Source organism: Embleya sp. NPDC050493 (genome assembly GCF_044458105.1).
In the GTDB taxonomy this organism is placed as follows: Bacteria; Actinomycetota; Actinomycetes; order Streptomycetales; family Streptomycetaceae; genus Embleya.
On the sequence record NZ_JBITHP010000047.1, the window covers coordinates 1 to 56,997 of the forward strand.

50 protein-coding genes and 2 pseudogenes (1 of these 52 only partly in view) are annotated in these 56,997 nt (G+C 71.2%); 25 read left to right on the forward strand and 27 right to left on the reverse strand.

Translation table 11 applies throughout. The annotated features are described in order from the left end of the window. Both ACIBM5_RS44690 and ACIBM5_RS44695 read right to left on the reverse strand, forming a co-directional pair. Positions 1-662, reverse strand: a pseudogene (locus ACIBM5_RS44690) (peptidase M28); the annotation flags it as partial. 251 nt (positions 663-913) lie between these two features. Further along, on the reverse strand, positions 914-1,714 hold the full coding sequence (locus ACIBM5_RS44695; RefSeq protein ID WP_396012437.1) for a restriction endonuclease: 801 nt from the start codon (positions 1,712-1,714) through the stop codon (positions 914-916). 415 nt (positions 1,715-2,129) lie between these two features. Between ACIBM5_RS44695 and ACIBM5_RS44700 the strand changes: the two genes are divergently transcribed. Beyond that, positions 2,130-2,300, forward strand: coding sequence for a DUF5670 family protein (locus ACIBM5_RS44700; RefSeq protein WP_380002274.1), 171 nt, complete (start codon positions 2,130-2,132; stop codon positions 2,298-2,300). Positions 2,301-2,660: 360 nt separating this feature from the next. Here ACIBM5_RS44700 and ACIBM5_RS44705 read toward each other — a convergent pair whose 3' ends face one another. Further along, positions 2,661-3,713 carry a YihY/virulence factor BrkB family protein gene (locus ACIBM5_RS44705; RefSeq protein ID WP_396012438.1) on the reverse strand — a complete coding sequence of 351 codons (1,053 nt, stop codon included), beginning with the start codon at positions 3,711-3,713 and terminating at the stop codon, positions 2,661-2,663. Positions 3,714-3,922: 209 nt separating this feature from the next. After that, positions 3,923-4,654 (reverse strand): SDR family NAD(P)-dependent oxidoreductase, encoded by a 732-nt coding sequence (locus ACIBM5_RS44710; RefSeq protein ID WP_396012439.1) that lies wholly within the window; start codon positions 4,652-4,654, stop codon positions 3,923-3,925. Positions 4,655-4,756: 102 nt separating this feature from the next. On the opposite strand from ACIBM5_RS44710, the gene ACIBM5_RS44715 reads away from it, so the two are divergent. Next, on the forward strand, positions 4,757-5,605 hold the full coding sequence (locus ACIBM5_RS44715) for a LysR family transcriptional regulator (RefSeq protein ID WP_396012440.1): 849 nt from the start codon (positions 4,757-4,759) through the stop codon (positions 5,603-5,605). 463 nt (positions 5,606-6,068) lie between these two features. Next, entirely contained in the window at positions 6,069-6,299 is a 231-nt protein-coding gene (locus ACIBM5_RS44720; protein ID WP_391589744.1) for a hypothetical protein, read from the forward strand. Positions 6,300-6,588: 289 nt separating this feature from the next. On the opposite strand, the gene ACIBM5_RS44725 is transcribed toward ACIBM5_RS44720, so the two are convergent. Then, positions 6,589-8,154, reverse strand: a complete 1,566-nt coding sequence (locus tag ACIBM5_RS44725) for a DEAD/DEAH box helicase (protein WP_396012442.1) — start codon at positions 8,152-8,154, stop codon at positions 6,589-6,591. 369 nt (positions 8,155-8,523) lie between these two features. After that, positions 8,524-8,730 carry a cold-shock protein gene (locus ACIBM5_RS44730; RefSeq protein WP_355548848.1) on the reverse strand — a complete coding sequence of 69 codons (207 nt, stop codon included), beginning with the start codon at positions 8,728-8,730 and terminating at the stop codon, positions 8,524-8,526. Between the two features lie 352 nt (positions 8,731-9,082). Between ACIBM5_RS44730 and ACIBM5_RS44735 the strand changes: the two are divergent. The 3 genes and pseudogenes from ACIBM5_RS44735 to ACIBM5_RS44745 all read left to right on the forward strand — a co-directional run. Then, positions 9,083-9,193, forward strand: a pseudogene (locus tag ACIBM5_RS44735) ((2Fe-2S)-binding protein); the annotation flags it as partial. Positions 9,194-9,227: 34 nt separating this feature from the next. Next, positions 9,228-10,139, forward strand: coding sequence for an RNA polymerase sigma-70 factor (locus tag ACIBM5_RS44740; protein ID WP_396012443.1), 912 nt, complete (start codon positions 9,228-9,230; stop codon positions 10,137-10,139). 67 nt (positions 10,140-10,206) lie between these two features. Then, positions 10,207-10,983, forward strand: a complete 777-nt coding sequence (locus ACIBM5_RS44745; RefSeq protein ID WP_396012444.1) for an SDR family oxidoreductase — start codon at positions 10,207-10,209, stop codon at positions 10,981-10,983. Positions 10,984-11,039: 56 nt separating this feature from the next. On the opposite strand, the gene ACIBM5_RS44750 is transcribed toward ACIBM5_RS44745, so the two are convergent. After that, positions 11,040-11,969, reverse strand: coding sequence for a hypothetical protein (locus ACIBM5_RS44750; RefSeq protein ID WP_396012445.1), 930 nt, complete (start codon positions 11,967-11,969; stop codon positions 11,040-11,042). A gap of 267 nt (positions 11,970-12,236) precedes the next feature. Here ACIBM5_RS44750 and ACIBM5_RS44755 point away from each other — a divergent pair, with 267 nt between their 5' ends. The 3 genes from ACIBM5_RS44755 to ACIBM5_RS44765 all read left to right on the forward strand — a co-directional run bounded on the left by ACIBM5_RS44755 (position 12,237) and on the right by ACIBM5_RS44765 (position 14,947). Next, on the forward strand, positions 12,237-12,953 hold the full coding sequence (locus tag ACIBM5_RS44755; protein ID WP_396012446.1) for an alpha/beta fold hydrolase: 717 nt from the start codon (positions 12,237-12,239) through the stop codon (positions 12,951-12,953). A 65-nt stretch (positions 12,954-13,018) separates the two neighbouring features. Continuing rightward, entirely contained in the window at positions 13,019-13,864 is an 846-nt protein-coding gene (locus tag ACIBM5_RS44760) for an alpha/beta fold hydrolase (protein ID WP_396012447.1), read from the forward strand. Positions 13,865-13,972: 108 nt separating this feature from the next. After that, the gene (locus ACIBM5_RS44765) at positions 13,973-14,947 is read left to right on the forward strand and encodes an alpha/beta hydrolase (protein WP_396012448.1); all 975 of its coding nucleotides are present in this window, start codon (positions 13,973-13,975) and stop codon (positions 14,945-14,947) included. A gap of 391 nt (positions 14,948-15,338) precedes the next feature. On the opposite strand, the gene ACIBM5_RS44770 is transcribed toward ACIBM5_RS44765, so the two are convergent. The 7 genes from ACIBM5_RS44770 to ACIBM5_RS44800 form a co-directional block, all read right to left on the reverse strand. Further along, on the reverse strand, positions 15,339-16,208 hold the full coding sequence (locus ACIBM5_RS44770) for a helix-turn-helix domain-containing protein (RefSeq protein ID WP_396012449.1): 870 nt from the start codon (positions 16,206-16,208) through the stop codon (positions 15,339-15,341). 148 nt (positions 16,209-16,356) lie between these two features. Beyond that, a complete protein-coding gene (locus ACIBM5_RS44775) occupies positions 16,357-17,247 on the reverse strand; it encodes an AraC family transcriptional regulator (protein ID WP_396012450.1) in 891 nt (296 codons plus the stop codon). 83 nt (positions 17,248-17,330) lie between these two features. Beyond that, positions 17,331-18,044, reverse strand: coding sequence for a hypothetical protein (locus ACIBM5_RS44780; protein ID WP_396012451.1), 714 nt, complete (start codon positions 18,042-18,044; stop codon positions 17,331-17,333). A 158-nt stretch (positions 18,045-18,202) separates the two neighbouring features. Further along, positions 18,203-19,216, reverse strand: coding sequence for an alpha/beta hydrolase (locus ACIBM5_RS44785; protein ID WP_396012452.1), 1,014 nt, complete (start codon positions 19,214-19,216; stop codon positions 18,203-18,205). Positions 19,217-19,433: 217 nt separating this feature from the next. Further along, entirely contained in the window at positions 19,434-22,199 is a 2,766-nt protein-coding gene (locus tag ACIBM5_RS44790; protein ID WP_396012453.1) for an AAA family ATPase, read from the reverse strand. A 330-nt stretch (positions 22,200-22,529) separates the two neighbouring features. Then, on the reverse strand, positions 22,530-23,876 hold the full coding sequence (locus tag ACIBM5_RS44795; RefSeq protein WP_396012454.1) for a protein kinase: 1,347 nt from the start codon (positions 23,874-23,876) through the stop codon (positions 22,530-22,532). 353 nt (positions 23,877-24,229) lie between these two features. Continuing rightward, positions 24,230-24,919 carry a TetR/AcrR family transcriptional regulator gene (locus tag ACIBM5_RS44800; RefSeq protein WP_396012455.1) on the reverse strand — a complete coding sequence of 230 codons (690 nt, stop codon included), beginning with the start codon at positions 24,917-24,919 and terminating at the stop codon, positions 24,230-24,232. A 70-nt stretch (positions 24,920-24,989) separates the two neighbouring features. Between ACIBM5_RS44800 and ACIBM5_RS44805 the strand changes: the two genes are divergently transcribed. Both ACIBM5_RS44805 and ACIBM5_RS44810 read left to right on the forward strand, forming a co-directional pair. Then, on the forward strand, positions 24,990-25,802 hold the full coding sequence (locus tag ACIBM5_RS44805; protein ID WP_396012456.1) for a TauD/TfdA dioxygenase family protein: 813 nt from the start codon (positions 24,990-24,992) through the stop codon (positions 25,800-25,802). Positions 25,803-26,021: 219 nt separating this feature from the next. Beyond that, the gene (locus ACIBM5_RS44810) at positions 26,022-26,693 is read left to right on the forward strand and encodes a TetR/AcrR family transcriptional regulator (RefSeq protein WP_396012457.1); all 672 of its coding nucleotides are present in this window, start codon (positions 26,022-26,024) and stop codon (positions 26,691-26,693) included. 98 nt (positions 26,694-26,791) lie between these two features. Here ACIBM5_RS44810 and ACIBM5_RS44815 read toward each other — a convergent pair whose 3' ends face one another. Further along, a complete protein-coding gene (locus tag ACIBM5_RS44815) occupies positions 26,792-28,318 on the reverse strand; it encodes a GMC family oxidoreductase (RefSeq protein WP_396012458.1) in 1,527 nt (508 codons plus the stop codon). 141 nt (positions 28,319-28,459) lie between these two features. Then, positions 28,460-28,972: a sugar phosphate isomerase/epimerase family protein gene (locus tag ACIBM5_RS44820; RefSeq protein ID WP_396012459.1), complete on the reverse strand. Its 513-nt coding sequence runs from the start codon at positions 28,970-28,972 to the stop codon at positions 28,460-28,462. A 367-nt stretch (positions 28,973-29,339) separates the two neighbouring features. On the opposite strand from ACIBM5_RS44820, the gene ACIBM5_RS44825 reads away from it, so the two are divergent. The 4 genes from ACIBM5_RS44825 (at position 29,340) to ACIBM5_RS44840 (ending at position 33,191) form a co-directional block, all read left to right on the forward strand. Then, a complete protein-coding gene (locus tag ACIBM5_RS44825) occupies positions 29,340-30,146 on the forward strand; it encodes a FadR/GntR family transcriptional regulator (protein ID WP_396012460.1) in 807 nt (268 codons plus the stop codon). 397 nt (positions 30,147-30,543) lie between these two features. Beyond that, positions 30,544-31,113: a hypothetical protein gene (locus ACIBM5_RS44830; RefSeq protein ID WP_396012462.1), complete on the forward strand. Its 570-nt coding sequence runs from the start codon at positions 30,544-30,546 to the stop codon at positions 31,111-31,113. A 40-nt stretch (positions 31,114-31,153) separates the two neighbouring features. Continuing rightward, on the forward strand, positions 31,154-31,936 hold the full coding sequence (locus ACIBM5_RS44835; RefSeq protein WP_396012463.1) for an SDR family NAD(P)-dependent oxidoreductase: 783 nt from the start codon (positions 31,154-31,156) through the stop codon (positions 31,934-31,936). A 31-nt stretch (positions 31,937-31,967) separates the two neighbouring features. Next, a complete protein-coding gene (locus ACIBM5_RS44840; protein ID WP_396012464.1) occupies positions 31,968-33,191 on the forward strand; it encodes a DegT/DnrJ/EryC1/StrS family aminotransferase in 1,224 nt (407 codons plus the stop codon). A 40-nt stretch (positions 33,192-33,231) separates the two neighbouring features. On the opposite strand, the gene ACIBM5_RS44845 is transcribed toward ACIBM5_RS44840, so the two are convergent. Continuing rightward, the gene (locus ACIBM5_RS44845; protein WP_396012465.1) at positions 33,232-34,266 is read right to left on the reverse strand and encodes a LacI family DNA-binding transcriptional regulator; all 1,035 of its coding nucleotides are present in this window, start codon (positions 34,264-34,266) and stop codon (positions 33,232-33,234) included. Positions 34,267-34,485: 219 nt separating this feature from the next. On the opposite strand from ACIBM5_RS44845, the gene rhaI reads away from it, so the two are divergent. From rhaI to ACIBM5_RS44870, 5 genes are all read left to right on the forward strand, one after another. Continuing rightward, positions 34,486-35,652 (forward strand): L-rhamnose isomerase, encoded by a 1,167-nt coding sequence (gene rhaI / locus ACIBM5_RS44850; protein WP_396012466.1) that lies wholly within the window; start codon positions 34,486-34,488, stop codon positions 35,650-35,652. A 49-nt stretch (positions 35,653-35,701) separates the two neighbouring features. Further along, a complete protein-coding gene (locus ACIBM5_RS44855) occupies positions 35,702-37,753 on the forward strand; it encodes a bifunctional aldolase/short-chain dehydrogenase (RefSeq protein WP_396012467.1) in 2,052 nt (683 codons plus the stop codon). A gap of 492 nt (positions 37,754-38,245) precedes the next feature. After that, entirely contained in the window at positions 38,246-38,692 is a 447-nt protein-coding gene (locus tag ACIBM5_RS44860) for a nuclear transport factor 2 family protein (protein ID WP_396012468.1), read from the forward strand. Between the two features lie 251 nt (positions 38,693-38,943). Further along, positions 38,944-40,194, forward strand: coding sequence for an NAD(P)/FAD-dependent oxidoreductase (locus ACIBM5_RS44865; protein ID WP_396012469.1), 1,251 nt, complete (start codon positions 38,944-38,946; stop codon positions 40,192-40,194). Positions 40,195-40,347: 153 nt separating this feature from the next. Next, positions 40,348-41,523 carry a PP2C family protein-serine/threonine phosphatase gene (locus ACIBM5_RS44870; protein ID WP_396012470.1) on the forward strand — a complete coding sequence of 392 codons (1,176 nt, stop codon included), beginning with the start codon at positions 40,348-40,350 and terminating at the stop codon, positions 41,521-41,523. Positions 41,524-41,542: 19 nt separating this feature from the next. Here the strand turns inward: ACIBM5_RS44870 and ACIBM5_RS44875 are convergent, their stop codons facing one another. Next, positions 41,543-42,415, reverse strand: a complete 873-nt coding sequence (locus ACIBM5_RS44875) for a helix-turn-helix transcriptional regulator (RefSeq protein WP_396012471.1) — start codon at positions 42,413-42,415, stop codon at positions 41,543-41,545. Positions 42,416-42,559: 144 nt separating this feature from the next. Between ACIBM5_RS44875 and ACIBM5_RS44880 the strand changes: the two genes are divergently transcribed. Further along, the gene (locus ACIBM5_RS44880; protein ID WP_396012472.1) at positions 42,560-43,339 is read left to right on the forward strand and encodes an NAD(P)H-dependent oxidoreductase; all 780 of its coding nucleotides are present in this window, start codon (positions 42,560-42,562) and stop codon (positions 43,337-43,339) included. Between the two features lie 177 nt (positions 43,340-43,516). Here ACIBM5_RS44880 and ACIBM5_RS44885 read toward each other — a convergent pair whose 3' ends face one another. The 3 genes from ACIBM5_RS44885 to ACIBM5_RS44895 form a co-directional block, all read right to left on the reverse strand. After that, positions 43,517-44,392 carry a hypothetical protein gene (locus tag ACIBM5_RS44885; protein ID WP_396012473.1) on the reverse strand — a complete coding sequence of 292 codons (876 nt, stop codon included), beginning with the start codon at positions 44,390-44,392 and terminating at the stop codon, positions 43,517-43,519. A gap of 10 nt (positions 44,393-44,402) precedes the next feature. Further along, a complete protein-coding gene (locus ACIBM5_RS44890) occupies positions 44,403-44,966 on the reverse strand; it encodes a papain-like cysteine protease family protein (RefSeq protein ID WP_396012474.1) in 564 nt (187 codons plus the stop codon). 359 nt (positions 44,967-45,325) lie between these two features. Beyond that, positions 45,326-45,787 carry a cupin domain-containing protein gene (locus tag ACIBM5_RS44895; protein WP_396012475.1) on the reverse strand — a complete coding sequence of 154 codons (462 nt, stop codon included), beginning with the start codon at positions 45,785-45,787 and terminating at the stop codon, positions 45,326-45,328. Between the two features lie 298 nt (positions 45,788-46,085). Between ACIBM5_RS44895 and ACIBM5_RS44900 the strand changes: the two genes are divergently transcribed. Then, positions 46,086-46,610: an AAA family ATPase gene (locus ACIBM5_RS44900; protein WP_396012476.1), complete on the forward strand. Its 525-nt coding sequence runs from the start codon at positions 46,086-46,088 to the stop codon at positions 46,608-46,610. A gap of 123 nt (positions 46,611-46,733) precedes the next feature. Here ACIBM5_RS44900 and ACIBM5_RS44905 read toward each other — a convergent pair whose 3' ends face one another. The 5 genes from ACIBM5_RS44905 to ACIBM5_RS44925 form a co-directional block, all read right to left on the reverse strand. Continuing rightward, complete coding sequence (locus tag ACIBM5_RS44905; protein WP_396012477.1) at positions 46,734-48,188, reverse strand: alkaline phosphatase PhoX; 1,455 nt, start codon at positions 48,186-48,188, stop codon at positions 46,734-46,736. Between the two features lie 345 nt (positions 48,189-48,533). Beyond that, complete coding sequence (locus ACIBM5_RS44910) at positions 48,534-50,222, reverse strand: NPCBM/NEW2 domain-containing protein (RefSeq protein ID WP_396012478.1); 1,689 nt, start codon at positions 50,220-50,222, stop codon at positions 48,534-48,536. A 66-nt stretch (positions 50,223-50,288) separates the two neighbouring features. Beyond that, on the reverse strand, positions 50,289-51,329 hold the full coding sequence (locus ACIBM5_RS44915; protein ID WP_391589700.1) for an ABC transporter permease: 1,041 nt from the start codon (positions 51,327-51,329) through the stop codon (positions 50,289-50,291). Beyond that, positions 51,326-52,873 (reverse strand): sugar ABC transporter ATP-binding protein, encoded by a 1,548-nt coding sequence (locus ACIBM5_RS44920; RefSeq protein WP_396012480.1) that lies wholly within the window; start codon positions 52,871-52,873, stop codon positions 51,326-51,328. The genes ACIBM5_RS44915 and ACIBM5_RS44920 overlap by 4 nt, the downstream gene beginning before the upstream one ends. A 129-nt stretch (positions 52,874-53,002) precedes the next feature. Next, positions 53,003-54,061, reverse strand: coding sequence for a substrate-binding domain-containing protein (locus tag ACIBM5_RS44925; RefSeq protein ID WP_396012481.1), 1,059 nt, complete (start codon positions 54,059-54,061; stop codon positions 53,003-53,005). A 525-nt stretch (positions 54,062-54,586) separates the two neighbouring features. Between ACIBM5_RS44925 and ACIBM5_RS44930 the strand changes: the two genes are divergently transcribed. Both ACIBM5_RS44930 and ACIBM5_RS44935 read left to right on the forward strand, forming a co-directional pair. After that, entirely contained in the window at positions 54,587-55,342 is a 756-nt protein-coding gene (locus tag ACIBM5_RS44930; protein ID WP_396012482.1) for a DeoR/GlpR family DNA-binding transcription regulator, read from the forward strand. 170 nt (positions 55,343-55,512) lie between these two features. Then, entirely contained in the window at positions 55,513-56,031 is a 519-nt protein-coding gene (locus ACIBM5_RS44935; RefSeq protein WP_396012483.1) for a pyridoxamine 5'-phosphate oxidase family protein, read from the forward strand. A 35-nt stretch (positions 56,032-56,066) separates the two neighbouring features. Here ACIBM5_RS44935 and ACIBM5_RS44940 read toward each other — a convergent pair whose 3' ends face one another. Then, entirely contained in the window at positions 56,067-56,429 is a 363-nt protein-coding gene (locus tag ACIBM5_RS44940; RefSeq protein ID WP_396012484.1) for a hypothetical protein, read from the reverse strand. Positions 56,430-56,720: 291 nt separating this feature from the next. Between ACIBM5_RS44940 and ACIBM5_RS44945 the strand changes: the two genes are divergently transcribed. Beyond that, on the forward strand, positions 56,721-56,997 hold the 5' end (the start) of the coding sequence (locus ACIBM5_RS44945) for a hypothetical protein (RefSeq protein ID WP_396012485.1). The gene runs 1,400 nt beyond the window's last position; only the first 277 of its 1,677 coding nucleotides appear in the window; its start codon is at positions 56,721-56,723; the stop codon falls past the right edge of the window.

The following is a 56,997-nucleotide window of genomic DNA, read 5'->3' on the forward strand; positions in this document are numbered from 1 at the left end:
GAGCTGCCCGAGCCGGTGGTGTCGATGGTGAGCGGGTTGGGGCCGTTCCACTGGCTGTTGCCGCTGCCGGCCCGGACGTCGTCGTAGCTGTCGAGTACCGCTCCGGTGCTCGCGTCGACGAACACGTGCAACCGGCTGGGCGCGGTGTCGGTACGACCCGCCAGTACGGTTTCCCACGCCAGTGCACTGTTGCCGTCCTTGACTCGGACGACCAGGCGATGTGATTCGACCTTGTCCACGATGGGGAGTCGGGCCTTGGACGTGGCCTCGGCGGCGCCGGCCGCCACGGTCGGCTGGGTGGTGACGGCTATCTGTGCGCCGGTGGCGGCCTGGGTCGCGCGGACCCGGCCCTGACCGTCGGCCAGCACGACCGCGTCCCCACCGACGACCGGGAGGCCGCGGTAGGTGCGCTGGTACGCGACCGAGAACAGGTCGTTGACCCACGGGGTGACGAGTTGGCGTTCGTACTGCTCGTCGGGCCCCTTGGCGAGACTGTCCAGGCCACTGGCGGCCGCCCGGTCGGCGGCGGATACCGCGAGTGCCTGGGGGTTGGCGGGGGGAGGGGACGGGTCGGCACCGGCCGAGGAAGAGCCGGCCGCGCCGATCGCGAGTCCGGCGAGCATGGCCAGGACGGTCCCGGCCGTGGTCGTTCTGCGGTTCATCGAGGCTCCTTGGGTGGGGGCATGCCTCGACCACGTCGCCGGCTTGCGCCGCGACGCCTTGTGAGCGACGCGGGTGACCGTGCAGGCCGGGTTCGTGCCCGAGCGAGCGAAACACTCACACGGGGAAGGGGAGGTGGTGAAGCGATCGACGGGGATCGGCTAGTTCTGGCAAATGCCCACGGTGCGATGCCGACGGCAGGAACGGGAGTTCGGCGCGGGGGCGTCGCGCGAGGCGGGGTGCGGGCGACATGTCAGTCGCAATGCGCCGCCGTAGTCGACTCGGGCCACACCTCGGCGCTCGGGACGGTCGCTGCGGCAGCGTCTGTCGGAACGCCCGCTCCACCGAGCAGCATCGTCGAAAGATCGGTACCCGACATCCATCGGCCCAGGGCCCGCCGGTCGATGGTCACGATGTCCTGGGCTCGGGCAAGCCGGCGAGCGGGCGCGGTGAACCGGGAGTTGGTGACGAGCACCGCGACGTCGGCATCGTGTACGGGTCGCGCCGTCCCGACGAAGCGTTGCATGTCGGGGCTGCCCACGGCGCGGGTCCTGCCCAGCCGCTTGCATTGGATGACGAGGCTGCGTCCGTCGGGAAGCCGGGCCACGACGTCCGCCCCCAGGTCGCCCGCGCCACCGCTGACCACCACGTCGAGGCACGCGTCACGACGGCACAACTCCGCGACGTGTTCCTCGAATCGGGCTCCGGTCATGGCATCGACGGCGGCGAACGAGACCGCACGCGCTCGCGAACCGGCCCGCGTACGCGGCGCCCATCGCCGCCGCTCGGATCGCACCACCGGGCGAAGCCCGCCGCATGCGTACAACGCGCCTATCACCAACACCGCGACGACCACGATCGCCGCCAGCAGGTCCCACGCCTGCTGCACACCGCAATACGCCGCGACGAGACACACGGTCGGCGCCGCCCACCAGAACACCCGGTCGTATCGGACCAGTCCACCGGGTCGTGCCGCCCGACCGAGGCCGCGCCCGAGCGGTCCTCGACCGGGCGCGGCTCCCGAGTCGTCGATCGTGGGACGTATCGTGCTCACAGTCCGCTCCCTGTTCCGTACCCGAGCCGCGGGTTCGCCACGGCGGACCATCCGGCGTCCCGTGTTCCCACCCGGCGCCGTGCCCGGCCGACTCGTGCCCGCGGCGCAACTCGCCGATGTGCCAACGACGTTCAAGCCTTCTTGTCGCTGCCCTCGATCGCCGATTCCAACCGGGGGTTCGAGCATGTTCGCAGAAGTGCGGGCGGGCGGATCGCCCGTCCAGACCGGGAGGCCGCGACCGCGACCCCCGATCTCGTCGGTGCCCGGTCCGGTGCCCGGGCACGGCGTCCGGCGTCCGGCGTCCGGCGGGGCGAAGGTGAAGATCCCTTCTTTCCCGGAAAGCCTTCCAGAAACTCGTGATTTACCTGGAATGCGTGTGGAGGGGTGGGGCACACGTTGGGGCGGAGGTAAACAAATGATTCCCCTTCTGGTGGTCCTGCTTCTCGCCCTGATCCTCTTCGGTGCCGGCTTCGCGCTCAAGGCCCTGTGGTGGATCGCCGTGATCGTTCTGGTCGTGTGGGCTTTGGGCTTCGTCTTCCGCTCTGCGGGTGCGGGTGGCCGTCGCGGCCGCTGGTACCGCTGGTAGGGAGATCCGCCCCTCGCACTGCATCGAAAGGCGGGGGGGGGGGGGGGGGGGGGGGGGGGGGGGGCGCCCCCCCCCCCCCCCCCCCCCGGGCCCCGCGGCGGGGGGGGGGGGGGCGGGGCGGCGGCGGTTGCTCCGGTGTGTGGGTCTCCCCCCCCCCCCCCCGTCTCCACGGGGGGGGGGGGGGGGGGGCCCCCCCCCCCCCCCCCCCCCCCACCCCGCCTTTTCCGCTCTGCCGGTGCCTCCTTTTTATTCTGTTGTGAAGGTTTCCCGATTTACGATTTCCGATTTACCGCGGAACTCCGACTCGGCCGGGAGGCGGGCGGGAAGAGTGGGCGGTCGGGACTCGCCGGGCGGGCGTGGTCAGGGCTTGTCTTGCATGCGGCGGCGCTCGTCGGCGCTCCACGCGCGGGTGTCCCTCGGTCGCACGTACGGCTCCTCGTCCTCGGGCAGGCCGCCGGCGATCGCGCGCCGGCGGGCCAGTTCGGCGTCGAATTCGAGTCCGAGCAGAACGGCGAGGTTGGTGATCCACAACCAGACCAGGAAGATGATCACTCCCGCGAGCGTCCCGTACGTCTTGTTGTACGAGGCGAAGTTCGCGACGTAGACGGCGAAGCCGGCCGAGGCGACCATCCAGATCGCCAGGGCGAGGAAGCTGCCGGGGGTCACCCACGTGAAGCCGCGACCCTCGGCGTTGGGCGCGGCCCAGTACAGGATCGCGATCATGATCGTCACGAGCAGGACCAGGACCGGCCACTTCGCGATCGACCACACCGTCAGCGCGCTGTCGCCGATCCCCAGGGCCGTGCCCACCTGTCGGGCCAGACCACCGGTGAAGACCACGATCAGCGCACTGGCACAGGCCAGAATCATCAGCGCGACGGTCAGACCGAGGCGCAGCGGGAGAACCTTCCACACCGGCCGACCCTCGGGCATGTCGTAGACGGCGTTGGCGGCCCGGATGAACGCGGCGACATAGCCGGAGGCGGACCACACGGCGACCACCAGGCCCACGACCGCCAGGAGCGACCCCAGACCGCTGTTGTCCTGCAACTGGCGTACCGCGTCGCTGATCACGTCGCGTGCCGAGCCCGGAGCCAACTTTTGCAGGTTGTCCAGTACCCGATCGGTGGTCGACTCGCCGGCGATTCCCAGCAGGGACACCAACACCAGCAGGGCGGGGAACAGTGCCAGGACACCGTAGTAGGTCAGCGCCGCGGCGCGATCGGCGAGTTCGTCGTCCTTGAACTCCTTCACCGTGCCACGCAGCACGGCCGACCAGGCCCGTTTGGGCAGCTCGGTGGGATGGTCGGGCTCCCGCTCCTCGACCTGCTCGGGGGGACCGACGTCGAGGTCACGATCGGCGTCGTCACGGTTGTCGGCATCCTCGTTTTCCGGCCGCGGTTCGCGTGTCATGTGCGACGGGTTTCCGGCACGGCCCCACTCATGCCGAGTTCGGGACAATTCGGTCCGGCGCGGGTGGTGGGTGTGGCCGCTTTGCCGTCCTGGCCGTTCGGTTCCAATGCGCACAGGGGCACTGGATGTCTTGATCGGATGCGGAACCACCGGCCGCCCCCGACGCGAAGGCGAACCGCCTCACGCGGGGGACGGCAACCGCGCGCACATCACCAGGGCACTGCGCCGGCGTCATCGAAGAACCCGCCGGTCGGACCGTCGTCGGGCAGGGTCGCGAGCTTGATGGCGATCGCCGCGCCCTGTTCGGGGGTGCGCACGCCGCGGAAGCCGTTGAGGTCGGTCGCGACGAAGCCGGGACAGCCGGCATTGATCAGCACGTTGGTACCGCTCAACTCCCGGGCGTACTGAAGGGTGACGGCGTTCAGGAACGTCTTCGACGGCGCGTAGGCCACGGCGACCGGGCCCGTCGTCTGCTCGCCGGTGGACCCCGACTGCCGGGTGAGGGAACCGACGCTGCTGGACATGTTCACGATGCGCGGCGCGGAAGAGCGGCGCAGCAGCGGCATCATCGCGTTGGTGACGCGGATGACGCCGATCACGTTGGTCTCCACGACCGTCCGGATGACGGCGGGATCGACCCGCGTGGGTTCCTGCGGCATGCCACCGGTGATGGCGGCGTTGTTGACGAGCACGTCGAGGCGCCCGGCCCGCTGCTCGATCAGCCGGGCGGCGGCGGTCGCGCTCGCATCGTCGGTCACGTCCAGCGGTACGCCGAACGCGTCGATGCCGGCCGCGCGAAGTTTCTCCACCGCGGTCTCCCGGCGCCGATCGTCGCGGGCGCCGACGCCGACGCTCCAGCCGAGCGCACCCAGCCCGACCGCGATCTCGTACCCGATTCCCTTGTTCGCGCCGGTGACCAGCGCAATCGTTTGTTCACTCATGGGAACGATGCTGTCCCGGACCCGGCCGAGGGGTCCAACACCGATTGGGTGGGCGACGATACCGCTCGGGTATCGATCCGGGCGCGGCACTAGCATGGCCGCGTGGAGACCCGAGAACTGCGTTACTTCGTCGCCGTCGCCGAAGAGCTGCACTTCGGGCGCGCCGCGCAGCGGCTCGGGATCGCGCAACCGCCACTGTCGCGGGCGATCCGGCAACTGGAACGGCGGCTCGGGGGAGCGCTGCTGAACCGTACGAGCCGCACCGTCACGCTGACCGAGGCCGGCTCGGTGCTGCTGGCCGAGGGCCGGGAGGCCCTGGAGGCGGTCGATGCCGCCGAACGTCGGACCCGCCGCGCGGCCCTGGCCGCGACCGGCCGTCCGGGTCTGGTCCTGGCCGCGAAAGCCGGCGCCTCCAGCGAACTGCTGGCGAAACTGCTGGACGCCTACGCCGCGGAACCGGATGCGGTCGCGGTCGACGTCGTGCTGTGCGGCCCGGCCGAGCAGGAACGCCTGCTGCGCGAGGGGCGGGCCGACGTGGCCCTGCTGCACCGGCCGTTCGACTCGACGGTCGGGTTCGACACCGAAGAGCTCGGTACGGAGGGCCAGGTCGTGGTCCTGCCGGCCGGGCATCCGCTCACCGTCCGGCCCCACGTGCACATGGCCGACGTCACCGCGCTGCCGGACCTGCCCCTGCCCCGCTGGCCCGGCGTCGACGGCACCTACCCTCCCGGCCCGGGACCGCAGGTCCGAGACCATGCCCAGTTGTTGCAGCTGGTCGCGCTCGGCCGCGCCTGCATGGTCTCACCGCAGTCCTGCCGAGCCCAACTGCACGGGGACGTCGTCGCCGTACCCGTGCTGGACGCGCCGCCGGTCACGACCGTGATCGCCTGGCCGCCGCACAGCCGGTCCAGAGCCGTCGCCGACCTGATCCGGACCGCGACCCGCCTGTAGTAGCGCGGCGCCGACCCTATGCACCCGTGAGCGCGCCGGCGGGGCCGAAAATCTATCCCGGCGGAATCAGACATCGGGGAGTCGGTGAACATGTTTTCTGTCGTGGCCAAGCGTGTCTCGGTTCGGAGGGGTGCCGGAGAGGCAGCGGCGAGGCGCGCGGTGGCGCCGATATCGACGGGCGTCGCCCTCGTGAAATCTGTCATGCCGGAGATAGACATTCGCGCCCGGCGTGGCTAATCTTCCCGATGTCGAAACCGAAGGAAACGTCGAACAGACGTGGGCAGATGACGAACTGCCAACCGGGCTTCGCAGCCGGTGGATGGTGAGACGACCCCGACCCGGACCCCGGTGCCACGGCATCGGGGCCCTCGTCATGAGCGGGAGCCCCTACCCGCAACGCCGCGGAGCCCGCGACGAGGAAACCGCTCGGGCCGTGGGCCCACTCGACGATCGGAGGCAGGCGATGGAGCGAGACCCGGGGGACATGGCCGCCCTGGCACGGCGGTTGGCCGCTGCGGCGGAGCAGTTGCTCCTGGCCGTCAAGGGCATGGACGACCTCGGTTGGTCGACCGACTCGTACAGCAGGTCCCACCTGCGCGACGTCGCGAACTGTCTCACGAGCAGCGCCACCCGGATCGCCGCTCTGCATCACGGGCGCGACCCCGCGAACGACGCGGCCGGGCAGGCGCCTTGACGGAGGCGACACGTCCCGTACGGCAGGATTCGGCGGCGGGTCGAACCGGTCGACCTCGACCCGTAGGGAACTCCGCGAGCAAGTGCCGGCCGCGGCCCGGCCGATGAGGGCCCGGACGCGAGCCCTGTGCCGGCCACGGTTGGTCGCCGCTGTTCCGTCGAGGCGGCGAAAGGTCGTGAAGGCGGCGAAGCATCCCGAAGAGCACGAAAGACCCTGAAGTTTCCGGCCAAGCCCGCCCGAGGGGCGGGTGTGGCCGGAAACTTCAGGGCCGGATGTCGCGGTGCGCGGGTCAGGCGGCGGTGGCCGCGCGGGGCGCGGGGCGGCCGGCCGGGCCGGAGCGGCGGGCCTGGGCGGGGCCGCTGCGGCGTCCGCGTGAAGAGGAACCGCTGCCGGTACGGCGGGGGCGGTCCACCACCGGCGCGGTGATGACGACCGGGATTCCGGAGGGCGCCTGGGCGCCGGTGATCCGGGTCAGTTCGGCCTCGCCGGAGCGGACCTGGGTGGTCTGCGGCGTGATCCCGGCGTCGGACATCAGGCGGACCATCTGGCGGCGCTCGCCGGGCAGGACCAGGGTGACCACACTGCCGGACTCGCCGGCGCGGGCGGTACGACCGCCGCGGTGCAGGTAGTCCTTGTGGTCGCTGGGCGGGTCGACGTTGACGACCAGGTCGAGATTGTCCACGTGGATGCCGCGCGCGGCGACGTTGGTGGCGACCAGGACGGTGACGTGGCCGGACTTGAACTGGGTCAGGGTGCGGGTGCGCTCGGGCTGGGACTTGCCGCCGTGCAGCGCGGCGGCGCGGACGCCGCTGTTGAGCAGGTGCGCGGTGAGCCGGTCGACCGCGTGCTTGGTGTCGAGGAACATGATCACCCGGCCCTCGCGGGCGGCGATGTGCGTGGTGGCGGCGTTCTTGTCCGATCCCTGCACGTGCAGCACGTGGTGCTCCATCGTGGTGACCGCACCGGCCGACGGGTCGACCGAGTGCACGACCGGGTCGTGCAGGTACTTGCGCACCAGCAGGTCGACGTTGCGGTCCAGGGTGGCGGAGAACAACATCCGCTGGCCGTCGGGGCGTACCTGGTCCAGGAGTTCGGTGACCTGGGGCATGAAGCCCATGTCGGCCATCTGGTCGGCCTCGTCCAGGACGGTGACACCGACGTCGGCCAGCACGCAGGCGCCGCGGTCGAGGAGGTCCTTGAGCCGGCCGGGCGTGGCCACGACCACCTCGGCGCCGGCCCGCAGCGCGGTGATCTGGCGGCCGATCGGCATGCCGCCGGTCACCGTGGCCATCCGCAGTCGCAGCGAACGGGCGTACGGGGTAAGGGCGTCGGTGACCTGCTGGGCCAGCTCACGGGTGGGCACCAGGACCAGCGCGAGCGGGTGCTTGGGCTCGGCGCGCCGGCCGGCGGTGCGGGCGAGCAACGCCAGGCCGAAGGCCAACGTCTTGCCCGACCCGGTCCGACCCCGGCCCAGCACGTTGCGGCCGACCAGCGAGTTCGGCAGCGTCGCCGCCTGGATCGGGAACGGCTCGGTCATGCCCAGGCCGGTCAGCGTCGCCAGCAACTCGGACGGCATGTCCAACTCGGCGAAGGAGGCCACGGCGGGCAGCGCCGGGGTGATGGTCACCGGAAGCGCGAACTCCCCCCGGGCGCCGGAGGAGCGACGGCCGTAGCCGCCGGAACCGCCGGAACCGCCCGAACGGCCGTAGCCGCCGGAGCGGCCCGAGGCGCCGGAACGGCCGTAGCCGCTGCCGCTGCCACCGGCGGCCGAACGGGTGTAGCCGCCGGTGCCGCCGCTACGGCCGCGGGAGGAGGAACTGTACGAAGAATTGGTGGAGCGGGCGTTCGGGTTCACGGGGAACCTTCCTCGACACGGCACGTACCGCGGAGACCCGGCAGCCGAAAGCCGCGCAAGGTATCACGAGAACGAGCCGAAATGAAAAGCAGAAACGAAGTGGGGCGAAGGAATTCGCGCGCACACACTTCGAAAGGCGCGGCGCCGTGGAAAAAAGCGGCCGGCTGGAGCGGACTGCAAAGTCCGGGGGCGGTGGGCGGTGCGCGGTCGTAAGCCGTCGGCTGCCGCCTGCCGGGCGGGGTGCTGCGTTGCCTGCCGTCGCCACGACCTCGGAAAGAGGGACGAGCAGCCTGCGGGAAAAATACGAACGCCGTATCGGGGCCCGCGACCTCACGGTGCGGCGGGCCCCGATACGGACGCCGAAAAGCGTCAGGCGGGAACGATGTTCTCCGCCTGCGGGCCCTTCTGGCCCTGGGTGACGTCGAAGGAGACCTTCTGGCCCTCCTGAAGCTCACGGAAGCCCTGGGCGGCGATGTTCGAGTAGTGGGCGAAGACGTCGGGGCCGCCGCCGTCCTGCTCGATGAAGCCGAAGCCCTTTTCCGCGTTGAACCACTTCACGGTGCCTGTGGTCGACATGTCGTTCTCCTTAGTCTGGGAAGCAGTACCGGAATCCACACAGTGCGATTCCGCGTCGCCGCAAGGAGCCCACCCGGAGATGACCGGCCAAACAAAAAATGCACCCGCGGATCACGCCCGTCAGGTGCACACAAAGTTCATGGGTACCACAACTGCAACTGAGATCAACATAGCACGGATACCGCCGGCTTCGTGGACGTCGCGGATCAACCGGTCCCGATGATCGGCGATTTCGGGGGACGGCGAACGCGGCCCCGCCATCCCCGCGGCCCACCGAGGGGAACGGTGCCGTCTTCGTGCGGCGGCATCACGACGGCCGGGAGCCGGACCGGGAGATCCCCGAGTGGCGGGCGATCGTCCGCTGTTCCGATCGAGCTGCGCCTTCACGGCTGCCGACTTTCCGATCTGGGATCACAAGCGATACCAGCCGCCCCCGCGGCTCGGCCCCGGTGACGGGCAGGTCCACGCGGCCGTGCGGGGCTTGTACGGTGGGTTTCGTGACGGCTGACGCGTATCCCGACCCCACCGCGGAGTTCGAGGCGGAACGGGGGCGGCTGTTCGGGATCGCCTACCGGATGCTGGGGTCGGCGGCGGAGGCCGAGGACGCGGTCCAGGACGCATACCTGCGCTGGCATGCGACCGATCGCGGGCACATCGACGCGCCGGGGGCCTGGTTGGCCAAGGTGCTGACGAACCTGTGCCTCAACCGGCTGACGTCGGCGCGGGCGCGACGCGAGGAGTACGTCGGACCGTGGTTGCCCGAGCCGGTGCGGACCGACGCGGGGGCGCTCGGGCCGTTGGAGACCGCCGAGCAGCGGGACGCGGTGTCGATGGCGATGCTCGTGATGCTGGAGCGGCTGTCGCCGCCGGAGCGGGCGGTCGTGGTGTTGCGCGACGCGTTCGAGTACAGCCATCGGGAGATCGCCGAGGTGCTGGACTGGCCGGAGGCCAATTCCCGGCAGACGTACCGGCGGGCCAGGCAACACCTGGCGTCCGGGCGCCCGCGTTTCGAGGCTCCCGCGGCGCTGCGGTCCGACCTGCTGGCGCGCTTCCTCACCGCGGCGGCCGAGGGAGCGCTCGAACAACTGGAGTCGCTCCTCGCGGACGACGTCGTGGCGTGGTCCGACGGCGGCGGCAAGGTCTCCGCGGCGACGCGCCCGGTCTCCGGCCGCGCCAAGGTGGCCCGGTTCCTCATGGGTCTGCTGGAGCGCTTCTCGTCCGGGACGGAGTTCGGCTTCGCCGAGGTCAACGGCGACGCGGCGCTGTTGGGCTGGGAGAGCGGGGTGCTCACCACGGCAGCCGTGGTGGAAGTCGGCGCGGAGGGCATCGCAGGCGTGCGGATCATCCGGAATCCGGAGAAGCTGAAATTCCTCGGAGAACAATGCCGGGAGTTGTCACATAACGCGTAGCCGTCCGGTTCCTTGCTGACGAGGGCGGCGTCGCGGTGGCGCGGCGTCCCCGTAGCGAGGAGGAGCGATGGGCGAGAACGTGATCCTGGTGACGGGTGCGACCGGTGTACTCGGGCGCGAGGTGCTGGACCGGGCGCGGCGGACCGGCCTGCCCGTGCGTGCGATGACCCGCAGGACGACGCTCCCGGACGACCCGGGGGTGACCTGGGTGACCGCCGACCTGGAGAGCGGCGAGGGACTGGACGCCGCGTTCGACGGTGTCGCGACGATCATCCACTGCGCGTCGGACACCCGGAAGCCGAAGCACGACATCCCGGGCTGGCGGTTCCTGCTGGACGCCGCGAAGCGGGCCGGGGTCGGGCACATCGTGAACATCTCGATCGTCGGTGTCGACCGCATCCCGTACTCCTACTACAAGATCAAGGTCGAGGGTGAGCGGCTGCTCGCGGAGTCCGGCATCCCGTGGAGCAATCTGCGCGCGACGCAGTTCCCCGCGTTGCTCGACACGGCGTTCGGCGTGTTGTCGAAGGGGCCCGTCGTCCCGGTGCCGTCCAAGACCGTGTGCCAGCCCGTCGACCCGGGCGAAGTGGCGGACCGACTGGTCGAGTTGGCCCAGGGCGCGCCCGCCGGGCGGGTCGCGGACATGGGCGGACCGCGGGTCTACGGGGCGACGGACCTGGCACGCTCCTGGCTGAAGGCGGTCGGCAGGCGGCGCTGGATCCTGCCCGTTCGTGTTCCGGGCAAGGCGGGCGCCGGGTTCCGCGCCGGGGGACTGGTCACGCCGGAGAACGCGGTGGGCGTCCGGACCTGGGAGGACTACCTCGCCGCGAAGCCGTCCCGCTGAGGGCGGCGCGGTTCGCGCACGTTCGCGGAACTCCCGTGCTCGGGCGGCGTCGCGGCTCAGGCATCGAAGCGGGCGGGCGTGAATACCGTGTCCGCGCCGCGGAGTCGCACGAGTTTCACGATCACCCACGCCGCGGCGGCCCAGGGCGCCGCGGCGGCCGGGATGGCGAGGAGGATGTCCGTCCAGCCGTCCGGGTAGCCGAGTACGAGAGGCAGTAGCAACGCGCCGCCTGCGCCGAGGATCAGCATGGCCGGCAGATGCACACGCGGATGGAAGACCCGCAGGCGGCCGGTTTTCGCGGTGGTGAGGCCGGCGGCGAGGACGAGCGTGAGGATGCCGGTGAACGCCCATATGAAGATCATCGGGAAGGTGGTGTCGAAGAACCCGAACGGGTCGTCGTGGACGCCGAGTTCCGGGTGGTCGGCGGCGTAGACCAGATGTGCGGCGCGGCCCCGGGCGGGTGGGTCGAGCGTGCGCACGCCCCGCACGGTGACGCTGCGCGGGCCATCGGTGAACGGGACGGTGACGGTGACCGTGGCGGCGTACTGGTCCTGCTCGTTGATGCTCGTGCCGGTTCGGCGCGCCGTGCCGACGACGCTGTCGATGGGCAGGGTGTGGCGCCCGCCGCCGGCCTCGCGGACCTCGGCCACGCGGCGCCCGTACTCGCCGTCGGGTCCGATCACCTGGATCAGCGCGGCACCGCTGCCGAGGCCGACGACGATCGCGAGGCCGATGCGTACCGGCCAGGCGGAATTGCGAAGCGCCGCGCGGGGAGTGTCCGGCTTGTCGAGGTCCACCCGCGCGATGCCGCGCTGGTCGGCCGCGGACAACGCGGCCCAGGCGACGGCGAACAGCTGCGCCGCGACGGCCGGATACAACATCGCGCCCTTGGGCGGGAGGAGGAAGAGCGGCAGATTGCCGACGACCACGGCCACCACTGCGCACAAGAGCGCCAGGCGCCCACATATTTGCTTCATGAGCGTCACGCGCAGAGGGTACGGGCAATGGGCCCGAGCATGTGCGTTTTCCCGGGGCGCCCGAGTCGAGCCCCGTGCCCTACGTGGGCACGGACAGACCAAGGTCGGGGCACGGACGGATAAACCGCCCCCGCTCGTGGTTCCTAGAGTTCCCCATGTGCCGGCGGTACCCGTTCGACGCGATGCGCGTTCGGCGACGGAATCGCCCCCCGGGACGAGCACCGTCGCCCACGGCCGGCCGCGCATACCCCCATGACGCCAATGAGGAGCATTCCCATGTCTTCCGACAAGCCGACCGTCGTCCTCGTACACGGTGCCTTCGCCGACGCATCCAGCTACGCCGAGGTCATTCCCCGGCTGATCGCCCGGGGGCTGGACGTGGTCGCCCCCGCCGTCCCCAACCGCAGCCTGATCGGTGACGCCGCCTATGTCGCCTCGGTCGTGCGGCAGATACCCGGCCCGGTCGTCCTGGTGGGCCACTCGTACGGTGGTGCCGTCATCACGGTCGCCGGCACCGAGGACAACGTCAAGGCACTGGTCTACCTGGCCGGTTACGCCTTGGAGGCGGGCGAGAGCCTCGGCGAACTGCAGGGCCGCTTCCCGGACTCCGACCTGGCCGAGGCCCTGGTCTACACACCCTTCCCGGTCGAGGGCTCGACCGGCACCGACGTGTCGGTTCGGCCGGATCGGTTCCCGGCCATCTTCGCCGCCGACGTCGACTCCGGGCTTGCCGCCGTCCTCGCGGTCTCCCAGCGTCCGCTCGCCGCGCAGGCCTTCGCCGAAGCGGCCCCGGCCGCCGCCTGGAAGACCAAGCCCTCGTGGGGCCTGGTCGCCTCCTCCGACCACACCATCAACCCCGACGTGGAACGCTACGGCTACGAGCGGGCCGGCATGACCACCGTCGAGGTCGACTCGTCCCACCTGGTGATGCTCTCCCACCCCGGCCGGGTCGTCGATCTGATCGAGGAAGCCGTCCGCGCCACCTCCGACTGACCGGCAACCGCCCGCTCGTCCGGGCCGGCGCACACACTCCCCACCCCTTTGTGAAGAAGCGAACGATGAACTCACCGATTTCTCGTCGTACCCCGACGGCGTCCCTCGTGGCCGGCGCCGCGGCCCCGGGCGCCGCGTCCTCGACGCCGGCAGCGGCTGCCGACCGTTCGGGCAAGCCGCACGGGCGCCCGGGCACACCCACCGTCGTCCTGATCCACGGCGCGTTCGCCGACGCCTCCAGTTGGAGCACGGTGATCGAGCGCCTGCAGCGGCACGGCCACCGCGTGCTCGCGCCGGCCCTGCCGCTGCGCGGACTGGCGAGCGACGCCGCCTACATCCGCAGCGTTCTGGACAGCGTCACCGGACCGATCGTGCTGGTGGGGCACTCCTACGGCGGAGCGGTCATCAGCCAGGCCGCCGCCGACGCCCCGCAGGTCGAGGCCCTGGTCTACATCGCCGCGTTCGTCCCCGAGGTCGGGGAGAGCGCACTGCACCTCAGCGACAAGTTCCCCGGCGGCACCCTGGGACAGGCGACCGTCACCCGGCAGTACCCCCTGCCCGGTGGTGGGCAGGGGGAGGAACTGGTGATCAGGCAGGAGCTGTTCCACGAGCAGTTCGCGGCCGGTGTTCCGCTGCGGACCGCCCGGGTCATGGCGGCGGGACAGCGACCGATCACCCTGGCCGCACTCCAGGAGCCGGCCACCGCCGCCGCGTGGAAGAAGATCCCCAGCTGGTACCTCGTGGCCACCGAGGACCGCAACATCCCACCGGCCGCCGAGCGCTGGATGGCCGAGCGTGCCAACGCGCACACCGTTACCGTACGCGCACCGCACGCCGTGTCCGTGAGCGATCCCGAGCCCGTCACCGATCTGATCCTGCGCGCCGCGCGCTCGCTCGGCCCCGGCCACTGACCGTGCACGGACCGTCCGATGCGGTGCGTCGACGAGCATGCCGAAAGGCCTTCACTGCCTAAGGTGAAGGCGGCATCCGAAATTTCCGAAATGCGAAGGAGAATCCTCATGAACGACGACAGCGCGACCGGCACCAAGCCGGTCCTGGAGCCCGCGGCCCAGGCATTCGTCGAGGCCACCGCCAACCCGCCGTACCTGTTCGACCTGGGACCCGAGGCCGGGCGCAAGGCGGTGGACGAGGTCCAGTCGGGTGACACCCCGAAGCTCGCGATCGACGAGGAGTGGGTGGAGGTTCCGGGCGGCCCGACCGGCAGCGTCGACGTGCGCATCGTCCGTCCGGCCGGGGCCGTCGGCCCGCTTCCGGTGATCCTGTACATCCACGGCGCCGGGTGGGTGTTCGGCAACGCGCACACGCACGACCGTCTGGTCCGCGAACTCGCGGTCGGCACCGGGGCCGCCGTCGTCTTCCCCGACTACAGCCTCTCGCCGGAAGCGCGCTACCCGGTCGCCATCGAGCAGAACTTCGCGGTCGCACGGTGGGTCGTCACCGAGGGGGCGGCCAAGAACCTGGACGCCGCACGCATGGCCGTGGCCGGCGACAGCGTCGGCGGCAACATGACCGCGGCGCTGACCCTGATGGCCAAGGAGCGCGGCGGCGTCCCGCTGCTCGCCCAGGTGCTGTTCTACCCGGTCACCGACGCGAACTTCGACACCCCGTCCTACCACCGGTTCGCCGAGGGCTACTTCCTGCGCCGCGACGGCATGCAGTGGTTCTGGGACCAGTACACCACCGACCCGGCGCAGCGCGCCGAGATCACCGCGAGCCCGCTGCGGGCCACCGAGGAGCAGTTGGCCGATCTTCCCCAGGCCCTGGTCGTCACCGGCGAAGCCGACGTGCTGCGCGACGAGGGGGAGGCCTACGCCAACAAGCTGCGCGCGGCCGGCGTCGAGGTCACCGCGGTCCGCTACCACGGCATCATCCACGACTTCGTGATGCTCGACGCGCTGCGCGGCACCCACGCCGCCGAGGCCGCGATCACCCAGGCGACCGGCTTCCTGCGCTGCGCGTTCGAGTCGGCCTGACACCCGCCGTCGTGCTCGTGCACGGCGTTTGTCGCCGAGGCGAGACCTCGCGCGTCGCCCGGGTGATCCCCGGACGCGAGCGGGCCGCCGACCCCGTCGGCGAGACCGTCCGGTCGATCACCGGCTGACCCGCCGGCCACGCCGGGATCGCCGCCCGATGGCAAGCCGCCTCGGGCGGCGATCGCGGGACCTCCGGCCGGACCCGCGCACCACGAACCGCCTTCCGAAGCTTGGTGCCACGCCGACCCGTCTCCTGTGAAAGCAGGAAACGGGTCGGTCATATGTTCTACGTCCACGGCGGTCGGTGGACGCCGGCCGATGCGTACACCCACGCCCGGCTCGACCGGCCTGAGCCCGCGAACCCGGCGGCACCGGGAAGCGCCCGGAGCCGTCACCGGTCCGCGGTGTCGCCGAGGCCCCGCCAGTCGCGCGGGGAAACCCCGTAGGTCGCCCGGAAGGCCCTGCTGAAGTGCGCGGGGCTCACGAAACCCCATCGCTGCGCGACCGCCGACACGGTGGGGCTGACTCGTCCGCGCCTGGCCAGTTCCGCTGCGCAACGTTCCAGACGACGCCGCTGGATGAGCCGACCGACCGAGATCCCCTCGGATTCGAACATCCGGTGCAGGTACCGCACCGAGATCCGCTGGGCCTGCGCGATCCGCTCCGGGGACAGCTCCGGATCGCCCAGGTTCCGATCGATGTACTCGCGTACGCGGCGCGGAAGTTCGCCGAACGCCGAGTCGAGGTCCGGGCTCGCCGCGGGGGCGTGTTCGGCGATCAGGGTCGCCAGCAGGTCGGCGACGTTGCCGGCCAGCCGCTCGCCGACCGCGGGCGCGATGTCCGGCGCGGATCGGGCGAGCGAGGTCAGCACCGGCGCGAACATCGCCGCCACGCCGCGGTCCGGCGGGAAGGCGATGGCGGTGACGGCGGGCACGTTTCGCTCGGCGCCCCCCAGGCTTCGGCGCGGAACGTGGAACGCGTGCAGGCGCACGTGCCCTCCGTGCTCCACGCGGAACGGCCGATGGGTTTCCACCAGGAACATCTCGCCCGGTCGTACCGGCGTTTCGCGCCCGTCCTGCGACACGTGTGCCGTGCCGTCGATCTGGATCGTGATCGTCACGTGCGCGCCGGCGTCGTCGGCCGGCCGCATCGGTGTGCAGCCCGGCAGCCCGGTGTCCGCTTCCAGCGTGGCCACCTGCAGGAAGCCGAGGCGGCTCGTGCGGACCGGACGCGGGCACGGGATGATGTCTGCGATGGTCACGAGTTCTCCCGACGGCGTGCTGCGAACGGGACGACCGCTGGGCCGCCCTCGTCCATGATGGCGGCCCAGCGCACGTACCCGCATCAGTCACGTGACTGCCCGGTATTCGTCCCGGCCGTGCCGAAGCGCGGTGGGGACTTCCAAGACGTTACGGACGATGGCTCCGGGACGCGGCGGTGCGTGCTTCCCGCCAGTCCCGGGGCGACATCCCGAACGCCGCGCGGAACGTGCGGCTGAAGTGCCCCGAATTCACGAACCCCCAGCGCTGGGCCACGGCCCCCACCTTCGGGGGAGGCGACCCCGGGCGCCCGAGTTCGCGTCGGCACTCCTGGAGGCGGCGCAGCTGGATCCAGCGTCCGAGCGTCATGCCCCGGCCTTCGAACAGCTTGTGCAGATACCGGACGGACACGTAGTGCGCGGCGGCGATGGTCTCGGGGCTGAGCCCGGGGTCGCCGAGCCGGCAGTTCACGTACCACCGGATGTCGCTCATGAGCGCGGTCTCCGGGCCGGCCTGCGGCGGTTCGTCGAGTTCGGCGAGAAGCGTCGAGACCAGGTCCGCAAGGTGGTGTGTCATCCGGTCGAGCAGCGGGGGAGCGGGGGCCGGAGTCCGGCAGAGGGATACCGCGGCGGGTACCACCAACGCCGCGGTGCCGCGGTCCGCCGGAAGGACCCGCCCCACGGCGCGCCGCAGCACCTCGTCGGGCTCGGTCAGCAGGGTCCGCGGCAGACGCAGGACGGCCGGGTCGCATCCGTACGGCGATGTGATGGTGCAGGGGCACCGCCCGTCGAGGATGGCGAACGCCCCCTCGGGAAGCATCCGCTCGACACCGTCCACGGCGAGCACGACCGCGCCGTCCAGCGGCACCACTACGGCGATCTCGCTCTCGTCCGGCCCGGGGGCGGTGGTGTCGAGGGGGCCCTGTGGTCCCGCCGGGATCCGGATGACGGTGTTGTCGTGCGTGCCGAGGTGGCCGGGGGCGGGCGGCGGTCGGTCCGAGATGTCCGGTCTCTGGGGCACCGCGTTCGTCAGGGGCCGCATCACCGCTCCGCAATCGTCCGGATCGGGCGGCGTCGATCCACCGCCCCGAAGATCGTCCTGCGCAGCGTCGCGGCGGTGTTAGGTCAATTGACTGCCCTTCCTGCCCGGCCGGGACTGCCCGACCGACCCTCGGGTACCGCGGGCGGCATCGAGGCCCCGATCGGGGCGATCGCGCGGCGACCCGTCCGGGGGACGCGGTCGGCGCCCGCGGCCGCCTCGGTCAGCACGGCGGCGAGAATCTCCGCCGTGTGCCCGGCGAGCCGGTCGGCCACGGCGGGGGCGAGCGGCGCCAGGACGTCGGCAGGCCGCTCCAGGAGAGGCAGCAGGATTCCGGCCCGGCCGTCGGATGCCGAGATCGCCCGGCCGGTGCCGGCCGCGAGCACCGCCTCCGGCACCGCGAGTGCCCGATCCGGCAGCCGTACGAGGCGCAACGTGAAACGCCCGTGCCAGCGCAGTGCGAAGGGCCGGCGGAGGTCGAGCAGGCAGAGCTCGCCGTCGCGCAGGAAGGTTCCGCGTCCGTCCTGGGTCAACTCCCCCGTGCCGTGCCGCTGGAAGGCCACGGCGACGCCGGTGCCGGGGTTTTCGGCGACGAGCCGGGACGTCCGGGCCAGGCGCAGCGCGTCGGCTTGCACCTCGAGAAGGCGGACGTAGCCGAATCGGGCCTCGCTCAGCACGGCGCTGAACGGCCCGGGGCGGACCGTGACCCGGACCCGGCCCAGCCGGCGGGCGAAGGCGTCCTGGACGGTCGCCGCCGGATCGGCCACGGGCGGCGACGCGGTGTCCAGTACGACGTCCACATGGCCTCCCTCGGCCCGTCGGGCGGCCCACGCCCACGGACCGCGATGCCCGGGTCGTCGGCGTGCCGGGCGCGTCCGCAGCATCTCACGCGCCGGCGACCGCGCCCGCGCAGGCCCGACCGCCCGCGCGAGGGCGCGGCGATCCGGCGGCGCGAGGCTCAGCCGCGCCGGGCGTGCAGCGCGACGTGGAGCGTGTCGACGACCTGAATGCGAGCCGCCGTGGACGCGTGACTGGCCCGCAGCGCGTCGAAGGCGACGAAGCCGTGGACGGTGCCGTGGTAGCACAGCGAGACCACGGCGACCCCGGCGGCCCGCAACCGGGCGGCATACGCTTCCCCCTCGTCGCGCAGGACGTCGGCCTCGGCGGTGACGATCAGCGTCGGCGGCAGGCCCGCCAACTCGGCGCCGGCGGCGCGCGACGGGGAGGCGGTGCTCTGCGTGCGCAGCGCGGCGTCGGGCACGTACCGGTCCCAGAACGCCGTCATCGCCGAGGCGTCGAGAAAGTAGCCTTCCGCGAATTCGCGGTACGACGGGGTGTCGGCGGCGGCGTCGGTGGCCGGGCAGATCAAGACCTGCTGCACCATCTCGGGGCCGCCGCGTCGCTTGGCCAGCAGGGTGAGGCCGGCTGCGAGGTTGGCCCCCGTCGACACCCCCACCACCGCGATGCGCCGCGGATCGAGACCGTCCTCGGCGCCCTGTGCGGCGATCCAGTCGAGCACGGCGTGCAGGCGTTCGATCGTCTCCGGATAACACTCGTCCCGCTGCTGGGGCGTGTCGAGCACGACGACGGCCGCGTCGGTGCCCAGGACCAGGTCGCGTTCGAAGTCGCGCTGCGGCGGCACCGCTCCGGGCGTCCAGATCGGGCCCGGGATGTACAGGATCACCGGAAGCGGCTCGTCCGCGTCGGTCGGGCGGACGATGCGCACGAGGTTGCGCTCGCCCCGGGCGCCGGGAAGCGCGAGGCGGTCCTCGGCGACGTCGGGATGCGACCCGAACCCGTCGTCCCCGGGCACCGGCGGGAGGAGCCGATCGCGTTGCGTCGACGCGGAGCCGCCCGCCGTTCGTCCGGGAGCGGGAGTGCCCACCGCCTGTTGCCGATACGCGTCCACGAACACGCGGGCCAAGGGTTCGAGCACGACCGGTTGCCGTACGGGCCGGGGTTCGGGTTCCACAGAAACTCCTGCACTGGCATGACCGCGGCCGTCGGGAGGCCGCGGTCCATGGGCTCCGTTCCCAGCCTAGGGACCCGACGCGCGGCGGGAGTCCTCGGCTTGCCCGAGTGTGTGCCCCTGGCTGCACAGTTTTTCGGGTATCCCGTTTTCCGCTCTCCCCGCATCCCGTTCTTCCGCACCCCGCGCGGCGGCGTGGTGACACCGTGGTGCGACGGCTTCAGGAGTCGCCGCCGAGCGCCCGGCCGATGGCCGCTCGGGAGGTGATCCCCAGCTTGGGGAAGATCCGGTACAGGTGTGCGGAGACCGTACGGGGCGACAGCTGCAACCGGGCTCCGATGTCCTTGTTGGACAGTCCCCGGGCGGCGAGCCGCGCGATGCGCAGTTCCTGCGCGGTCAGCAGCGTGTTCGTGCTCCCGAGTGCGCCGGCGGCACCGACCGCGCCCACCGGGTCGCCGGCGGCCCGCAGTTCCTGTTCGGCCAGCTCCCGCCACGGGCCGGCGTCGAGTCGGCGGAACGTGTGGTGGGCCTCGCGCAGCGCGGCGCGCGCCTCGGCCCGGTGCCTGCGGCGCAGCCACGAGCCGTGCGCGAGGCGCAAACGCGCCATCTCGAACGCCCACTGCGCGGCGCCGGGCACCGCGTACGCGTCCCGAAAGCGCGCATCGGCGGTGTCGTCCGGCGCGGTCAGCGCGGTGGCCGCGGCGAGCAGGAAGGCGTGGTGGTCGGAGATCTCTTCCATCCGGGCGGCTTCGCCGGCTGCCACGTGTGCGCGCGCCTCCGCGAGTCGGCCGGTGTGTACCGCGGCCGCGACGAAGTCGAAGAACACGAGATGGAACCAGGGCAGGCCGCGCGGCAGCACGCCGGGCTCGGTGAGTTCGGCCAGGTGCGCGTACGCCTCCTCGTACCGGCCGTGACCCAACGCGGCCAGGCCGCGCAGACGCGTGAGGTTGTCCGGCACGAGGCGCATCCGCGCGGCCACCGCGACGGGCCGGATCGACCGGTCGACCGCGCGCAGTTCCTCCTCGGCGCCGCGGCCGGCGAGGAAGTGCGCGTAGTAGAAACGGAACAGCAGCGCATTGCTGCGATAGCCGAGGTCGGCCGCGGCCTCCGCCTCCCGCAGGCAGATCTCGGCCGTGTCCCAGTTCCCGCGCAGGAAATCCTGGTAGCGCTCGGCCTTGGCCAGCGAGCCCTGGGTGGCGTAGCCGTCCCGGCCGGTGAATCGCCGCCGCAGTTCCGCGTCGGCGGCGTCGACCGCCGACGCCGTCCACAGGGCGAGCCAGCCACTGCCCGCTTCCTGCTCGTCGCTCATGTCCGCGAGCAGCGCCCGCAGCTCGTCGGCCACTCCGTGCGCGGTCCGGGCCGGGTCCGCCCACGCGCGGTAGGAAAGTCTGCCGAGGGGTGATGCCGTGGCGAGATGGCGTTCCAGCGCGTCCCAGCCACGCGGGTCGTCCGTGAGGGAAGTGGCCAGGAGCAGCTTGAAATATGCCTGCTCGGCCAAGCCCCCGAACGAGTCCGCGCCCGGTTGGGCCAGCGCCTGCAAGACCTCGGGCAGCAGCGTGAACGACGACTCGAAGTCGATGTGGTGGCTCTGGTCGAGGTACACCACGGCGTAGCCGAACAACGGGGCGACGTCGGGGGGCACCGGTCCCCGTTTCAGCTCGTCGACGAGCTGCGCGGTGTAACTCAGCCGGCCTCCCCGGGCGGCCATGACGGCGGCCCAGGTCAGCCGCCGGGCGCGCGGCTCGGGCGCCGGGCTCAGCGCGGCGGCGCGGTCCAGCAGCAGCGCGCCTTCGGCATCGCCGCCCCGGCCCGCGACCCGGCGACCCGCGTGTTCGAGGCGCGCGGCCAGGTCCTCGTCGGGCACGAGTGCCGCGGCGGCCTCGTGCACGAGTCGCCGCGGATCGTCGGGCAGCAGCGTTTCGGCGAGTGTCCGGTGCGCCGCGCGCCGGGCGTGGCCGGGGGCCGCGGCGATCACCGCGCTGCGCACCAGGGGATGGCGGAAGACCAGGGCCTTCGACTCGTCGAGTCGGGCCAGGCCGCTCGCCTCGATGTGCGCAAGCGTCCGTTCCGCGGCGTCGCCCGAGACGGCGCGCAGCCAGGCGCCGACGTTGCCCGCCGCGGTGTTGCCGCTGAGCGCGCTGAGCAGCAGGACACGGAGGGAATCCGGCGGCAGCGAGTTGATTCGACCGGCGAACAGGCGTTCCAGACGTCGGCCCAGTGGCAACATCTCGGGCATCGGCAGGTGGCCGTTGACATGCCCTTCCTCGAGTTGCACGGGCAGTTCCACCACGGCCAGCGGATTTCCGTCGGCCGCTTCCAGCACCCGGTTCGCCGCCGTCGCGACCATGGCCGGATACCGTTGCCGCAGCAGTGCTCCGGCGTCCGCGGGGGTCAACGCGCCGACCTCGACGGGAACGGTGGGCCAGCCGTCGTGCGCGTTCGCGTCCGCTCCGTCGTCGGGACGGGTGGTGCCCACGATGAGCACCGGCAGTTCGGCGATCCGCCGATTCAGGAACGCGAACACCGTCGCACTGGACGCGTCCATACAGTGCAGATCGTCGAGCAGGAGGGCGAGCGGCGCGGTACGGGCGGCGTCGGCGAGCAGCCGCAGAGCCGCCGCGCCGACCGCGAAGCCGCCGGGTGGCATGCCTTCCTGGAGTCCCAGCGCGCGATGCAGGGCGTCCCTGTGCGCCGGCGACAGTGTGTCGTCGGCCTCCAGGAGCGGCCACAGGACCTGGTGCAGTGCGCCGAAGGCCAGCCCCTGTTCGGCCTCGGAACCGACGGCGCGCAGCACGGTGAAGCCGCTCTCCCGGGCCTGGGTCTCGGTCCAGTCGAGCAGTGCGGTCTTGCCGATGCCGGCCTCCCCGCGCAGCAGCACCGCGGTACCTCGCCGGTCGACCCGGACATCGTGCAGGCCCTGTGCGAGCAGCGACTTCTCGCGCTCCCGACCCATCAGATCGTGAGCGCTTCGCTTCCCGCCGTCCACTGCCGTCCTGCCCTCACGCTTGCCTCGTGCTCTCGAACGGCGCCGACATTCGGCACGTGCTCGGGATGGAACCCGCATCGCTTCGACGCGAGGCCCGCGCGCCTACGTGCGTGCGGCGCGCGTCCAGGATAGTGGCCCCCGCGGGCGTCCCGGTCGGGCCGGGGGCGCGTCGCCGGGATCGTCAGCCGTGGTCGGGTCCCGGCCACGGTGGAGGCGGGTCGGCGCGAAGCCGGGGCCGATGCCACCGGCGTGGACATCGTGCTCGGCACCGGCGCAGCGATCGGCGCCCACGAGTAGGCGCCCACCCGGGCCGTGTGTGGCGGGCCCGGGCTATTTCTCCGGCTTGCCGCGAGGTGCGCTTGATTTGCTCTTTTTCTCCTTTTCCTTCGGGTCCTTTCGCGGCTCCTTGTTCGAATCGAGGGTCGGGGACTCGTCGTCGGCGGCGGGTGCGGAGACCCGGTTGTCGGCCGCGGGGGTTGTTTCCCGGGGTGCGACGGGAGCGGTCGTGTCCGGGGGCGGCGCCGCGGACGTCGGGGTCGTGGTGGGCAGGGCCGTGGTGGGCGGGCCCGTGGGCGGACCGGAAGGCGGGAGCGGGTCGGCGGTTCGGACGGGACGGCTGTTGTCCGCGTCCGGGGCGGCGTGGTCGTCGAGAACCGCCATGGTGGCCCCGGTCGCGCCCAGGATGATGCTCGCGACCACGCCCGTGGCCAACAACAGGCGATGTCGTTTCCGCCGCACCACCCTCGTACCGGATGCGGCCGGGGCCGAGGTCGACGGAGGGGCCCCGTCGTGGGCGGAGCGCAGGGTCGCGGCTTCCGGTTCGCGCGGCGCGCCGGACGTCGGTGTGGGCGATGACGCGGCGGCTTCGAGCAGGCGGACGCACTCGGCGGCGTCGGGCCTGGCAGCGGGATCGGTTCGGGTCATCGCCTCGATCACGGAGGCGAGTTCGCCGGGTACGTGGGAGGGGATGTGCGGTGCGCGCAGCGAGCGGGCCAGGGCGGCTTCGAGGGAGGCTCCCGGATATTCGCGTTCGCCCTTCAACGCCTCCAGCAGGACCAGGCCGAGGGCGTGGACGTCGCACGCGGGCCCGGAGCCCTGGCCGAGGATCTGTTCGGGCGCCAGGTAGGGGATGGTGCCGACGATCATGCCGGGTGTGGAGCGGGTGGGTTCGTCGACCAGACGCGAGATGCCGAAGTCGGCCAGGTACGGGACGTCGCCGGGGCCGATCAGGACGTTCGACGGCTTCACGTCCCGATGCACGATGCCGGCCGCGTGTACGTATGCCAACGCCGCGGCCAGTCGGGCGCCGAGCCTCGCCACCCGGTCGCCCGTCAGGGGGCCGTCCAGGATGTGCTCGCGCAGCGTGACACCCCTGACCAGGCGCATCACCACGTACGTGCAACTCTCGTGCCAACCGACATCGTGCACCGTGACGAGGGCGGGATGCGTCAACCGCCCCAGCAGCACGGCTTCCTGACAGAACCGTTCCGTCGTGACCGCGCATGCGCCGGGCCGGAAGACCTTGACCGCGACCTCCCGCCGAAGTCGCAGATCGACGGCCCGGAAGACGTCGGCGGTACCGCCCGCGCCCAGCAACTGCCCCAGGCGATAACGACCGTCGAGGATGCCACCGCTACGCGGAAGGGGACGCCGTATTCGGCGCGGCAATGCCGTCATGCAATCTCCCCGACTCGGTCCCGACAATGCCCGGGTCCCTACCCACCCTTCGCGCCCACATGCCCGAGCGCGACCCGAATGCCGAGAACTTCGCGTGCGCCGCAGGAGAAAGGGCGCCGGGACAAAAGCCGTACCGCTGCGCGAGGGCGACGGACCGGCCTGCGCGGCGGGGCGCCGGCCCCCGCGTCGGCCGCGCCGCCGCGGCACACCCGAACACCTGCGGCAACCCCACCGACCGACGTCCACCCGACCGACCTTGGCGTGGGCGGCACGGCGCCCGGCCCGCCTGACCGGTCGGCGCCGGACGGCCGTTTCCCGAACCGTCCGGTACGGGTGAGCCTCGGTCGCTGCGCCTACGTGGGCTCTTTCCCCGGCCGGGTGGTTGCGGGGCGTGTGCTCGGTGCGGTGAGGAGACCGAGTGTGGCGTCGACGAGGTCGGTGACGATGCGGTCGAAGGGCATGGGGAGTTCGTGGCCCTGTTCGAGGCGGGCCTCGATGTCGGCGAGGCAGGAGCCGATCGTGAATGTCATCAACCGCAGGCGTTCGGCCCGGATGTCGGCGGGCAGGTGACCGAGTCGGCGGACGACGAGTTCGGTGACCTTGTGGCGGGCGCTGGTGTATTCGGGGCCGAGGGGTCGGTCCAGGCCGGAGCCGGGGTCGGGCGGATCGAGGTCCAGGACGCCGCTGCCCATGGTGAAGCGGTGGATGAAGCGCATGTAGCAGGACGAGCCGCGCGCGTCGCGCACGCGCTCGGCGAGGGGCTGGACCTGGACCTGTACGAGGGCCCGCAGGTCGCCGCGCTGCTCTTCGGGCAGCGCGTTCAGCAGCTCCCAGCGGCGTTGGTTGAGCGGGCCGAGGCGGTCCTCGTACAAGGCGCGGACGAGGGCCTCACGGGTGCCGAAGTGGTACTGCACCGCCGACTTGTTGCGTTGCTCGGCGGCGCTGTTGATCTCCCGCAGGGACACGTCGGCCACGCCGCGCGCGGCGAAGAGCCGTTCGGCGGCGTCGAGGATCCGGCTGCGGGCGGAGGTCTTGACATCCATGCATTCAGTATAAGACATTGCGCCTGAGAGTATTAAGGCAAGTTGCCTGAATCCGTGAGGTGAGTGTTCCATGCCGAAGATTCGTCCGCTGACTCCGACCATCGGCGCCGAAGTGTCGGGCCTCGACCTCGACCGGGGGTACGCCGAGGTCGACGACGCGGTGATCGCCGAACTGACGGCCGCGTTCCACCGGCACAAGGTGCTGTTCTTCCGGGGGCAGGAGATCGACCCCGCGCGCCAACGCGACTTCGCCGCGCGGTTCGGACCGCTGCAGCGGTTCCCCATGGGCGAGCCGGCCGCCCCGGGCCTGGACGAGGTCATGGTCCTGGCCACCGGCGGCACGGCCCCCGCACACCACAAGGCGGACCGCTGGCACAGCGACGCCACGTTCCTGCCGTGCCCGCCGATGGGTTCCATGCTCCGCGCCATCGAGCTGCCGCCGGTCGGCGGGGACACGCTCTGGGCGGACATGGAAGCGGCGTACGCGGCGCTGTCGCCCCGATTCCAGGCGCTGTTGGAGGGCCTGACCGCGGTGCACGACCACCGCCGCAACCCGATCCACCGCGCCACGCTCGACCCGGACAAGCACCGGCCGGTCGAACACCCCGTGGTGCGGACCCACCCGGTCACCGGACGACGCGGCCTGTTCGTCAACAGCACGTTCACCGACCGGATCAACGGCGTCGGCGACCGCGAAGGGGCGGCGCTGCTGGCATTCCTGCTCCAGCACGTCGAGCGACCCGAGTTCCAGTGCCGCTTCCGCTGGGCACCCGGGGACATCGCGATGTGGGACAACCGCTGCACCCAGCACAACGCGGTATTCGACTACCACGAGCCGCGGCTGATGCACCGGATCGTGTTCGAGGGCGACGCTCCCCGCTGACCGCGGAACCGCCCACGAAAGGGACACGCCCTGCCCGCGCACGCGTACGCCGACGCGGCGCGGAGCCCGGAAACCGGCTCGGGCGCGTCTGCCGTGCCGTGCCCCGGGACGCCAAAGGGAGTGCGGCGTGCCCGGGCAGTCGCGGACGGTATGACCAGTGAGTGGACGCCTCGGCCTCGGACGTCTCGGGCGAACGAGTCGGCTCGGTAGGCTGGCCGCATGCCCGCCCCCACGCGCCGACCCTCCGATTCCGCAGGCCGCTCCGCAGCCCCGGACCTGCGTGCCCAGCAGAAGCGGTACACCCGGCAACGGCTGATCGCCGCCGCGGCCGGGCTGTTCGAGACGCAGGGCTACGAGGCGACCACCGTCGACGACATCGTCGCCGAGGCGGGGGCCGCCCGGGCCACGTTCTACCTGCACTTCACCGGCAAGGGCGACATCGTCGCCGAACTGGCCGACCGGATCTGGGCGGACACGGCAGCGATGTTCGCCGCGTTCGGCGAGCTGCCCGACTGGTCGCACGCGAGCATCCGGGCGTGGCTGACGACGTATGTCACCCGGGGCGAGGAGAACCGGCAGGCGCTGAACATCTTCGCCGAGCAGTTGCCGCACGCGCTGCGCGACCAGCACCAGGAGCACGTCAAGGAGTTCGTCGTCCTGCTCACCCGGCCGCCCGAGCGTTGGGCGCACTTCTCCAAGCCGGAGGCCAGGCGGCGTGCCTACCTGTTGATCACGCAGTTGGAGACGTTCCTGCCCTCGTGGATCGCGGGCAGGTGGAGCCGGGAACGCTCCGCCATCCTCGACACGCTGACCGGCATCTGGCGCAACACGCTCGAAGCCGACCGGAACGAGGCGCTCGCGGGCGTCGGCCGGCCGACCGCGCACGGGTGACCGCCGCCGGTCGCCGGTCGACCGCGTCCGGGGACCTTCGACGTTCGGGCGCCGCGGTACCGGGCGGCGCGGCCACCAGGGTCCGCCGGATCCACGGCCTACGCGTCGGTCGCGATCAGCTCCGCGCCCAACTCGCCGAGGGCGGTTGCCAGTAGGTGGGTGTTGGCGCGCGGCACGGTCGGTATGACCGAGGCGTCCACGATGTGCAGGCCGGTCAGTCCGTGGACCCGCAGCTTCGCGTCGACCACGCTCGACGCCGGGTCGGTGCCGATCCGGCAGGTGCCGACGCCGTGGTAGAAGGCGTAGTGGGACTCGGCGAACGACGCGCGGAGTTCGTCGTCGGGCGTGTGCGCTGCGGCCCGGACGGCGGCCGGGTCGAGCGCGAGACCGGAGGCGGCCACGACGCGGGCGGCCAGGCGCACCCCGATGGCCAGCCGCTCCAGGTTGTCGCGGTCGGTGGTGAACGGCCAGGAGATCAGTGCGGGGGCGTCGGGCGCGGCGCCGGTGGGGACGACCGACCCGAAGCCGTTGGGCAGTTGCAGGGCGACGCTGATCTCGATCTCGCGCGTGCCGTCCGGGTTGCGCCGTGCGACGGGGGTGAGTTGGAGGTCGTGCGTGCGTCCCCGGCCCGGGTGGGCGGTCGCGCGGGCGATGGTCTGGAGCGTGGGTCCGCCGTCGGGCACCGCGTCGGGACGGACCGCCGCGCGATACGACACGACCATGTGGTCGCTCAGGTTGCGGCCCACCGCGGGTAGTTCGTGGACCGGATCCAGACCCAGCGCGGCGACGTCGCGCGCGGGTCCCACGCCGGAGCGGCACAGCAGCAGGGGATTCTGCACGACGCCGGCGGACAACACGACGCGGCCCGCGTACACCCGCTCGCCGTCCGCGAGTTCGATGCCGGTCGCTCGGCCGCCGTCGAGCAGGATGCGGCGTACGTGGGCGTCGCCGCGTACGGTCAGGTTCGGCCGTCCGCGGGCGGCGTCGAGGTAGGCGACGGTGTTCGACACCCGTTCCGTGCCGCGCCGGTTCATCGGGATCGGGCCCGCGCCCGTCGTCCCGGGGCGGCTGTGGTCGGGGCAGAACGGCAGCCCCGCGGCCACGCATCCATCCACGAAGCCGCGTTGCAACGGCGTCCAGTCGGCCTCCGGATGCCGCAGGATCGGGATCGGCCCGCGATCCCCGTGGTGGGGCTCGCCGCCGAAGTCCAGGTCGTGCTCGATGCGGTTGAGGTACGGCAGTATGCGCTCCCAGCGCATCCCCTCCGGCCACGCCGCGAAGTCCGCCGGCTCCGGGCGCATCGCCACCGCGCCGTTGGTCGCCGAGGAGCCCCCGACGCCGCGCCCGCGCGCGTAGTTGAGCGTGCGTCCGGTCGAGGCGACCTTGTCGCCCCAGTTGTAGGGCCAGGCCACCGGCCGCGACAGGTGCCGCAGTTCGTCGGGCAGCGCGTCGGGGTGGTGGTCGGGGCCGGCCTCGACCAGCAGGACCGTACGCTCCGCCTGCTCCGACAACCGGGCGGCCAGGACGCACCCGGCCGAGCCCGCACCGATCACGACGACGTCGTACGAGCCCGGACCGCTTCCCCGGGACGCACCGGTGTCGAGGTGTGTCTGAACGGCTGCCATGTGCGCTTCCTCTGCTTCCACTTTCCTGACCACGGACCCACCTTGGTGCTGTGTGTGCTGTGTGTGCTGTGTGCTGTTCGTGCGGTGCGTGCTGTTCGTGCGGTGCGGTGCTGCGCTGCGCGCGAGGGAGCCCCGCCCCGCCTACCCGAAGCGTGTCGCCGCCGATTCCCACACCGAGCGCGACGATGCGAGGGTGGCGGCGGCGAACTCGTGGAGGTCGGCGGTGCGCCACGCCTCGGAGAGCAGCTCCACACTCACCACGCCGTCGTAACCCTTCGCCACCAGCGTCGCGCAGAATCGGTCCAGGTCCAGGACACCTCGGCCCGGTAGGACCCGGCGGTGCATGCACTCGTGGTGCACGTCCGGCGAGACCGGCTCGGGCGCGTCCGCGAACTGCACGAAGCCGACGCGATCCAGCGGCAGCGCGACCAGGTCCTGCCACCTGCTCGGCCCCCGGAAGAAGTGCCAACTCTCCACGACCAGGCGCAGGTTCGGGTGCGCCACTTGATCCAGCAGGCGCAGTGCCTCAGGGATCGAGTCGACATGCCGAGTGGGCAGGAATTCCAGGGACAGGCCGATCCTTTCCTCGGCCAGTGACCGGGCACACTCGGCCGTGTTCGCCACCACGCCGTCGTCGATCCCACCGGTGACCACGCGACCAACGAGACCAGTTCGTGGCAGGGCAGGTCGCGGTGCTCCAGGTGCGCGGCGAGGTCGTGTGGGGACAGGCCGTCGCGTTCGTGCGCGAGGACGGAGAGGATGTCGAGCCCCACGAGGTCGTAGCCGGCGGATGCCGCCGCGTCGATCTGTTGCGGGAGGGAGGGCGCGAGCCCGTAGTAGGTCGAATGGTTGAAGGTGTTGAAGCTGTAGCGCATCGCATCCTCGAAGGCGGTGGAGGAGGTTCCTTCAACATATCTAACATGGCTATGTTAAGCGAGAGGAGAGATGTGGGAGCCCTTCGTCCGGGCGTCTCTGCCCGGAACGGCCTCTCGGGATGTTCTTACATAGCTAGGATCGGGCCATGACGAACGGTTCGCATGCCATCAGGACGGAGTCTCGCGCGGCGCGCGAGGGGGCGGATCGGATTCGGCATGCGGCCATCGCCGAGGTCGTCGCCGATGCGTTGCGCCACCGCATCCTCGAAGGCGACCTGGCCGACGGCGACGTGCTGCCCAAGCAGGACGAACTGATGGCCGAGTTCGACGTGGGCCGCACGACGCTGCGCCAGGCCATTCGCATCCTGGAGACCGAGGGACTGCTCACCGTCCGCCGCGGAAACATGGGCGGTTCGGTGGTGCACCGGCCCACGCCCGAGGACGCGGCGCACATGTTCGGCATGGTCATGCACGCCCGACGGGTGACCCTGGAGGACCTGGCCCGGGCGCTGCGGCGGCTGGAGCCGGTGTGCGTGGCGCTGTGCGCGCAGCGCGGGGACAGGATGGAGACCGTGGTACCGCGGTTGCGCGAGATCCACGCGCGGATGGTGCCGACCGTCGACGACGGGCTCGCCTACATCCGGGCCAGTCGCGAGTTCCACGAGGCGATCGTGGCCGCATGCGGGAACCGGACGATGCAGATCCTGCTGGGCATGGTGGAGACGCTCTGGGCACGGCAGGAACAGTTGTGGGCCGAGCGCTCGGCGAACGAGGTGGGGGTCGACACGCGCCTGCTCGGCGTGCGCGAACACCAGCACCTGATCGACCTGATCGCCGACGGCGACGACACTCTGGCCTACCGGTATGCGGTGCGCCACCTCGAAGGGGCACACGCCTACCCGTTGCAGGAGTACGCGGTGCGCCCGGTGCGGTCGGGGCCGGCCCCGGTCTGAGTGTTGCGGGTTCGGCCGGAAGCGGGTCCCCGACGCGTTCCCGGGTTCGGTTCCCGGTCCAACCCCGTTGCCCCCGGCCGCCGTCCCCGAGCCGTGACGTCACGGCTCGGGGACGGCGCGCCTTCGTGATGTCCGCGGGCAGTTTCCCCGGCGCGGCGGCGTGTACGGGCGACCTGCTCGGCCGAGGTGGCGCCGAACGGCACTGAGTCGATCCCGGCCGGGTGGCCGGCCGGACGGCTGACGTTCGGCGCCGGCTTATTTATATCGCTTACACAAAATCAGGCGACAGGCCGGATACCCGTCTTGTGGCGTCATCATAACCATGATAGCTATGATGAGAACTGACGAGGCATCAGGTGCGCGCTCCGTCAACGCCCCGTGGACGAGGAGATTCGGCATGGCCGTGCCCGACGACGATCCCGGCTCCCGCCGGATCACCCACCTGGAACTCCTCCACCGACCCGGGGAACGCGCGCAGGCCCGGCGGCTGCTCGAACTGCTGGGGTGTCGGGTCCTGGACCGGGGCGGACACTTCTTCAGCGCCTTCGTCGAACCCGAGGTGACCGACTACCTGAACAACATCCTGTACACGTCCGAGGTGACCCCCGAGCAGTGGGCCTTCGAGCGTCAACTGCAGGTCGCGGCCGCCGAAGGGCCGTTCGCCCGGGCACGGTCGGCCTGGGACGCGCACATGCGGGCCGAGCCCCGGTACACGCACCACTTCGGGCTGCGCCTGCCGTCCGAGGAGGCGCTGGACACCGCCCTGGCGCGCATCGACGCGGCCGGTCGCGAGGACGGCGAACTCGCGGGCCGCGTCGAGGTCGTGGCGATGTTCCGCCCCGGTGATCCCGGCGCCGCGACGGACACGATGGTCCAGGCGTTCGTGCGCACCGACGTCGTGGCGTGCGGCCTGGTCACCCTCGGGCAACACATCGAACTCCAATGGCACCTTCCCCGGACCGCCTAGGCCGTGTCCGGTCGGGGCCACCGCTTCGAAGGGATCCACCATGTACGACCTGCAAGGGAAGGTCGCGCTCGTCACCGGCGCCGCGCAGGGACAGGGAGCCGCCGAGGCGCGCCTGTTCGTCGCCTGCGGCGCCTCGGTGATGCTTGCCGACGTGCTCACCGAGCAAGGCACCGCGCTCGCCGACGAACTGGGCGACAACGCCGCCTTCGTGACCCTCGACGTGCGCGACGAGCACGCCTGGGCGGCCGCCGTCGCCCTGACCGTGGAGCGCTTCGGCGGCATCGACATCCTGGTCAACAACGCCGCGGCGATGCGCATCGTCGCCTTGGAGGAGGAGACGGCCGACGACTTCCGGCGCATCCTCGACGTCAACCTGCTCGGCCCCTTCCTCGGCATCCGGGCCGTCGTCCCGCACATGCGCGCCGCGGGCGGCGGAGCCATCGTCAACATCGCCTCGGTCAGCGGTATGCAGGCGCAGGCCTGGGCGTCCGCGTACTCCGCGTCCAAATGGGGACTGCGCGGCCTGACCCGCACGGCCGCGCTCGAACTGGGCGACGCGGGGATCCGCGTCAACGCCATCGTGCCGGGCACGATCCGCACCGCGATGCTCCCGGCCGACCGCAGCGGGGCGGCCGAGGACACCCGGTTCGCGCGACTGCCCCTGGGCCGGGTCGGCGAACCGGACGAGATCGCCCACATGGCCGCGTTCCTCGCCTCTCCCGGCGCCTCCTACGCCACCGGCGCCGACTTCACCGTCGACGGCGGACTGCTCGCGGGCCCGACCCCGGCACCGCGCCCCGCCGCCCCGATGACGTTCCACTGAATTCCCACTCACCACCCCAAGGACAAATCCCATGAGTGAGCAACAGCGCGTCGTCTACGCGAGCGCCGTCTACGACCAGGACGAAGTCGACGCCGTGATGGCGGTTCTGACGCAGGGTCAGGACGGCCTGCGGATCGGCCCCAACGTCGCCGAGATGGAACGCCGCGTGGCCGACCTGTTCGGCAAGCGCCACGGGGTGATGGTCAGTTCCGGCTCCGCCGCGCTGTTCCTCGCCCTGGAGATCCTCGACCTGCCCGTCGGCTCGGAGGTGATCACCTCGCCGCTGACCTTCTCCACCGACCTGTCCTGCCTGCTGCGCGCCGGCATGGTGCCGGTGTTCGTGGACGTCGAACCCGACACCTTCCAGATCGACGTCACCAGGATCGAGGCGATGATCGGTGAGCGGACCCGCGCCATCCTCGTGCCCAACCTCGCCGGCAACGCGCCCGACTGGGACGCCATCCGTGCCATCGCCGACCGACACGACCTCAAGGTGATCGAGGACTCCTGCGACGCGGTCGGCGCGACCCTGCGCGGCACGCCCACCGGCGCCCGCTCCGACATCTCGGTCACCAGCTTCTCGCTGTCGCACATCATCACCGCCGCCGGCACCGGCGGCATGGTCATGCTCGACGACGACGCCCTGCGCGACCGCTGCCTGACCCTGCGCGGCTGGGGCCGCCGCTCGGAAGTGCAGCTGTTCGGCTCCAAGGCCGGCTCCCGGGACTTCTGGACCGACCTGGACGGCATCAGCTACGACAACATGTTCATCTTCGACGAGGCCGGCTGGAACTTCCTGCCCACCGAACTGTGCGCGGCCTTCGGCGTCCAGCAGGTCAAGAAGCTGGACCGCAACCACGAACGGAGGCAGCACAACTTCACCCGCTTCTCCGAGGTGCTGCGCCGCCACCCGAAGCACTTCACGCCGCCTCGCCAGACCAAGGACCTGAACACGGCGTGGTTGTCGTACTGCTTCCTGGTCAAGCCCGACGCGGGGTTCGGCCGCAGCGACCTCCAGCAGTATCTGGAGCGCCACGGCATCGACACCCGCGTCGTGTGGACCGGCAACGCCGCCCGCCAGCCCTTCATGAAGAAGGCGACCTTCCGGCAGCCCGCAGACGGTCTCCCGGGTGCGGACCAGGTGATGGAGTACGGGATGCTGATCTCCTGCAACCACGGCCTCACCGACGACATGATCGACCACGTCGCCGCCCGGGTCGACGCGTTCATTCGGCAACTGGACACGGGTTCCTGAGCGTTCGCCCGGGACCGGCGGTCTCCGGCCCGACCGCCGGTCAGTCGGCGACGAGGCTCGCGCGGCGGCTGGAGTCGCGGACGACCAGTTCCGGCCGCAGCACGATGCGCCGGTGGATGTGTTCGTCGTCGGTGGTCGCGTCGGTCTCGGCGAGCAGCAACTCGGCGGCCGTGCGGCCGATGCGCGCCGCGGGCTGGCGTACCGAGGACAGCGGGACGGCGGCCGCCGCCGCGAACTCGATGTCGTCGTAGCCGACCAGGGCGATGTCGTGGGGCACCCGCACGCCGGCGGCGTACAGGGATTGCAGCACACCGAGAGCCAGCAGGTCGTTCGCGCAGAACACCGCCGTCGGGCGCGGTGACATGCCCAGGAGCCGGGCCCCGGCGTCCCGACCCGCGGCCACGTCCGGGCGGTGCGATTCGATCGACGTCAGCGCGTCGTCGGCGAGCCCGCTCTCGCGGATGGCATCGAGGCCGCCGGTGAACCGGTCGCGGACCTGGGCAAGGTGCGGGGGACCGCCGACGTAGGCGATTTGCCGGTGCCCGGAGGAGACCAGGTGGCGAATCGCCATGGCCCCGCCGAGGACGTCGTCGACCGAGACGGAACAGCCTTGATCGGCGGGCAGGGAGCGGTCGACCAGCACGAACGGGATGCCCCTGGCCCGCAGGAGCTCGACGGTCCGTCCACTGGTGTCCGCGGGGGTCACCAGTACGCCGCGGACCCGCTGTTCGGCGAAGAGCGACAGATAGTCGGTCTCCTCGTCCCTGCTGCCCGCGCTGTTGCAGACCATGACGCCCAGACCGACCTCGCGCAGTGCGCGTTCGGCACCCTTGGCCACCTCGGCGAAGAACGGGTTGGCCAGGTCCAGAACGAGCATGGCGACGATGCGGCTGCGTCCGGCGCGGAGCTGACGCGCGGTCTCGCTGCGGACGTACCCCAACTGCGCGATGGCCGCGCGCACCCGGTCCCGGGTATCGTCGGAGACGAGTTCGGGGTTGTTGATGACGTTCGAGACGGTCCCGACGGAGACCCCGGCCAGACGCGCGACGTCCTTGATACCCGCTTTGCCGCTCACGGGCCCGCCTTCCGCATCGTTTCAAGTCGTTGTTCGGGTCCTTCCCCGGCTGTTCGTTCATGGTAGATGCAGGCCCGACCGGCACTGTGCGACCGGTCCCGGCGGCCTCTCGCCGCCGGCGACGCGTGCGTTGACAGCGGGCTGATCGGTGGATAGCTTACGCGAAATTGAAACGTTTCAGTCGGGTCTTTCCAGGGCTGCTCACCAGATGGAGTCGAGATGGCATCCACGACCGCGGTGCGGGCCGCGCTGAAGTCGCAGCGGATCGAGACGCCCTCGTGGGCGTACGGGAACTCCGGGACACGATTCAAGGTGTTCGCCCAGCAGGGGGTGCCGCGGGATCCCTTCGAGAAGGTGGCCGACGCGGCCCGGGTGCACGCCTTCACCGGCATCGCCCCGTCGGTGTCGCTGCACATTCCCTGGGACCGGGTCGACGACTACGCGGCGCTGGCCGAGCACGCCGACGCCCACGGGGTGACCGTCGGGGCGATCAACAGCAACGTGTTCCAGGACGACGACTACATGCTGGGGTCGGTGACCAACCCGGACCCGCGCATCCGCCGCAAGGCGACCGATCACCTGCTGGCGTGCGTCGACGTGATGGACGCGACGGGCTCCCGGGACCTGAAGCTGTGGTTCTCGGACGGCACGAACTACCCGGGCCAGGACGACATCCGAGCGCGTCAGGACCGGTTGGCGGAGGCCCTGACGCAGGTGTACGCGCGGTTGGGCGGCGACCAGCGGATGATCCTGGAGTACAAGTTCTTCGAGCCCGCGTTCTACACGACCGACGTGCCGGACTGGGGCACGGCCTACGCGCACTGCCTCAAGTTGGGGGAGCGGGCCAAGGTCGTCGTCGACACCGGCCACCACGCGCCGGGCACGAACATCGAGTTCATCGTCGCGCTGCTGCTGCGCGAGGACAGACTCGGCGCGTTCGACTTCAACTCGCGCTTCTACGCGGACGACGACCTGATGGTGGGGGCGGCCGACCCGTTCCAGCTGTTTCGCATCATGCACGAGGTGGTGCGCGGCGGCGGGCTCGACGCGGGCACCGAGGTCGCGTTCATGCTCGACCAGTGCCACAACATCGAGCCGAGGATCCCCGGCCAGATCCGCTCGGTGATGAACGTCCAGGAAGCGACCGCCAAGGCGCTGCTCGTGGACGCCGAGGCGCTGGAGGCCGCACAGCGGGCCGGCGACGTGCTCGGCGCGAACGCGGTGCTGATGGACGCGTACAACACCGACGTCCGCCCGTTGCTCGCCGACCTGCGCGGTGAACTGGGCCTGGCGCCGGACCCGATGGCCGCCTACGCGGCATCCGGCCACGCCGAGCGCATCCGCGCCGAGCGGGTCGGCGGCGCCCAGGCCGGTTGGGGCGCCTGACCCCCGCGATCGACCGACCACCTCCGTATCGACCCAAGGGACACACCTCATGAAGCCACCGACGAACCCGGCGGTGGAGGCACTGCTGAACCGCTCCCACGCCCTGGGTGCCGACCCCCGCAACACCAACTACGCCGGGGGCAACACCTCGGCCAAGGGCACCGCACTCGACCCGGTCACCGGCCGGCCGGTCGAACTGATGTGGGTCAAGGGCTCGGGCGGCGACCTGGGCACCCTGACCGAGAGCGGACTGGCCGTCCTGCGCCTGGACCGGTTGCGCGCGCTGGTCGACGTCTACCCGGGCGTCGATCGCGAGGACGAGATGGTCGCCGCGTTCGACTACTGCGCGCACGGCACCGGCGGCGCCGCACCCTCGATCGACACCGCGATGCACGGCCTGCTCGACACCGCGCACGTGGACCACCTGCACCCCGACTCCGGGATCGCACTCGCCACCGCGGCGGACGGCGAGAAACTGACCGCCGAGTGCTTCGGCGACACGGTGGTGTGGGTGCCGTGGCGGCGCCCCGGCTTCCAACTGGGCCTGGACATCGCGGCGATCAAGGCGGCCCGACCACAGGCGATCGGCTGTGTCCTCGGCGGCCACGGCATCACCGCCTGGGGGGACACCTCCGAGGAGTGCCGGGCCAATTCGCTGCACATCATCCGCACCGCCGAGGCGTTCATCGCGCAGCGGTTCGACGCCGCCCGGCACCCGTTCGGGGAACCGCTGCCGCAGCACGCGCCACTCCCCGAGCCGCGGCGCCGGGCCCGCGCCGCGGAACTCGCGCCGCTGCTGCGCGGGGCGGCCTCCACCGATCGGCCGCAGGTGGGGCACTTCACCGACACCGACGTGGTGCTGGACTTCCTCGCCCGATCGGAACACCCGCGGCTCGCCGCCCTGGGCACCTCGTGCCCGGACCACTTCCTGCGCACCAAGGTGCGTCCGCTCGTCCTCGACACCGCGCCCGAGGCGCCGCTCGAGGAGGTGACCGCGCGCCTGCGCGAGTTGCACGCGTCCTATCGTGAGGAGTACGCGGCCTACTACGCCCGTCACGCCGGCGAGGATTCGCCCGCGATGCGCGGCGCGGACCCGGCGATCGTGCTGGTGCCCGGCATCGGGATGTTCTCCTACGGCAAGGACACGCAGACCGCCCGGGTGGCGGGCGAGTTCTATGTGAACGCGATCAACGTGATGCGCGGCGCGGAGACGGTCTCGACCTATGCCCCGATCGAGGAGGCCGAGAAGTTCCGCATCGAATACTGGGCACTGGAGGAGGCCAAGCTCGCCCGGCTGCCCGAGCCCGAGCCGCTGGCCGGCCGGGTGGCCCTGGTCACCGGTGCCGGCTCCGGTATCGGCAAGGCCATCGCGCACCGCCTGGCCGCCGAGGGCGCGTGCGTGGTGGTCGCGGACCTGAACGCCGGGAACGCCGCGGCCGTCGCCGCGGAACTCGGCGGTGCGGACCGGGCGCTGGCGGTGACCGTGGACGTGACCGACGAGGACCGGATCAAGGCCGCGTTCGCCGAGGCCGCCCTCGCCTACGGCGGTGTGGACCTGGTCGTCAACAACGCCGGCATCTCGATCTCCAAGCCGCTGTTGGAGACCACCGCCCGTGACTGGGACCTCCAGCACGACATCATGGCCCGCGGCTCGTTCCTGGTCTCGCGCGAGGCCGCCCGACTGATGATCGACCAGCGACTCGGCGGCGACATCGTCTACATCGCCTCCAAGAACGCCGTGTTCGCGGGGCCGAACAACATCGCCTACAGCGCCACCAAGGCCGACCAGGCGCACCAGGTACGCCTGTTGGCCGCCGAACTCGGCGAGCACGGCATCCGCGTCAACGGCGTCAACCCCGACGGCGTCGTCCGCGGATCCGGCATCTTCGCCGCCGGCTGGGGCGCACAGCGCGCCGCCGTCTACGGCGTCGAAGAGGACAAGCTCGGCGAGTTCTACGCCCAACGCACCCTGCTCAAGCGCGAAGTGCTCCCCGAACACGTCGCCAACGCGGTCTTCGCCCTGACCGGAGGCGATCTCTCGCACACCACGGGGCTGCTCATCCCGGTGGACGCCGGAGTCGCCGCGGCCTTCCTGCGCTGAATCGCAGTCGCACCGGCGGCACGCAACGCCGCCGAGGCGGCTGCCCCGCGAGGAGGGTCCGCATGGCGGCGGCGCGGCAACCGCCGGGCCTCCACCCGGGCTCCCTTCGCGCGGTGCGGGTGGTGCCCGGGTCGGGACGGCCGGCCGGGCACCGGCGGCCACCGATGGGCTCCGCCGCCGACGCGGGTGCCGGTCGGGCCGGACCGGCGGGTTCGGTCGTTGATCTCGATGGCAGGTGCGGCTACCGTACCGGCTCGACAGTAACTGTCGAATATTCGACATCGTGCGGGATGCGAGCCCCTGGAGGAACGCCGTGGCACAGCCCGGATCCACCGCACCGCCGTCCACCGCGACATCCGCTGTCGGCACGACGCACGCTCCCGTGACGTCGGCCGAACACCGCGTCGAGTGCGGTGCTCGGTGCGTGGCCTCGACACGGGCGGCGCGCCCGCGCCTCGATCGGTCGGCACGCGGCCTGCCCGGAGCCGCCTCGTGAGCGTCGACCACGCGCGGACGGCCGCCGACCGACTCGCGGTGGCCGATCTCGCCAACGCCTACGCCGACGCCCTGGACCGCCGCGAGTGGCAGGCTCTCGACGAGGTCTTCACCGCGGACCTGGCCGCCGACTACAACGGGCAGTACGTCATCTCGGGCCGGGACGCCGTCGTCGCGATGATCCGCAGCTACCTGGACCCGTGCGGCCCCACCCAGCACCTGCTGGGCAACCACCGCGTCGCCGTCGACGGCGACCGGGCGCAGCTGACGGTCAAGATGCGTGTCCACCACATCGGCGCGGGCGAGCGTGCGGATCGCACGTACGAGTGCTTCGGCTGGTACCACGCCGAAGCCGCCCGCACCGCCCGAGGATGGCGCCTGTCCACGTGGCGACAGGAGGTCACGGCCGAACTCGGCACCCGGGACGTCTTCGTCGGTGTCTGAACGGCCGATCCGGCTGCGACGAAGCGAGGGTCGCAGCCTCGACGAACCGGGCGTCATTCCGACGACCGACCCTCACAGCCCCGACGAACAGTCACGGCTGCGGCGACGAACGATCGGCCGACACACCGGGGAACGCGGCAACCGCCGGCGGAACGGGGGCTGTCGACGACGATGGCCTGGCCAGGCGTGACGCCGGCGGAGAGCGAATCGCCATCCGCCCGCGGCCGCTTCTACGCTGCAGAGGAGAGAACATGGCCGCGAACCCGGCATTCGTGATCGTCGGAGCCGGTCTGGCCGGTGCCAAGGCGGCACAGACGCTCCGCGAGGAGGCCTTCGACGGCCCGATCGTGTTGCTCGGAGCGGAGCAGGAGCGCCCCTACGAAAGGCCGCCGCTCTCGAAGGGCTACCTGCTGGGCAGGGACGAGCGTGACAGCGTCTACGTTCATCCGCCCGGGTGGTACGCCGAGCACGACGTCGACCTGCGCCTGGGCGTCACCGCCACCGCCGTCGACCCGGCCGGACACGAGGTGACGCTCGCCGACGGCAGCCGCATCGGCTACACGAAGCTGCTCCTGACCACCGGCTCCACACCGCGCCGCCTGACCGTGCCCGGGGGCGACCTCGTCGGCGTCCACTACCTGCGCCGACTCGCCGACAGCGACCGGATCAAGGAAGCCTTCGGGTCCGCATCCCGCGTCGTGGTGATCGGCGCCGGCTGGATCGGTCTGGAGACAGCGGCCGCCGCCCGCGCGGCCGGCGTGGAGGTGACCCTGCTGGAGGTGGCGGAGCTGCCGCTGCTGCGGGTACTGGGCCGCGAGGTCGCCCGGACCTTCGCCGACCTGCACGCCGAGCACGGGGTCGACCTGCGCTTCGGTGTCCAGGTCGCCGAGATCACCGGTACCGGCGGACGGGTGAACGGTGTGCTGACGACCGACGGCAGCCGCATCGACGCCGACGCGGTCATCGTCGGGGTCGGCATCACCCCCGACACCCGGCTTGCCGAGGCCGCCGGCCTGGAGGTCGACAACGGCATCCGCGTCGACGCGCACCTGCGCACCTCGCACCCGGACGTCCACGCCGCCGGGGACGTCGCCAACGCCTTCCACCCGCTGCTCGGCAAGCACATCCGGGTCGAGCACTGGGCCAACGCCGTCAACCAGCCCCAGATCGCGGCCAAGGCGATGCTCGGTCGGGACGTGACCTACGACCGCGTTCCGTACTTCTTCACCGACCAGTACGACCTGGGCATGGAGTACACCGGCCACGTCGAACCCGGCGGCTACGACCGAGTCGTCTTCCGCGGCCGGCGGGACACCCGCGAGTTCATCGCCTTCTGGCTCGCCGAGGGCCGCGTACTGGCGGGCATGAACGTCAACGTCTGGGACGTCACCGACCCGATCCGCGCCCTCGTCACCTCCGGCCGAGCAGTCGACGCAGGTGAACTCGCCGATGTGGACGTTCCCCTCGCCGACCTTTCGGGGCGCTCCGACGCGACCGGCTGACGTGGCGAGGGCCGGTCCGGGGCGGTCTCGACGGGGCGGCGTGGCGTGGCGTGGCGGGGCGCGCGGACCGGGTCGGCCGTGCACGGTCGCGACCGGGCGGAGCCGGACGGGCGATGAGTGGAATGCCCGGCTTCGGGGGGCCAAGCTGTATGTATGCGGTCACTCCTGCGCTCGGCTCCCGGAACGGGAGCCGGCGGTCACAGCCGGCTCCTGGTCACCCTCGCACAGTGTGTGCCGTTCGCGATCGCACTTCTGGTGGTCGCGATCGAGTTCTCGCCCGCGCACATTCTGTACACCGGCCCGCTGCTGACCGCGACGCCGGCACTGGCCGCGGTCACGATGGGCCCCAAGGGGACGATCTCGGCGGCGGCTGTCGCTCTGGCCGTCAGTGTGAGCACCGCGACGTACAACGAGGCATGGGGCAGCCGGCAGGTCTACACGAACTTCCTGGCCATTCTCCTGGTGTCCGCGGCCAGCGTCACGACCAGTGCGTTCATGCATGCGCGCAGACGGACCGAACTCGACCAGGTCCGCCGGATCGCCGTGGCGGCACAGCGGGTCCTGCTCCGGCCGGTGCCCGCCCGATTGGGTCCGGTGCGGACCGCGAGCATGTACCTCGCGGCGGAGAGCGGCGCGCAGATCGGGGGTGACCTGTACGAGGCCGTGCAGACGCGGTACGGGGTGCGGATGATCATCGGGGACGTCCGGGGCAAGGGGCTGCCCGCCGTGCGCTCGGCCGCGGCGGTGCTGGGCGCCTTCCGGGAAGCCGTGCACTACGAGGACGACCTGGTGGAGGTCGTGGCCCACTGCGCGGCCGCGCTGCGTCGGGAAAGCGCCATGCCGCGGGGGATCGGTCGGGACGACGAGGAGGAGCGGGCGGAGTCGTTCGTCACCGTGCTCGTTGCCCAGGTACCCGACACGCTCGTGGTCGAGTTGGTCAACCGCGGCCACCCACCGCCGCTGGTGCTGCGCCGGGGCACGGTTCGCGCCCTGACGCCCGCCTCACCACTTCCGCCCCTCGGCCTGGAGGACTTGATCACCGGTCCTCCCGGCGAGATGGAGACCTATGGGTTCGTCCCCGGCGACCGGCTGCTGCTGCACACCGACGGCGTGCTCGAGGCACGCAACCGCGACAACGACTTCTTCGCCCTGCCCGAGGCCATGCAAGCGGCGCCGGCCTGCACCCCGCCGGAGTTCCTGGAACACCTGCACCAGGGGTTGATCCGCCACACCCAGGGGCGACTGGCGGACGATGTGGCGATGCTCCTCGCCGAGCGGCTCGGCGGGGCAACCGGCGCCACGTCGGCGGCGCGGAGCGCTGCGCGATGACGCCGCCCGCCCGGAACCACTACGCGAGCGCTTCCCCGGCACGCCGAGGCACGGGACCGGACGCCGCGGAGCCCGACGCGGGATCGAAGACAGGACCCAGGCCCGCGAGCAGGCGCAGCCCGTCCTCGGTGGGGCTGCCGGGGGCCGCGGACAGCACGAGCAGCTCCATGCCGGACTCGTCGGGTAGCGCGAAGTTCTCCTGGTGCAGTTCCAGCAGTCCGACCAGCGGGTGCCGGTACGCCTTGCGTCCGTGGGTGCGGGCACGCACGTCCGCGCGGGCCCACAGGCGGCGGAAGCGTTCGCTGCCCATGGCCAACTCGCCGATGAGCGAGGCCAGGCGGGGATCGTCGGGGTATTTGCCGGCGGCCAGGCGCAGGTGCCCGACCACGTCGAGGGTGCATGTCTCCCAGTCCGCGTACAGGCCGCGCTCGGCCTCCTCCAGGAAGATGTGCCGGGCGGTGTTCAGGCCCGGCAGCGGCCGGCCGTAGAGGAGCCCGGCGAGGTGGTTCCCGGCGAGCACGTCCAGCCGGTGGTCCATGACCAGCGCGGGTGCGTCGGCGACCAGGTCGAGGACGCGCAGCAGTTCCGGCCGGACCCGCCCGCCCGGTGCCTTCGCGCGGCGGCGGCGCTGTCGGGCGAGCCGCTCCAGGTGTCCGCGTTCGGTCTCGTCGAGGCCGAGGACGCGGGCGAGTGCGTCGAGGACCTGCTCGGAGGGCTGGGTCGCGCGGCCCTGCTCCAGGCGTACGTAGTAGTCGACGCTGACTCCGGACAGGTGCGCGACCTCTTCGCGGCGCAGCCCTGCGACGCGGCGGCGGTTGTCCGTGGGGATGCCGACGGTCGCCGGGTCGACCCGGGAACGCCGGGTCCGCAGGAAGCCCGCAAGATCGTCCATGTCCTCAGTATGGCCTCGGGGGTGCTTCTCGAGGGTGGTCCTGTCGTTACCAGGAAGTCCCGTCCGATGGAAGAAGCGCCCCTGAACGACGCGGCCCCGGCGGCGGAGCATCCATGGCGACACACCCCGTCGAAGGGAACAGCCATGAAGACGCTCGTCGTCTACGCCCACCCCGAGCCGCGTTCGCTGAACGGCTCACTGAAGGACCTCGCGGTGTCCACGCTCGAAGCCGCCGGGCACGAGGTGCGGGTGAGCGACCTGTACGCGATGAACTGGAAGGCGGTGGTGGACGCGGCGGACTTCGGCGAGCACGCCACGAACCCGCTGCAGGTGGTGCCGAGTTCGGGCCGGGCCTACGAGGCCGGTGCGCTCACGCCGGACGTGGCGGCCGAGCAGGAGAAGCTGCTGTGGGCCGACACGGTGATCTTCCAGTTCCCGATGTGGTGGTACACGATGCCGGCGATCCTCAAGGGTTGGGTGGACCGGGTGTTCTCCTTCCGCTTCGCGTACGGCGTCGGAGTGCACGACGAGACCCGGTACGGCGAGCGTTTCGGCGAGGGCACGCTGCTGGGACGGCGGGCGATGCTGTCGGTGACCGTCGGGGGTCCGGAGTCCCACTACACCGATCGCGGGATCAACGGCCCGATCGAGGACCTGCTGTTCCCGATCCACCACGGGATCCTGTACTACCCGGGCCTCGAGGTGCTGCCGCCGTTCGTGCTGCACGGCGCCGACCGGATCACCGACGGCGACTTCGAGGACGTCGCGAAGGCGTGGAAGGAGCGGCTGCTGTCGCTGGAGACGACCGAGCCGATCGCGTTCCGGCGGCAGAACTTCGGTGACTACGAGATCCCGTCACTGCGGTTGAAGCAGGGCTTGGAAGTGCCGGGCCGCAAGGGCTTCGACCTGCACGTGCGGGATTAGGGGTCGGCGCGCACGGGACGCCCCCTTCGCCGACGACCCGGCCGGTCCCGGCGACGACCCGGCCGGTCCCGGCGGCAGCCCGGCCGGCCGCATCTCGCCGGGACGAGGCGGGCTTCGCCCCGCCCTCGGCCGGCTGACGGGAGGCGGGGGCGGGGCGAGGGGTGCGCGGGGTCGGGTTCAGGCGGTGTTCGAGCGCCGACGTCGGTGGAGGGCGAGGGCCCCGCCCGCGAGGGCGAGTGCCGCGCCGGAACCGGCGAGCAGCGGGGCGGAGGACGACGCCTCGTCCGCCTTCTGCCGGGGGCCGTAGCCGCTGGAGTACCCCTTCGTGTCGTACTCCGAGCCGAGCAGCTTGTCGGCGTAGCGGGCCTTGACCAGCTTCTGGTAGTCGCCGAGCGATACCGATGCCTGGCCGCCCAGCCCCGCCCGGGCCTGATCGTTGAGCGGCTCGACGGTGGTGAGCTTGAGCTGGTACCAGCCGCGGATTTGCGGCTCGGTGAACACCAGGGTGCCCGCCGTGGCTTTGCCGGCGTATGCGGCGTCGCCGTCGCCGTCGCGCACGGCTGCCAGATGCCAGCCGCCGCCCTGCGTGGGGCTGAGCATGACGGTGGCGTTGCGACCGTTGACGGTGGCGTTCAGCGAAGAGACCAGGTATACGAGCTTGACTGCCTCGGTGGGCAGTGGCGGGACGGTGCCCGCCACGAAACCGGGGGTGATTTCGTTCAGTGCCACCGGGTCCTTGATCGTGAAGACCGGGAGGCCCTGGCACGGCTCGGACGTATCGGGGAGCGTTTGCACCGATCCGGCGGCGCCGGCGGGCACCGGAGTGCTCAGGAATCGGCAGACGGCGTCGCGGACGGCGGTGGACTTCACCGCGTCCAGGGCGGCCTGATAGTCGGGAATGTCGGCGGGGAGCGGGTCCTTGGCCGGGGCCGCGTGGGCCGGGCCGGCGACGGACAGCAGTGCGGATGCGGTCAGTGCGAGGACGATGGACAGGCGGGAAAGGCGAGATCCCGCGTGTGTGCCGGCCGGTGTGGTGTCGCTGGTGTCGCGCATGTCGCCTGCCTTAGCGGGAGATGCCGATGCGGGAGTGGGTCCACTTCGACGAACTGTTGCTCACGTAGTCGGCGTAGTTCCACCACGTGTAGGTGGCGGTGTCCGGCCAGGGGTCGGCCACGGCGATGGTGTCGCGCGATGTGTCGAAGCCGTAGACCACGTTCATGTGGCCACCACCGGACGTCCACCCGATGCGGGCACCGATCGGCCGGGCGGCCTTGACCTCGGTGTACACCTGGTTGAACGTGGCCGCGCTGTTCAGACCCGAGCCGGGATGGGTCAGGCCGAGGCTGCTCCAGCCCTTGGCCATGTCGTCGAGCGTGGCGGGCTGGTTGTTGCAGCCGTAGTAGGGCTGGGCGCGGTCGCAGAAGTCCGTCTGGGTGGAGCCCAAGCCGTGGAACTTGGCGATGGTCAGGCCGGAGGCGGCCCAGCACCACTGGGACTTCTCCTGCTTGTACATGCCGATGCTGTCCTGACCCGCTTCCGCGTGAGCCGTACCTCCCGCGACCGCGAGCAAACCCGCGGCGGCCAGCGCGATGGCCGACGACGCGGTTCCGTAGCTGAATCTGCCCATATTCCTGCCTTCCCATAACGAGACGAGCGGGGCGATCTGGCACGGATATGACAGCGCATCACGGCGAAGACGCATAGGGAAATTGCGGAAATTCGCCCCTATTGCCTAGTTGTCCGATATTCGAGAATGTGCCCGCCGGTGCCGGCATCGGCTGCGGCGATGCGCTCGAACGCCCGTATTTCTTCGGTGAGTTGCCCGACTCGGAGGTGAGCTGGAACTGCCTTGCGGTGGCGGGCGGTTGCGCACCCGCGTCCGGCCCGCTCCGCGACGTGTTCCCCATCCTCGGGGGAGTGTCGAGAGCATGGGCCGGGGAACCGAGTGGGGGCCGGCGAACCCCGCGCTCGCCGGCCCGTCTCGCGTCAGCGCGCGGGTGTGTCCTCGAGTCGGTACAACTCCGGGACGGAGATCTTGATCGGTTCCTGAGTGGTTCGAGCGATCACGACGACCACCGGCTCGTTCGGGTCGGGGTTCTCCTCGCGGTGGGGGACGAACGGGGGGACATGGAGGAAGTCGCCCGGGCCGGCTTCGATGCGTACCTCCCCGGTGCCGTCGTGGTAGTAGTACAAGGGGTGTCCGCTGACCACGTAGACCCCCGCCTCCGAGTCGCCGTGGTGGTGGTTGTCCGTCGCGCTCGACGGCGGATTCACCACCAGGCCCATCCAGAGCTTCTTCGAGCCGACCGTGCCACCGCTGATGACGGCGGCGGGCCCGTCCGGTCCGGCGGCCTCGCCGGCTCGGATGTGGCGGAGGCGGTCGCCTCCGAGTGCCGCGCGGTCGTCTCCACGCGCGCTCTCGACGTCGTTTACCGGGTCGCTCATCATTACCCTCCTGATGGTCTGCAACGGCCGATGAGGCCATGCCTCAGGCTGCGCCCGACCCCACGGATATGGCAACAATCTTTGCTGTATCGGCAAAGCACTGGTCGGCCGGTCCCGGGTCGGCAGCGATGTGGGTCCGGGCGTTCAGGGGCCGGTGTGGGGTACTCGGCGAGCCGTTCCCGGAGTTCGCGGTGACGGAATCGCCAACGCGGTTCCCGAGACGCGCAGAAGCCCGGCCGACGACACAGCCATGCGACGGTGCTCCGGCGGGGACGAAAGACAGGCCCTATTGTCGGATGCCATGATCGTATGGCTCAACGGCACCCATGGCGCAGGCAAGACGACGACCAGTGCGCTCGTGCAGCAACTGATCCCGAATTCACGGGTGTTCGACGCCGAGAAGGTCGGCGAGACACTCATGGACATCACGCCCGGGCTGCCCGAGACGGACAACTTCCAGCACTGGCCGCCGTGGCGGCAACTCGTCGTCGAGACCGCCCACCGCGTGCTCGACTACACCGGCGGCACCCTGGTGATGCCCATGACCGTCCTGGTCGAGCGGTATTGGCGCGAGATCAGCACGGGCCTCGCCCAACATGCCATTCCGGTGCGGCACTTCGTACTCCACGCCGACCAGGACACCCTACGCGGACGCATCGCGGGGGACACCGTCCTTGGCCCCAACTCCCCGTTCCGCCTCAAATATCTCGGCCCCTACGCCGAGGCGGCCCGGACGTGGCTGCATCGTGAGGCCGAGGTTGTCGACACCACGCACCTCACGCCGGCCCAGGCCGCGCGGCGGATCGCGGAGGCCGTGAAGATTTGAGCTGCGGCCGCCGTTCGCGGTGACCGTCCCGAGGCGGCTCGCACGGACGAGCGCACAGGCCTGGGTCGCGTCCGGACCCGGCGTCCCCGCTCGCCGGGTCCGGACGCGCGCCGTGGGATCCGGTCAGAAGCCCGCGCGGTGCCAGGGGCCCCAGATGGCGATGCTCATGCCCAGCTTGGACTGGACGTTGACGTACAGGGTGTGCCCGTCCGGACCGAAGGTCGCGCCCGCGAACTCGGCGCCCGGGTCGCCGGCGACCGGTTCCATCCTCGACAGGTCGAAGATGCGGCCGTCCGCGGTCAGGCCGCGCAGGAAGTTGTCCCCGTCGCCGTCCTCGCACAGGACGAGCGTGCCGCGCGGGCTGACGGTGATGTTGTCCGGGAGGTCGAGCCTGGTCGCGGTCGGCGATTCGTACACGAGCCGAAGGCGCCGCGTGACGGTGTCGTACGCCCACACCTGTCCACGCCCGTCGCCGAACCCGTCGGGCGCCGCTTCGCCGGGCGCGGTCGCGCCGCCCTGGGTGGAGACGAAATAGACGACGCCGCGCTGGTGGTACGCGCCTTCGAGCCGCGAGAAGAGCGCCGCGCCCCGGGTCCGGCCCTGGTTCCCGACGGCCTGGATGGCCTGGTCGTTGGTGGTGCCCGGGGCGAACGTGGGGTCGGGGTCGTCGATGTCGACCCAGGTCACGTCGTACGCCGCACCGGGACGCTGCGCCGCCGACAGGTCCAGCCCGGGACGTCCCCGCACCGCGAGCATCTGGAGCCGGCCGCCGTCGCGCAACCGGCCGCCGACCCAGGGGCTGACGGGGGGCAGGTAGCGGTAGAAGCCGGACGCGAAGCCGAAGTTGTCCTCGGTGAGGTAGACCGCGCCGCTGATCGGGTCGAACGCCGCCGACTCGTGGGCGAAGCGGCCGGCGCTGCGGATCGGCACCCGCGTCGAGACGCCGTCGGTCGGCACCTCGAACAGATAGCCGTGCTTTCGCGTGAGCTTCCGGTTGTCGGCGCCGGTGAAGTCGTTGCCGACGTCGGGACCGTTGACGGTCTCCTCGCAGGAGAGCCACGATCCCCATGGCATGGGACCGCCCGAGCAGTTCATCTGGGTGCCGTTGAGGCTGACGTACGACGCCTCCACGATGCCGTACCGGTCCACCACGACGGTGGTGGTGCCGCCGCCCGTCGCCGGGTCGTAGGCCCGCGCCGCGTCGCCGAACGCGCCCACCGGACCGTTGACTTCATGGTTGCGGACGAGAACGGTCGTGCCGCGACGGCCACGGAAGGCGGCCATGCCGTCGTGCTTGCCGGGGGTCGGGCCGCCGTCGGTGAGCGGGGAACCGGCCGGGGTGAACGAGCGGTAGTGGAAGCCCTCGGGCAGGTGCAGCCGTACCACGCCGTCGCGTTCGTCCGGGACGGGTGTCAGCGGGCCGTATCCGCCGGTTCCGGGACGTCCCCGGTCGGCGCTCGGGGCAGCGGCGCTCGGGGCAGCGTGCGCGGCGCCCGCGACGAGGCCTTGGAAGGGCCCGCCGACGGCGGCGCCGGCCGCGACCACCGCGCCGCGGGACAGGAATCGACGACGGTCCACAGGCGTACAACCTCCTTGACGGCCCGTCAGGCGGGCCGGATCCGCGACCGAACGCCGAAACGCTACTCGCGTAGAGCAGGTGTCGCCAGCCCCTCGGAGACGTTTCCGTCGACGACCGCGCACGACTTCGTGTCGACCGTGCACGAGGTCGTCACGGGGGTCCACCCAGGACCGCAGCGGAGACCGTGTCGAGCACGCGTGCCACCCGGCGCCGACGAGGCGGTCGTCGAACACGCGGGTCGCGCCGCCCGGTACCGCGCCCCGACCCGAACGGCGAGCCCGTGCGGGGGATTCGCCCACACGGGCTCGCTGCGGCCGGTTTGTCGGGGCCGGGCCGTCGGCGGGTCAGGTGCAGGTGAGCCTGGGGGTCGCCCAATCGGCGTGATCGTGGTCGATGCCGTTGCCGCCGTCGGTGACGACGAGGGTCAGCGTGCGGCCTCCGGTCAGGTCGGCGTCGAGTCTCCTGGCCGCGTCCGACGTGGTCAGCACGCCGCTGTCCGCCACCTTCGTGGTGTCCCGGTAGATCCGGAAGGCGACCGCCCCGATCGAGGCGCTCTCGTCGTCGACGCCCACGTCCACGGTCAGGCGGGTACACCGGGCATCGAGGTGGTAGGTGATGCTGCCGGCGGCGTGCGCGCCGAGGCCCTTGGCGTACACCGTGCCGTTGATGGTCAGGGCCCGGCCGTCGCCGGCCGCCCGCTCACCGTTGCTGCGGTCCTTCTCCACCGGACCCCAGCCGTTGACCATGCCCGTCCAGGGCACGTCGGACAGGTGGGACGTGCCCGAGGGAGGCAGCGGGAGCGGACCGGGCGTGATCCGGTACGCGACGGTGGCGTGGGAGGGCACGGAGGCACTGATCGTGCCGGTCGTGTTCGTGGAGACGGCCTTGGTCCACAGGTCCTTCAGCCGATAGGGGCCGCGGTTGCCGATGCCCAGGGCGTCCGTGGTGGTGGAGACGGTGGCGGTGGTCCAGGTCTCGTTGGTCAGCGAGACGGCCCGGTCCCCGTTCGCCAACTCCTTGACCATGACCACCAGACCTCCGCTGTTCGCGACCACCGTGCCCTGCTTGCCCAGCGGGTCCTGGTCGACGGCGATCACATCGGCGTTGGCGAGGATCCCGAAGGTCTCCGGGCTCGCCGTGCGCAGATCGGTCCCGATCAACAGCGGCGCGGACATCATCGACCAGAGCGTGAAGTGGGTGCGGTACTCGGCCGCGGTCATGCCGCCGTTGCCGACCTCCAGCATGTCCGGGTCGTTCCAGTGACCGGGGCCGGCGTACGGGGCGAGCGGTTGGTTCCGGTGGGCGATGTCGAGCATCGAGTACCAGTTGTCCGAGATGTCGCCCGTGGTGCGCCACAGGTGACCGATCGGGGCCGCCCACTCCCAGGGTTTGCTCTCGCCCCAATCGCAGAGGGAGAAGACGATGGGCCGGCCGGTGTCGCGCAGGGCGTTCGCCATGTCGGTGTAGCGTTTCCTGGCGTCCATGCCCTGGTTGTTGCAGTTGTCGTACTTGAGGTAGTCGACGCCGAAGGAGGCGAACAGGTTCGCGTCCTGGCGCTCGTGGCCGAGCCCGCCGGGGAATCCGGCGGGGTTGCAGGTCTTGGTGCCGGCGCTGGTGTAGATGCCGAACTTGAGGCCCTTGCCGTGTACGTAGTCCGCGACGGCCTTGATGCCGTGCGGGAAGCGGACCGGGTCGGCGACCAGATTCCCTGAGCCGTCCCGGTTCGGTAGGGCCCAGCAGTCGTCGAGGTTGACGTACTGGTAACCGGCGGCCTTGAGCCCCTTCGACACGAAGAGGTCGGCGATGCCCTTGATCATCGTCTCGTTGAAATCGGCCCGGCAGTGGGTCGAGTTCCAGTTGTTGAACCCCATCGGGGGGAGCGCCGCCTGACCGTCGGGTGCCGCGGCGGCCGACGGGGCGGCGGCGACGGACGCACCGGCCAGGGCGACCGTGCCCACCGTCGGGAGCAGGAGTGGCAGCGCGGTGAGGGTGGCCGCGAGGCGGCGGGCGAGGATGGTTCGTACCGTATGCACGGACGGCTCCAGAGCTCGGGATGTGGTGACGTCGATGGTCGAGGTCCGTCGGGTGAACGCGGCTTCCTATGTGGGCAATCCGACGGCGCGTTCCCCGTTGCGTCGTTGTTGGATGACGACGGCGACGACGAGCAGTGCCCCCTGGGCGACGTTTTGCCAGAAGGAGTTGACGCCGACGACGTTGAGGCCGTTTTCGAGGGCACCGAGCAGGAAGACGGCGAGGAGGGTGCCGCCGATGCCGCCCTTGCCGCCCTTGAGGGCGCAACCGCCGAGTGCGGCGGCGGTGATGGCCTTGAGCTCCAGGCCCTCGCTGCCGGAGGTGGGCTGGCCGGAGCCGGTGCGGGCGGTGAGGATGACGCCGGCGATGGCCGCCACGACGCCGGCGAGGGCGTACACGGCCACGAGGTACTTGTTGATGTCGATGCCGGCGAGGCGGGCGGCGGTGTCGTTGCCGCCGATGGCGTAGATGTTGCGGCCGATGTCGGTGTACTTGAGCAGGATGTGCACGGCGACGGCGACCACGAACAACGTCCAGATCTGGACGGACAGTCCGAGGATCTTGCCGCGTGCCACGAAGATGAAGAAGTCGTCGCCGAGGACGTAGCCCTGTGCGCGGCCGCCGGCCAGCAGTTGGGCGACGCCCTTGTACGCGGCGAGGGTGGCCAGGGTGGCGATGACGGGGTTGACCCGCCCGTACACGATGACGATGCCGTTGACCACACCCGCCGCGATGCCGACACCGATGGCGGCGAGAACGCCGAGGGCCGCGTTGCCGTCGGTCGAGGTGAACGCCATGGCACTGACGACGGACGCGATGCCCGCCTGCGAGCCGACGGAGATGTCGAGCGCTCCGCAGATGATCACGACGGTCTGGACGACCGCGAGCAGGCCGGTCACCGCGACCGTGTCGCCGATCACGGTCATGTTCGCGGTGGTGAGATAGCCGTCGTCGAGCCAGGCGAAGGTGCCGACGACGACCACGAGCGCACCGATGAGGCTGGTGTTCTGCGCGCCGACGGCCGTGACGACGCGGCGGGGCAACGCCCGGGCATGGGCGCCGGCGGTGGTGGTGGGCAGCGGTGGTGGCGCGTTGGTCGTGGTGGTCATGACGGGTTCCCCCGGGTCGGTTCGGCGAGGTCGGATGCCATGGCGAGGGCGAGGATGCCCTCCTCGTCCGCGTCCGCGCGGTCGAGTTCGCCGGTGATCCTGCCGTTTTGCATCACGACGATCCGATCCGCGAGACCGAGCACCTCGGGCAGTTCGGAGGAGATGACCAGGATGGCGACGCCGGTTCCGGCCAACTCGTCGATGAGACGGTAGATTTCCGCCTTTGCGCCGATGTCGATGCCGCGGGTGGGTTCGTCCAGGATCAGGATCTTGGGTCGGCGGGCGAGCCAGCGGGCGAGGACGACCTTTTGCTGGTTGCCGCCCGACAACTTGCGCACCTCGTGGTCGATCGACGGGGTGCGCACTTCCAGGCGGTCGACGAACTCCTGGGCCAGGCGTCGTTCGCGACGCGAGCCGACGAATCGAAAGCGACGCAGGCGGTCCAGGACGGCGACGCTGATGTTGTGACGAACCGAGCCGGTCATGAACAACGCCTGGGCCTTGCGTTCCTCGGGCGCGTAGCCGATGCCCGCCCGAACGGCGTCCCGGGGCATGCGCAGCCGCAGCGGCCGGCCCTCGACGCGCACCTCGCCGGAGCGGATCGGCAGATCCCCCACCAGGGCGGCGGCCAGTTCGGATCGTCCGGCGCCGACCAGGCCGGCCAGGGCGACGACCTCGCCCGCGTGTACGTCCAGGTGCACGTGCGACACGTGGTCGGTGGTGAGATCGTGCACGTCGAGGACGACCCGATCGCCGGCGCAGCGCCTGCGTGCGAACAGCGCCGACAGGTCGCGTCCGACCATGAGTCGCACGACCTCGCCTTCGTCGGCCTGCGCGGCGTCGCGTACACCGGCAAGCTCGCCGTCGCGCAACACCGCGATGCGATCGGCGAGGCGGAAGATCTCCCGCATCCGGTGCGAGACGTAGATGATGGCGAGGCCCCGGTCGCGAAGTCTCCGGATGAGGTCGAAAAGCGCCTCCACCTCGTGTTCGGACAGCGACGAGGTCGGTTCGTCGAAGGCCAGGACGGCGGCCTCGGTGGTGAGGGCGCGCAGGATCTCCACGAGCTGGCGTTGCGCGGGCGAGAGTCGGGAGCCGAGGGTCTCGGGGGCGATGGCGTGTGCGAATCCCAGGCGTTCGAGGTCGGAGCGCATGCGCCGATACAACGTGCCTCGATCGAGCATGCGGCCCGCCCTGTGCGGCAGTGCGCCGATGTAGACGTTCTCGGCCACGCTGACGTGGGGGACGATCTCGGGCTCCTGCGCGATCACGCGGATCCCGTGCCTGCGCGCGTCGGCGGGGCTGTGCAGTTCGCGGGGTGTGCCGGCGACGAGGATCCGGCCGCGACCGGGTCGATGGTCGCCATTGACGATCTTGATGAGGGTCGACTTGCCGGCGCCGTTCTCCCCCATGAGCGCGGTGACGGTGCCGCGGGGGAAGTCCAGCGTGATGCCGCGCAGGGCGTGGACTCCGGCGAAGTCCTTGTGGATGTTCTCGACGGCGAGCGCGGGGCCGGGGAGATCGAGAGGTGGGCTTTTCGTCATGGCTGGACCTCGGGGGCGTTTCGGGAGGTCGCGGCGGCCCATCCGGGCGCCGGGTCGCCGCGACTCGTGCCGGGCGGTGCCGTGGGGGCCGACGGCGGGCGGTTCGACACGGCCGCGGGCCGGGCCGGGTCACGTGCACTCGAGGCCGGATTGTCGCCAGTTCGAGGGGTCGACCATCTTCGTGGTCGCGAACGCCTCGGCGGGGAAGGGTTTGCCGTTCCTGAGCCGATCGACCATGGTCTGTACGGCGAGACCGCCGACCTCGCGGCCGTTGATGAACAACGCGGCCTTCATCCCGCTCGGCTTGCCGGAACCCCAGTCCTTGCACGCCAGATAGCCACCCAGTCCGACGCCGATCACGTCGGCCGCCCCGTAGCCGCCGTTCTGCAGCGCGGTGACCGCGCCGCTCACGTTCTCGTCGTTGCAGCCCCACACGATCCAGTGCTTCACCGACCGGTTGCCGCTCATCGTGGCCGCCGTCTTGTTCTGGGCGTCGGGCGGCGTGTTGTCGGTGCCGACCTTGAGGACCTTGACGTCCGTGCCGGTCGCCTGTTCGAACGCCTCGTGGGCGGCGTCGACCCGGTCGGTGCAGACCGTCACGTCCTGCTTCCAGGCGGCGATGATCGCGGTGTCGGCGGCAGTCCAGCCCGCCTTCTTGAATTCCTCGGCCGCACGTCGACCCACCTGGGTGCCCATCTGGGGGCCGCTGAAGCCCACACGCGGGACCAGCTTGTCCTTGGCGCATCTGGTCGGGTCGGCCCCGCCGACACAGATCTGGTCGTCGGACGCGAGAAGCGGTGCGCCGCCACCGGTGGCGATGTCGACGACCTGCGGCCCCACCGCGGGGTCGGGTACGACGATCACGACACCGTTGTACTTCTGTGCCACTGCCGCCTGGACCTCGCTGACGGCTTTGTTGGTGTCGTTGCCGAGATTCACGACCTTGAGGTCGACGCCGAGTTCCTTGGCCTTCGCGCGGGCGCCGTCCGCCTCGTCCACGAAGTACTGCTGGTCTCCCTGCTTTTGCAGATATGCGATCTTGATGGTGCCGGATAAGGAAGCGGGTGCGCCCGAGGGTGCCTTGGACCCCCCTTCGTCCTTGCCGGACGAACAGGCCGTGAGCGCCACGGCGAATGCGAACGCCGCCACCATCGCGGCCCTGCGCCGGGTGCGTCTGCGGTGCGTCATGGTCAGCCCCTGTGAAAGTCGGCGGTCCGGGAGGGCCGCGTGTGCTCGATGGTCGATGCGTCGACGTGCCCGGCCCTCGTGCTCGCTCCCGTCGACGGAAGCGCCCCGCCAACGGAAGTGCTCCGATCCGCGGAAATGCTCCGACCTGCGAAAGCGCTCGGACCTGCGGAAGCGTTCCGACCTGCGGAAGGACGGGATTTGCGCATCGGGGTCTCCTTGCGCACGGGAAAAGGTCGATCTTCGAATCGAACGTCGATCTTGAAATCGAACATGGATGCGCGGTATTCACTCGCAATGCGACTCACATATCTAGCAGTCTCAACATTAACCAACAAGACTCGCTTTGGTAAAACTCCTGCCGCAGCGCCTTCTCCCGGGTAGGAAGGGAAGTGCGGGACAAGGATCTTTCCCGACGGCGAGGAACCGGCGCGGGAATCGAACAATGCCGTGTTGGAATATGTTGATCAGCTACGGGCGAGAGGATCGGGAATGCTGGCACGTCAGCGACAAAACACGATCTTGGAAATGATCGCCGCTCAGGGGTCCGTCCGTGTCGCGACGCTGGTGCGGAAATTCGGGGTCTCGGACATGACCATTCGGCGCGATCTCGAAGTGCTGGCCGGGCAGGGTCTGATCGCCAAGGTGCACGGTGGAGCCACTTTGCGGGACGGCAGTTCGACCGAGGAGCCGGGGTTCGTGACCAAGTCCGGGCTCCAGGCCGCGGAGAAGGAGGCGATCGCCCGGCGTGCGGCGGCGATGGTCGCGCCGAACAGCGCCATCGCACTGTCCGCCGGGACGACGACATGGACACTGGCCCGGCAACTCGTCGACGTCCCCGGGCTCACGGTGGTCACCAACTCGATTCCGGTCGCGGACGTGTTCCACCAATCCGGCCGCTCCGACCAGACCGTGGTGATCGTCGGCGGCGTGCGCACACCGTCGGACGCGCTGGTGGGTCCCGTCGCGGTCGCGGCGCTACGGAGTCTCAACGTCGACATGCTCATGCTGGGCGTCCACGGCATCAGCCCACGTGTCGGATTCACCACCCCCAACCTGCTGGAGGCGGAGACCAATCACGCCCTCGTGCGAGCCGCCCGCCGCCTGGTCGTGGTCGCCGACCACACCAAGTGGGGCCTGATCGGGATCAGCACGATCGCCCGACTCGGCGACGCGGACGCGCTGATCATGGACACGGGGCTGCCCCGGGAGGCGCGTGAGCAACTGGGCGAGCACATCGAAGAACTCGTCGTGGTCGATCCCGTCGGTCCGGCCGTCCCCTGACGGTGTATCACCGCTCGGACTCCGCTCGCGGTGTGTGCCGCCCGACGGGCACGGTGTGCATCGGCTCCTTCCATCGGGTGAACCACGCGCGCCCACCGATGAGTTTCCCGGGGAAGCGCGGTCTCATCATGTGCAGACCCCCACCGACCGACTCCCCGAAGGACGCCTTGATGTCGAAGCACGAACCCCGTACCGATCTCGACGCGCGCTACAGCGACCCCGCGGCCGTCGCCACCCCGTGGTCGGAGGCCGTCACCCGGCTCGCGACCGCCCCGGTGTACTGGCTGACCACGGTGCGGCCCGAGGGACGGCCGCACGTCACCCCGCTGTTGGGTGTCTGGCTCGACGACGCGTTGCACTTCTGTACGGGCGCCGAGGAGCGCAAGGCGCGCAACCTCGCCGCCAACGCGAACTGCGTCCTGACCACCGGCGACAACGCCCTGCACGAGGGCCTGGACCTGGTCGTCGAGGGCGAGGCGGCGCTGCTGACCGAGCACACGCGGCTGAGCCGGCTGGCCGACGCGTACCAGGGCAAATACGGCCCGGAGTGGCACTTCGACGTGCGCGACGGAGCCTTCGAGGGCAGGGACGGCAACCGGGCCGTGGTCTACCGCGTCGCGCCGACGACCGTCTTCGGCTTCGGCAAGGGCACCTACACCCAGACCCGGTGGCGCTTCGACGCCGCCTGACCCGAGACCGCGCCGGCGCGCGGCCGGACTCCGGCTCAGATCCATGTGCCGAACCACATGCGGTCCAACCACGCACTTCGACCGATCGTCTCGCCGGCGAGAATGGGGTAGAAGTACAGGAAGTTCCAGGCGATCAGCGCGATGATCGCGGCCACTGCGGCGGTGCCCCACCCGCGTCGCGTCTCGACGGCAGCGGGTGGGCCGAGCAGTGCGCCGAGCATCATGGTCACCGCCAGGCACAGGAACGGTACGAAGGCGACCGCGTAGAACAGGAAGATCGTGCGATCCTGGAAGGCCGGCCAGGGCAGGTAGGCGGCGGCCAGGCCGCACAGGATCGCCCCCGCGCGCCAGTCGCGTCGGCCCGCCCAGCGGAACAGCAGGTAGCCGACCGCGATCACACGAACCAGCCGGTGGCAAGGCGCGCCTTCCGGGCCCTGGCGGCACCGGCCTCGGGTGCGGAGCCTGCGGTCCCGCGCGTTCGCCGCGCGGCGGGCCCGGATCCGATCGCCTGCCCGTGGCCGAGGACGTGCCCGCCTCCGCGGCGGACCGATTCCGGGCCGTGGGAGGATCATCGCCGGACGGATCGCGCGGAGGATTGTCGACGTCGACGACATGCCCGGTGTGACGTTGTGTCCGCAGGATCCACAGGCCGTGCCGTACCGGTGTCGGCCACGTACGACGGAGCAGGCGTGCCCACATCTCACCAGCGGTACGACCGGGTCCTGTTGCGCGAGCTGATGGCGAAAAGTCGCGCGTACCGGGCGACCGAAGGCGCCGGGACCCGGTTCGCCGATCGGGCTCTGGCCCGCCTGGTGGAGGCGGGGGACTCGCCGACGCACCTGTGCGCCGTGGAGGCGCTGCTGAAGGAGCGGGGCGCGCTCGATCTGCCGGTGATCGAGGCGGGGAGCGTCCGGGTCGACGGTGCGGCGCGCCGGGTGTCCATCGTCGCGGCGACGGATATCGGCG

Coding starts and splice junctions, on each gene's coding strand:
- ACIBM5_RS44930 (WP_396012482.1), top strand. CDS start 54,587: ATGATCGCCGCTCAGGGGTCCGTCCGTGTCGCGACGCTGGTGCGGAAA.
- ACIBM5_RS44720 (WP_391589744.1), top strand. CDS start 6,069: ATGGAGCGAGACCCGGGGGACATGGCCGCCCTGGCACGGCGGTTGGCC.
- ACIBM5_RS44880 (WP_396012472.1), top strand. CDS start 42,560: ATGAAGACGCTCGTCGTCTACGCCCACCCCGAGCCGCGTTCGCTGAAC.
- ACIBM5_RS44885 (WP_396012473.1), bottom strand. CDS start 44,392: ATGCGCGACACCAGCGACACCACACCGGCCGGCACACACGCGGGATCT.
- ACIBM5_RS44935 (WP_396012483.1), top strand. CDS start 55,513: ATGTCGAAGCACGAACCCCGTACCGATCTCGACGCGCGCTACAGCGAC.
- ACIBM5_RS44900 (WP_396012476.1), top strand. CDS start 46,086: ATGATCGTATGGCTCAACGGCACCCATGGCGCAGGCAAGACGACGACC.
- ACIBM5_RS44775 (WP_396012450.1), bottom strand. CDS start 17,247: ATGCGGCCCCTGACGAACGCGGTGCCCCAGAGACCGGACATCTCGGAC.
- ACIBM5_RS44865 (WP_396012469.1), top strand. CDS start 38,944: ATGGCCGCGAACCCGGCATTCGTGATCGTCGGAGCCGGTCTGGCCGGT.
- ACIBM5_RS44915 (WP_391589700.1), bottom strand. CDS start 51,329: ATGACCACCACGACCAACGCGCCACCACCGCTGCCCACCACCACCGCC.
- ACIBM5_RS44795 (WP_396012454.1), bottom strand. CDS start 23,876: ATGACGGCATTGCCGCGCCGAATACGGCGTCCCCTTCCGCGTAGCGGT.
- rhaI (WP_396012466.1), top strand. CDS start 34,486: ATGGCATCCACGACCGCGGTGCGGGCCGCGCTGAAGTCGCAGCGGATC.
- ACIBM5_RS44755 (WP_396012446.1), top strand. CDS start 12,237: ATGTCTTCCGACAAGCCGACCGTCGTCCTCGTACACGGTGCCTTCGCC.
- ACIBM5_RS44870 (WP_396012470.1), top strand. CDS start 40,348: ATGCGGTCACTCCTGCGCTCGGCTCCCGGAACGGGAGCCGGCGGTCAC.
- ACIBM5_RS44825 (WP_396012460.1), top strand. CDS start 29,340: ATGACGAACGGTTCGCATGCCATCAGGACGGAGTCTCGCGCGGCGCGC.
- ACIBM5_RS44815 (WP_396012458.1), bottom strand. CDS start 28,318: ATGGCAGCCGTTCAGACACACCTCGACACCGGTGCGTCCCGGGGAAGC.
- ACIBM5_RS44800 (WP_396012455.1), bottom strand. CDS start 24,919: ATGGATGTCAAGACCTCCGCCCGCAGCCGGATCCTCGACGCCGCCGAA.
- ACIBM5_RS44835 (WP_396012463.1), top strand. CDS start 31,154: ATGTACGACCTGCAAGGGAAGGTCGCGCTCGTCACCGGCGCCGCGCAG.
- ACIBM5_RS44805 (WP_396012456.1), top strand. CDS start 24,990: ATGCCGAAGATTCGTCCGCTGACTCCGACCATCGGCGCCGAAGTGTCG.
- ACIBM5_RS44855 (WP_396012467.1), top strand. CDS start 35,702: ATGAAGCCACCGACGAACCCGGCGGTGGAGGCACTGCTGAACCGCTCC.
- ACIBM5_RS44710 (WP_396012439.1), bottom strand. CDS start 4,654: ATGAGTGAACAAACGATTGCGCTGGTCACCGGCGCGAACAAGGGAATC.
- ACIBM5_RS44875 (WP_396012471.1), bottom strand. CDS start 42,415: ATGGACGATCTTGCGGGCTTCCTGCGGACCCGGCGTTCCCGGGTCGAC.
- ACIBM5_RS44765 (WP_396012448.1), top strand. CDS start 13,973: ATGAACGACGACAGCGCGACCGGCACCAAGCCGGTCCTGGAGCCCGCG.
- ACIBM5_RS44810 (WP_396012457.1), top strand. CDS start 26,022: ATGCCCGCCCCCACGCGCCGACCCTCCGATTCCGCAGGCCGCTCCGCA.
- ACIBM5_RS44705 (WP_396012438.1), bottom strand. CDS start 3,713: ATGACACGCGAACCGCGGCCGGAAAACGAGGATGCCGACAACCGTGAC.
- ACIBM5_RS44745 (WP_396012444.1), top strand. CDS start 10,207: ATGGGCGAGAACGTGATCCTGGTGACGGGTGCGACCGGTGTACTCGGG.
- ACIBM5_RS44920 (WP_396012480.1), bottom strand. CDS start 52,873: ATGACGAAAAGCCCACCTCTCGATCTCCCCGGCCCCGCGCTCGCCGTC.
- ACIBM5_RS44700 (WP_380002274.1), top strand. CDS start 2,130: ATGATTCCCCTTCTGGTGGTCCTGCTTCTCGCCCTGATCCTCTTCGGT.
- ACIBM5_RS44830 (WP_396012462.1), top strand. CDS start 30,544: ATGGCCGTGCCCGACGACGATCCCGGCTCCCGCCGGATCACCCACCTG.
- ACIBM5_RS44895 (WP_396012475.1), bottom strand. CDS start 45,787: ATGATGAGCGACCCGGTAAACGACGTCGAGAGCGCGCGTGGAGACGAC.
- ACIBM5_RS44760 (WP_396012447.1), top strand. CDS start 13,019: ATGAACTCACCGATTTCTCGTCGTACCCCGACGGCGTCCCTCGTGGCC.
- ACIBM5_RS44840 (WP_396012464.1), top strand. CDS start 31,968: ATGAGTGAGCAACAGCGCGTCGTCTACGCGAGCGCCGTCTACGACCAG.
- ACIBM5_RS44890 (WP_396012474.1), bottom strand. CDS start 44,966: ATGGGCAGATTCAGCTACGGAACCGCGTCGTCGGCCATCGCGCTGGCC.
- ACIBM5_RS44730 (WP_355548848.1), bottom strand. CDS start 8,730: ATGTCGACCACAGGCACCGTGAAGTGGTTCAACGCGGAAAAGGGCTTC.
- ACIBM5_RS44925 (WP_396012481.1), bottom strand. CDS start 54,061: ATGACGCACCGCAGACGCACCCGGCGCAGGGCCGCGATGGTGGCGGCG.